This window comes from Pseudomonas sp. UW4 (genome assembly GCF_000316175.1).
Lineage (GTDB): Bacteria > Pseudomonadota > Gammaproteobacteria > Pseudomonadales > Pseudomonadaceae > Aquipseudomonas > Aquipseudomonas laurylsulfatiphila.
Genome location: NC_019670.1, coordinates 2,397,917 through 2,455,587, shown reverse-complemented (window position 1 = coordinate 2,455,587; position 57,671 = coordinate 2,397,917). Strand labels below are relative to the sequence as shown.

Sequence of the window (57,671 nt, the reverse complement as noted above, 5' to 3'; positions counted from 1 at the left end):
TGGCGAAATTGCTCCAGGCGCGGCATCAGCCACAACAGGCCGAAACTGGGCGACGAGTGCAGTCGCAGGCAATCGAGGCTGACATCGCTGGTGGCCCGTTCGGTGGCCACCGCCAGACTGTGCAGGATGCCGGACACCTCAGTGAGGTACTGCTCGCCGACTGGCGTCAATGTCACGCCCCTGGCCGTTCTGAGAAACAGCTGCCGGCCGATCATGGCCTCGAGTTTGGCCAGTTGGTGGCTGACTGCCGAGGGCGTCAGGTCGAGCAGTTCGGCGGCGCGGGCGATGTTGCCGAAGCGTGCCGTCTGTTCGAAGGCCTGAATGGCTTTCAGTGGTGGAAGGATCGGAGGTGCATCGCCAGGTGAACTCATGATTATTATTTTTCCGCTGCAAGTGGCTTGGGCCGGGCGTTCAGCTATTCAAACATTGGAAGAGTTGGTTGGCGAGTGCTGAATTTTTTTCAGCATCGAGTGACATTCGCGTTATTGCTCAGGGTCAGCGTGGAGAACAAGCTGAGTCATCGGTTCTTCGTGGATCGACCCAATAAAAACAATCAGAGGTACTCTTCCATGCTTCTCAAAGGCAAAGTCGCGATCATCACCGGTGCAGCTTCCGCACGTGGCATCGGCCGCGCTACGGCAACGACCTTCGCGCAACAAGGCGCTCGCGTCGTGATACTCGACCTGGATGAATCCGCTGCACGGGATGCTGCGGCCTCCCTGGGTGAGGGGCATCTGGGCCTCGCCGCCAACGTTGCTGACGAATCGCAGGTTCAAAGGGCTGTCGCCAAAATCATCGAGCACTTCGGCCGCATCGACATTCTCGTCAACAACGCCGGCATCACCCAGCCCCTCAAGACCCTGGATATCCGCCCCTCTGATTACGACAAGGTGCTGGACGTCAGCCTGCGCGGCACCCTGCTCATGTCGCAGGCGGTGATTCCGATGATGCGCCAGCAGTCGGGCGGCAGCATCGTGTGCATGTCGTCGGTCTCCGCTCAACGCGGCGGCGGCATTTTCGGTGGCCCGCATTACAGTGCCGCCAAGGCCGGCGTGCTGGGCCTGGCCAAGGCCATGGCGCGGGAACTGGGGCCGGACAAGGTTCGCGTCAACTCCATCGCCCCCGGTTTGATCCACACCGACATCACCGGTGGCCTGATGCAGGACGAACGTCGCCACGCGATCATCGACGGCATCCCGTTGGGACGCCTGGGCGAGGCGCAGGATGTGGCCAATGCAGCGCTATTTCTGGCCAGCGACCTATCCTCCTACCTGACCGGCATCACCCTGGATGTGAACGGCGGCATGCTGATTCACTGAATACACCTGAGCGGGCCTGCGCGGCCCGTGCGGTTCTGGATCGACGATGCAGCCAGGCTTGATTGCCTGGCGGTCAATAAAAACAAGAGATCAGACCATCATGACTACCCTGTCGCTCGAAGCGGTTTCGACCGTGCGCTCCAACGCCTACCGTAAAACCGCGTGGCGCCTGATGCCCTTTCTGATGCTGTGCTACCTGTGCGCCTATCTGGATCGGGTCAATGTCGGCTTTGCCAAGCTGCAAATGATGAACGATCTGGCGCTGAGCGAAACGGTCTATGGACTAGGCGCGGGCATGTTCTTCATCGGCTATTTCCTCTGCGAAGTTCCCAGCAACATCATCCTGCACAAGGTCGGTGCGCGGGTCTGGATCGCTCGCATCATGATCACCTGGGGCATCGTCTCCGCCCTGTTCGCCTTCGTCGAAACCGCGTGGCAATTCTATGCCTTGCGCTTTCTGCTTGGCATTGCCGAAGCGGGTCTTGCGCCGGGTCTGCTGCTGTACCTGACCTACTGGTTTCCGTCCTATCGGCGTGCGCGCATGACCGTGTTGTGGTTTATCGCCATTCCGCTGTCGGGCATGGTCGGTGGCCCGCTCTCCGGCTGGATCATGAATCACTTCGCCGGCATGCATGGCTGGGCCGGCTGGCAGTGGATGTTCGTGCTCGAAGCTGTGCCCACCGTTCTTATCGGCTTGCTGGTACTGAGCTATCTCAAGGATGGCGTACACCAGGCCACCTGGCTCGATGACGACGAAAAAGCACTGATCCGCCGCGAGCTGGCCGAGGATGACCAGCAGAAAATCACCCATGCGTCGGTGGGCGAGTTTATTCGCGACCGTCGTCTGTGGTTGCTCGCAGGCATCTACTTCTGCGTTGTAATGGGCCAGTACGCGATCACCTTCTGGCTACCGACACTGGTACGCAACGCCGGGGTTTCCGATCCGCTGCACATCGGTTTCCTGACCAGCCTGCCCTATCTCTGCGCCATTGTGGCAATGCTGCTGGTCGGTCGCAGTGGCGACAAACACCGCGAGCGACGCTGGCACCTGATCGCCCCGATGATTGCCGGCGCACTCGGCCTGACCCTCGCCGCAGTGCTGGGCGGCAATATCGTCCTGTCCATCCTGAGCCTGTGCCTGGCGGCGTCCGGCATTCTGTCGGCGACATCGCTGTTCTGGATGCTGCCCACCACATTGCTCGGGGGCGTTTCCGCCGCCGCAGGCATTGCGGCAATCAACAGCTTCGCCAACCTCGCCGGGTTCTGCTCGCCTTACCTGATCGGCTGGATCACCACACAGACCGGTTCCAGCGCCATCGGCATGTACCTGATCACCGGCGCTCTGGTGTTCGGCGCCACGCTGGTGCTGCGAATTCCCGCCGCCTCGGTCAATCGTTGATTTATTGGAGCTTTCACCATGACTGCCAATCCTTCACTCGTTACACCCAAGACGCTGACAGAGCGTGCCCATAACATTCGCCGCCACGCGTTGCGCATGGGGCAAGTTCAGGGGCAAGGCTATGTCGGCCAAGCTCTCGGTGCCGCCGACCTGCTGGCCGTGTCCTACTTCCATGCCCTGGACTATCGGCCTGAAGACCCGCAATGGGAGGGCCGCGACCGCTTCTACCTGTCGATCGGTCACTACGCGATTGCGCTGTATGCGGCCCTGATCGAAGCCGAAATCATCCCGCTCGATGAGCTGGAAACCTACGGCGCGGACGACAGTCGTTTGCCGATGTCAGGCATGGCCGCCTACACCCCGGGCATGGAAATCACCGGCGGTTCGCTGGGCCAGGGCCTGGGCATCGCGGTCGGTGCCTGCCTGGGCCTCAAGCGCAAAGGCTCACCCTCCTTCGTCTACAACCTGCTGTCCGATGGCGAGTTGAACGAAGGCTCGACCTGGGAAGCCGTGATGTCGGCGTCGCACTGGAAGCTCGACAACCTGATCGCCATCGTCGACGTCAACAACCAGCAAGCCGACGGTTACTCCAGCGAGATCCTGTCCTTTGAACCCATCGTCGATCGCTGGCAAGCCTTTGGCTGGTTCACTCAGCGCGTCGATGGCAATGACCTCGACGCACTGGTCACCGCGTTCGATGCCGCGCGCAATCATTCCGGCAGCCAGCCACGGGTGATCATCTGCGACACCAAAATGGGTAAAGGCGTGCCCTTCCTGGAAACACGCGAGAAGACGCACTTCATCCGCGTGGAAGAACACGAATGGGATCTGGCACTGCGCAATCTTGAAGAAGGAAAAAACCAATGAACAACGCCGCCAACACACCGACGCCGACTGCCGAACCGATCAAGAAACGCCTGACCACCTCGGCGATGATCGCCTCCATAGCTTCGGAAGGCCAAGCCACCAAATCCGCGCCTTTCGGTCATGCGCTCGCGGCGCTGGCTGATCAGCGCCAGGACATCGTCGGTCTGTCCGCCGACCTGTCCAAGTACACCGACCTGCACATCTTCGCCAAGGCACATCCCGACCGTTTCTATCAAATGGGCATGGCCGAGCAACTGCTGATGAGTGCGGCTGCGGGGATGGCCCGCGAAGGTTTCGTGCCTTTCGCCACGACCTACGCGGTGTTCGCTTCGCGCCGCGCCTATGACTTCATCTGCATGGCGATCGCCGAGGAAAACCTCAACGTCAAGATCGTCTGCGGCCTGCCCGGCCTCACCACCGGTTACGGCCCTAGCCATCAGGCCACGGACGACCTGGCGATCTTCCGGGCCATGCCCAACCTGATGATCGTCGACCCCTGCGACGCCCTGGAAATCGAGCAGGCCGTACCCGCCATTGCCGCGCATCAAGGGCCGGTGTACATGCGCCTGCTGCGCGGCAATGTACCGCTGGTGCTGGACGAGTACGGCTATAAGTTCGAGATCGGCAAGGCCAAGACCCTGCGCACCGGTAACGATGTGTTGATCATCTCCACCGGCCTGATGACCATGCGTGCATTGGAAGCAGCGACGGAACTGCAAGCGGACGGCGTCGATGTCGCCGTGCTGCACGTACCGACGATAAAGCCGCTGGATGAACAAACCATTCTTGCCGAGGCAAGAAAGTCAGGTCGCCTGGTGGTAACAGCAGAAAACAGCTCGATCATAGGTGGTCTCGGCGAGGCCGTTGCCGGGGTGTTGCTGCGCAACGGGGTGACGCCAACCTTCAGGCAGATCGCATTGCCCGATACATTCCTCGATGCCGGCGCCCTGCCGACGTTGCATGATCGCTATGGCATTTCGACTCAGGCAGTCTGTGCTCAAATCAAAGCCTGGCTTTGACCGCTGACTGACAGGAGCGCTTATGGATAGGCGCTCCACCTCGGGCTTTCAGGATGTTCGCCTCGAGTCGTTTCTTGCCATCCCCTTATGAATGCTCTTGGAAGAAAGCGGCGCGGCGGCAAACGCCGGCCAAAAGCAGTCGGTGTTTCGGACTGTGCGACAGATTTCGAAAGAAAGCTGCAAGCCCCGCGACGCTTAAGGGCTTGCGACTCATTGCCGATACGCCCCTCAAGCTTGCGAGACGTTTTCTACCGGTAGGCCTGCCGTGTTGATTACGGAACACCTCAACTTTGCCAGCCTCTCTGGCATCTTTCGGCCGGACTTTGCTCGACTCTCTGGCAAATTGCGTAAACTTTGGCGTCCCGGGCTGCATCTGCAGCAGCTTTGGCAGCATCTCTGGCTGCATCTGCGCCTGCCTTGCCGGCGTCCCTGGCTGCATCCGCAGCGGCCCTGGCAGCATCCCTTGTGGCATCCGCGCCCGCTACGCCAGCAGCTCTTGCTACGTCCCTGGCTGCATCCGCCTGAGTTCTGGCGGCGTCCCTGGTTGCATTTGCAGTGGCTATTGCCGAATCCCGGACTGCATCCGCATCAGCTTTGGCAGCGTCCCGGACTGCATCTGCGTCGTTCACGGCAGCGTCTGCGCCATTGTTGTCTGCGTCGTTGTCATGCGCATTGCCATTGCCTGCTACACCATCATCGCCTGCCGCATCATGATCGCCTGCTGCACCATCATCGCCTGCCGCATCATGATCGCCTGCCGCACCATGATCACCACCCTTTCCATCGCCTCCTGCTCCATGATCGCCACCCTTTCCATCGCCTCCTGCTCCATGATCGCCACCCTTTCCATCGCCTCCTGCTCCATGATCACCACCCTTTCCATCGCCTCCTGCTCCATGATCGCCACCCTTTCCACCGCCTCCTGCTCCATGATCGCCACCCTTTCCATCGCCTCCTGCTCCATGATCGCCACCCTTTCCACCGCCTCCTGCTCCATGATCGCCACCCTTTCCATCGCCTCCTGCTCCATGATCGCCACCCTTTCCTTGGCCACTGCCACCCTGACCACCGTCGCTGCCACCTTCTTTGGCATACACGCTGGAGAAACTGCCGATGTAATCGGGCACCAGTACAGTCGATGCCGACAGGACTGCGCCAATTGCCAGAGCCAATAAACATTTATTGAGCTGCATGTTCCAACCTCCGGTTGGAGTTGCGTAGTCATGTCCGTATCGAACGCAATATCCAGTAAGTTCCCGGCCGCCCATTTGAGCGGCCAGCCAACCGACACGGTCATCAATCTGCAGCTTTAACGAGCAACTGCGGCTTGCGCATGATCCTTCAACACCAGTCAGTATCGCTTCGCGGGAAATATTCCCACGTATAGGTTAGATGAGTGCTTTCAGCGCGAGTTCAACAAATCAATCTCAGGACCAGGACATGTGTTGAGCGGTACGCGTTATCGTTAACGACCATCGCTGGCAAGCCAGTTCCCACAAGGGACCGTGACCTCCAAACCAGTGAACGCCTAAAAAAATATCGAGGCCTGAAAGGGGTAAGTTCTGAGGGCCTTTGCGCAAGCCGTGTCTATAATTTTCCAGATATCGGCCCCTTTGGTCAGTGAATACAAATGTCCGAAGATGAAAATTCGCAGCCCGGTTCTGACGTTCTCTTCGACGAAGCTGACTGTGGATTGCTGCTGACCGCAGAAAATGGCGAGATCGCACGGGTCAACCTCACGTTCTGCCGCTGGTTAGGCTTGCGGCGAAAAGAGCTGCTCGGGCGTCACATCCAGGACTTGATGAGCCTCGAGGGAAGGACGTTCCACAAGATGTACTGGGCGCCCCTCATGCAGATTCAGGGCGTCGTTGCTGACGTGAAGTTCGATCTCGTTCACCACAACGGAGATTTCATTCCAATGATGCTCAGCGCCATCAGCTGTGAGCATTCTGCTGGCATATTTCATGAAATGACGCTATTCAAGGCCGCGGATAGCCAAAGGTACGAGCGCGAACTGCTCAATGCCCGAATGCTTGCCGAAAGGCATTTGGCAAAACACCTCAAGGACCAACGCGTTCTGGACATGACCCAGGACAAGTTGCGTATCACGTACGCTGCGGCTGAAGACAGGGCCCTGTTCGCCGAGCAACTGATCGGGATTGTCAGTCATGACCTGCGCAACCCGTTGTCAGCCATAAAAATGGCCACGGAACTGCTGGGCCGCCGAGAGATGGATTCCAAACAGGTCCAGATACTTGGCCACATCACCCATTCGGCAGAGCGTGCGCAGCGCCTGGTGGCCGATCTGCTGGATTTCACCCTGACTCAGGTCGGGCGAGGTATCTCGGTCCTGCCCAAACCCGTCGATTTACACGAACTGATAGCCGATTGCCTGGACGAGTTGAGCTTGGCTTTTCCCGGGCATACGTTGACCTATCTGCGGTATGGGCAAGGTGATTTTTCTGCAGACAGTGATCGGCTCTATCAACTCATCGGCAACCTGGTCGCCAATGCAGTCGCCTATGGCGCCGCCGATAGCAAAGTCACCGTTTCTACACGCTTTGAAGATCAAGCGGTCATTATTACCGTGCACAACTTCGGCACCCCTATACCTGAGGCGTTGCTTGGGGATTTGTTCGAGCCGATGATCCGAGGCAGTCATGACAATGCCGAACTCAGAAGTGTCGGGTTGGGTCTGTTCATCGTTCGGGAGATCGTTAAGGCGCACTGCGGCGAAGTGGCTGTAACTTCTACTCTCACCACCGGTACAACATTCACTGTAACCTTTCCTCGCACCTGATATTTACCTGGATTACCCTTCCCCCCTCCATTACTAGCCGACGATAGCCAGGCGTGACTGGCCGCTTCACGCCCCAAGGAAGTCGGTCAACCAAGATAAAGGTTCTTGAGGAGCGGTGATTTTATTCCTTATAGGCAACGAGTCTCGCTACCTGATTAAAAGCACTCTCAATGAACCGGGATGATTACCTTTGGCCGCGTAGTGACTCGTTGGTTTTCATCGTGAACACAATGACTTCCTGTGTCGATATCAGACACGGATGTGGCGTGATCAGATAACTGAATCATCGGACAAGCCGGGTAAGGTGGCGCACCTTTTCATCGAAACAACCACGTCACGATGATGGGCTTGATAAGAACTGCAGCGTTTGAAAGGTGCTTCTTTCAGGAAGCCCGGCAGGCAGCAATGATGATCTGTTGCCCTATCCATCCGCTTAAATGTCGATCGGCAGAGAAAAAAACAAATGATTAGCCCGAGCTCCAAGGATTCGAGTGGCCAATTGGCGCAGGGCTTCAAGCCTCGTCACGTAACAATGCTGTCAATCGCCGGTATTATCGGCGCCGGTTTGTTCGTCGGCTCAGGACACGCCATTGCGGCGGCTGGCCCGGCGGTCCTGCTGGCCTATCTATTCTCTGGCCTGCTCGTCGTCTTGGTCATGCGCATGCTCGGTGAAATGGCGGTGGCCAACCCGGACACCGGCTCTTTCTCCACCTATGCCGACCAGGCCATCGGCCGTTGGGCCGGCTTCACCGTCGGTTGGCTCTACTGGTGGTTCTGGGTGCTGGTGATCCCTATCGAAGCGCTGGCCGCCGGTCATGTATTGAATCAATGGTTTCCGCAGATCGATGCCTGGCTGTTCGCCCTGGTGTCGATCATTGCACTGGTGGTGACAAACCTGTTCAGCGTGTCCAAGTACGGCGAATTCGAGTTCTGGTTCGCCATGGCCAAGGTCGTGGCGATCATCGGTTTCATCGGCGTGGGCTTTGCCGTGTTGATGGGCTGGATTCCCGATCGGGAAGTCAGCGGATTGAGCGGCCTGATGGCCGAGCACGGCGGGTTTGCTCCAAACGGGCTGTCGGCGGTAGTCGGCGCCTTCATCACCATCATGTTCAGTTTCATCGGTACCGAAGCGGTCACCATCGCCGCCGCCGAATCCGACAATCCCTCGCAGAACATTGCCAAGGCCACCCGTTCGGTGATCTGGCGCATCGGGGTGTTTTACCTGCTGTCGATTTTCGTGGTCATCTCCGTGGTGCCCTGGAATGACCCGCTGTTGGCTTCGGTAGGCTCCTACCAGCGGGCCCTGGAAATCATGAACATTCCCCACGCCAAGTTCATGGTGGACGTGGTGGTGCTGATCGCCGTGGCCAGTTGCATGAACTCCTCGATCTACATTGCCTCGCGCATGCTGTACTCGCTGGGCCGTCGCGGTGATGCGCCGAAGGCACTGAAGGCGACCTCCTCCGAAGGCGTGCCGCGGGCAGCAGTCATCGCCAGCACCGTGTTGGGCGCGGCGATCACCGTGTGGAGCTACTTCATGCCCGCCGGGTTGTTCGAGTTCCTGCTGGCCAGTTCCGGCGCGATTGCCTTGGTGGTGTACCTGGCCATTGCAGTGTCGCAGCTGCGCATGCGCCGGATGTTGCGTCGGCAGAACGTCGAGCTGACCTTTCGCATGTGGCTGTTTCCATGGCTCACCTGGTTGGTGATCCTGTTCATCTGCGCGGCGCTGGCGGTGATGATGGCCTCCCCTGAACACCGCACCGAAGTGAGCACGACCATTGGCCTGGCGCTGGCGATTTCCTTTATCGGCCTTGTGACATCGCGTCAGCCTGCGCAGGCTGCGAGAGCGACATCGGCGGGATAAAACCAGGGAGGTAGTTGCGCCGAACCTGATACCCCCTACGCCAGGACTGGGGGTATTACCCGCTCCTGTGTCACAGGCCGTCATCGCTTTTTGTGAGGACATGACCACGATGTCATCGAACTCCACCGTGTCCGACGGAAAGACTCAATCCGTCGGTTTTCTGCTGCTGGACAAATTCACACTTATTTCCCTGGCGTCCGCAGTAGAACCACTGCGCATGGCCAATCAGTTGTCGGGGCGAGAGCTATATCGCTGGCATACGTTCAGCCCTGGTGGAGAGCCTGTCTGGGCCAGTGACGGCGTGCAGATCACTCCGGATGCTTCGTGGAACAACCCATTGGTGGCGGACACTGTAATCGTGTGCGGCGGCATTGGAATCCAGAGCGTGATTACCCGCGAGCACATTACCTGGCTGCAAGCCTTGGCGCGTCAATCCAGACGCTTGGGAGGTGTATGCACCGGTAGCTGGGCGCTCGCAAAAGCCGGGCTGCTCGACGGCTACGAGTGCAGTGTGCATTGGGAATTTCTGGCTGCCATGCAGGAAGCTTTCCCGCGAGTCAGCATCAGCGCGAGCCTGTTCACCCTCGACCAAAACCGCTTTACAAGCTCCGGCGGAACGGCCCCCATGGACATGATGCTGCACCTGATCGGTCGCGATCATGGTCGTGAATTATCGGCAGCCATTTCTGATATGTTCGTTTACGAGCGCATACGCAACGAACAGGATCATCAGCGCGTTCCACTCAGGCATATGCTCGGAACTCATCAGCCCAAACTGCAGGAAATCGTCGCGTTGATGGAGGCCAATCTCGAGGAACCGATCGACCTCGATAACCTTGCAGAATACGTTGACCTGTCACGTCGACAGCTGGAGCGGCTATTCCAGAAATACCTTCACTGTACGCCGTCACGCTATTACATGAGGTTGCGTCTTGTTCGAGCACGACAACTGCTCAAGCAAACATCATTGTCGATCATTGAGCTGGCGTATGTATGCGGTTTCGTGTCGACACCACATTTTTCCAAATGCTATCGCGAGTACTTTGGTGTTCCACCCAGTGAGGAGCGTTCCGGCTCTGAAATGAATCGCAAATCGGCAACACTTGCGACTACGCAGCCGTCATTGACCAAGCCGCTGACAGCGCTCGACCAGGCGCGAAACGAATCGACGTTTGCCAGTGTTCGCATGATGGATCGTTCCGGTTTGGCGAAGTCGAGGTGATGGGACGGCTCGGCCGCATCCTCCGTAGTGCATGAGTTGCCTGTGCGATGAGTACCATCGACACCACTACAAATCCCGAGCCCAGGTCTGGCTGACGAGGTCTTTACCGAAACTATGTACCTGTTCCTCCTCGACCAATTGAAAACCTGCCTTTTGATATAGCTTTCGGGCATCGCAAAGCACGCTGGTTGTCCAGAGGATCATGCTCTTGTATCCAGCGTGCCGGGCAAACCGGAGGCTCTCTTCCAGCAATCGATTGCCGATTCCCATGCCTCTGGCACTCGCATCCACATAGAGCATTCGCAGTTTGGCGGTCGTCTCGTCATGTCTGACGACAAAGACTGAACCGATGACTTTGCCATCCTTTTCCGCTATCCAGCATCGCTCGCAGGACGGATCAAATTCGCGAAGGTATTTGGCGACTATTTCTGCCACCAGTGCTTCGAACTCCGAATTCCACCCATATTCACGGGAATAAAGTTGAGCTTGCTGTTGAACGACAATTCCCATGTCACCCGCTACAGGATCGCGCAGGAGATAAGAGGGATCCCTGTCGCCCAATAGCGTATGTATCCGTTTCATGGCTTGGGTCAATTGCTCTTGCTGTGGCTCAGGCAAGCCTTGCAGCATCAGCACCACTTCCTCACGAGCGGCTTGCTCCAGCGAGGCCAGCACGGTTCGACCAGGATCGGTTAGCTGGATTTGAGAAGCCCGGCCATCGCTTGCCGAGCGAGTCCTGCCAATCAAGCCTTTTTTCTCGAATCCACCGATGACCCGGCTTACGTAACCGGCGTCCAGGCTGAGCATCTGACAGAGGTCTGAACTCTTCAGGCCAACACTGGCGCCCAATTCATAAAGGATGCGAGCCTCGGTCAACGAAAATTCGGCCTTAAGCAGGTGCTCTTGCAGGGCGCCGATCTGGTGGGTGTAGAACCGGTTGAAGCGGCGTACCGTCTCGGCGCGCTCAGTAATGGGGGCGGACATGAAAACTCCCACATAGTTGCTTTTAGCAATTATATGATTGACTAAAGCAACCATGTCAATCCGTTGATGGTCAAAATGCTACGACCGCTTTTGGCCGATTTCCGCCTGTCGAGACGCCCGGCAATCAACCAGTAGCTGCCGGTGGCGGCAGGCAGAAATCAGCCAAAGGTTGACTCTCACCAAGGGCAGCCATCAGCCATTTGCGGACATGCCATTGCTTTCCATCACCCTGAGCTAGCCGCTAAAGTACTGACTCATGGAGCTTAGAGACGAGCAATGAAACTGAACCACAGGCCAGTGAGGGCTAGCGACGTAAAAATGATCTGCGGCTTTCCTCAGAACGCTCAAGAGTTGTTTTCCATGTTTCCGAAGGCGCACTTCCCGCTAACGGAAACGCAGTTGAATACCGCGATCTCCCAACGCTTCAACTCTACCGTCGTGGAGATCAGTGGGACTGTCGTTGGGTTTGCCAATTTCTATCGAGCTGAACGCAATGGCGTTTGCTGTATTGGCAATGTCATCGTCTCGCCGAGCGCTCGGGGCGAAGGAGTGGCCACGTTTATCGTAAAGACGATGACCGGCTTGGCATTCGAGCATTACGGAGCCAGCGAGGTGCAGATTTCCTGTTTTAACGAAAACACGGCAGGGCTGCTGCTTTACCCCAAGCTTGGGTTTGTGCCTTATGCCATAGAGGAGCGACCTTCTTTGGGAAACGGCCGATCGGCCCTCATACATATGACGCGCAGTAGAAGCTCGACTGATTGAATACACCGTCAATTGCTACCTTGGATGACAGGCAGAAAACGGCCTAAGCAGCCAGTCGGAAATGTCCACGAAACCATGGGCGCTTCGCTCTCGGTTCCCGACTGGGAGCGCGGCGCCTATAAAGTTGCCTTTATCATTTGTCGTCCATCTTTTTTGACGATTGTGGCCGGCGCTCAGTGCTCTCTTCGGCGTTGGGCGCTTCTGGAAAACTCCCTGGCGTGAACACATGGGTCTGCAGGTCGCTGGCATCGACTTCGGCAACACCATGAACCGAACGGGCCAGATCAATGGCCTGTTCACACTGTCTATGAGTGTTGACGCGGCCGCTTAACCCCACTATGCCCGCATGGGTTTTGACATTGATATGCAGGCTAAGGGTCGGATCGGAAAATGCCAGGGTCGACTTCACCTTGGCGGTAATCCATGCATCGTGAACGGCCATTTCCAGGCCATGAGAGTAATGCTGGAAGGAGTGAATTTTCATGGCTGAACCCTCTCTCGCGTAATCAGACGTATTGCCCGTCCCTTCTGCTGTGCTGCCCTCTGCCTGTGAGGTGAACGCTATGGATACCTGATTCGTTTTGGAGCGCTCGCCACACAAATATTGACAGAAATTAATTATAGTACGGCCGTTGCCTGCGGTCAGAGTGCTGTCCCCGTGAACGTCCGCCTTGGTCGCTCTGTGCCAGGCGCAATACCTACAGAGCCTCCAAACAGTCCTCATTGCGATCAGCCCTGATCAACCCATAGCTGCCGATGTCGACCGACAGAATCGGCCAGAAGCAGCCTGTTAGCACTGATACGTTTTTAACTCTGGCGGCTGATTTTCAATGCCTCGTTTACGACGTCTGAAAACTCGAAAAATGCCTTCGTTTGCTGAGTATTCGGATGGGGCAAAGAACTCCAGTAGCCTGGATAAAAAAATCGTATCAGCGCCAACGGATCCAGTGCCAGTTATGGCTCTGATTATATGAAAACACTTTTTGAATGCCCGGCAATAGACTGGGTATTGCGATCAGCGTGCTGCAGCTATGCGTAACAACTTGTATCCTTATTCAAGACAAGGAAAAACAGCCGCCGTTATGGCCTTGGCCCAACAGTAGCTGGAACGGAAAACTGGACTTTCCATAAGGTAGTGACGTGAAGCGTGATACCCACCTGGTTGTACTTTTGCTGTTGTTTATCGGCTGTTCCCTGGCATCACTGACGGTCTGGAAGGTGCTGGCCTCCCGAGATCGAGCGCTGGAGGATGTGAATGTCCACGGATTGAATCTCACTCAGGCGCTCGCTACCTACTCCGAAGGCATTGTCCGCCAAAGCTCCTTGCTCTTGCTCGGGCTTGTCGAACGCCTGGAAACTGAAGGTAGTGGCCCCATACAGATCCGGCGGTTAAGTGCGCTGGTCAATCGACAGCAACCCCTGATGCCACAGCTCAGTGGTATCTCCATCTACGACAATCAGGGACGCTGGTTGATGTCTTCCAATCGGCCGATTCCGGCCGGGGCGAACAGCAGTGATCGTGCCTATTTCATTCATCATCGCGACGATCCATCCCGTGAGATCCTTATCGGTCCGCCAATCCAAAGCCGTTCCAATCAGGAGTGGGTGATCACCGTCAGCCGGCGCTTCAATGATGCTCGCGGAGAATTTGCCGGGGTGGTGGCGGTAACGTTGGGGATAGAAAACTTCCTGCGGCTGTTTGGAAAGATCGACGTAGGGCAAGAGGGTGCCATCGGGTTGTCCTATACCGATGGCACGTTGTTAGCTCGCTATCCCTTCCGCGAGCAGGACATGGGGCGCAACTTTTCGAAGTCGCCGATCTATGCGAAGTATCTTGTGGACCGATCCGTCGGCACCGCGTCGTTCACCTCCAGCCTGGACGGCGTGGAACGGCTCTATGCATTCCAAAAGAGTGACAAGCTGCCGCTGATAACCACCGTCGCTCTCGGGAAGCGAGAAGCGCTCACTGCGTGGCGAATGGAGGCACTGCTGTCGGCGGTAGTGGTGACGGGGTTGCTGGGGCTCACCGGCCTCATCGGTAGGCTTTTGATCCTGGATATCCGTCGGCGTACCAAGGTAGAAGGTCAGTTGAGGGGCACTCAGGAGCAATTGCTCTCATCGAATCGGCAACTGGAGCTACTGGCGATGAAGGATGCCCTAACCGGTTTGGCGAATCGGCGCTACTTTGATGTGACATTGGCCATGGAGGCGCGACGAGCACAGCGCGAGGGGACGTCTTTGGCACTTCTGATGATTGACATCGACTATTTCAAGCTGTTCAACGATTCCAAAGGACATGTTGCCGGAGACTTCTGTCTGCAGAGCGTTGGTAAGGTCGTGGAGGAATGCGTACGCCGACCATCGGATCTAGTGGCGCGGTATGGTGGTGAAGAGATGGGCGTAATCATGCCTGATACGGACATTGATGGTGCGCAGGTTGTGGCGCAACTAATCCTGCGTCGGTTGAAAGAAGAGAGTATTTCCCACGAAGCCAGCCCATTGGGTCGAGTGAGTGTAAGTATAGGGATTGCCACTGCCGCGGGTTCCCGATTGAACCAATTGCAAAGTTTAATCGAAGCCGCAGATCAGGCGCTGTATAGCGCCAAGACACTTGGACGAAACCAGTTTGCGACGCACTGTAAAGGATGAGGGTTCGCAACTGTAATCGCCTAGCAAATTGAATCATCGCGGATTATTTGTTCCGCAAATTTTCGGTTCTGTTCGGTGCATTGCTCATATCAACCTGGATTTTCGATGTTTAGGGAAGCCTTAAGTTTCCGCTTCTGGCCGAATTCAGGCTGCCTCCACCGTCAATGGGTCGCAGGACGAAGAACCTGAGAGCTGTCCAGCTCCTGCCTGGTCATACGAAGCTTGAAAACACCGTCAGATACCTGGGAATCGAGGTCGGTGATTGACCGTCGCTATCCGGCCTGAAGTAGACGACCAGAGAAATGTGTTCATAGCCCATCAGCATCTTGGAAAGACAGATCAAGAATGTTTTATCAGTACAGGTTTCAAGCTGCGTTTAACTCGGCGCCCCCTATTTGACTCAGATATGAAACACCTTGGCATTGTATTAAAAATCCCCTGAATTACTTCAGTTGACACAACACTGATAGTTCCTATGCTTGCTTTTGCCGGTTGTGGATCCGGTAGGAAATGGAGGCTTCACTTAAAGTTTCAGCCAACAGTTCCCGGACAGGAGAAGGATTAGTACAACTTACGAAAATAGTGTCCCTGGCTTCGCTTTCTCCCGGATGCCACCGCGCGTGACCACTCGATTGCGTGACGGTGACCACTGGCACAACCTTGTGGGACATTACCCAGGCCTTTCAACCGGGTGACGCGCAAGGGACTCACTTGGCCGATCCTACAGTGACAGCCGCCTGAAGCGGCATGGTCGTCGATTCGACTCCCGCGTTTTACCTTGAACATCTCAAACGACTCACCGCGAACAAGATCCAGCCTTACTTCGTACCCGCTACGGTTCACCAGCTTGAAATCATCGAGCGGCTGCTGCGCGCCGGGGTGCACAAGGGCCCGATGAATGTCGCGTTGTACGGCTATGGCTGCGGCACAATGGGGCGCAATCCATTCGACTGGATGGAGATGCTGCGTCGCACGCCGCACGGCGCCTCCAGTGTGACGTTCTGGAGCAGCATGCGCGGCAACATCGCGATTCAGCAGATGGCGACCATCCTGGGTGTCCACGTACGCGTTGGCAACGAAGACAACATCTGGGACATGCACAAGCAGCGCTGGCCGTCGGTCAAGCAAGTCGAATGGGCGGTCAGGCAGAGCGAGCAGTTCGGGCGCAAAGTGGCCAATGCCGACGGAGCGCGCAAGATCATGAAGATTGGCGTTTGGTACGAGACAGTGGAAGAAACGCTTTTCCACCTCGGCCTGCCACCGAATCGGCCAGAAGGCTACAAGGGCTTCATGACCTACGACACCGACGGGCGCCTGCCGAAGGCGGCGCAAGTATCGTCAAACCCCACCAGCATCCTGTAGCAGCTCGAGACCCGACGCGAGCGCCGCGCTTTTCAAAGCGTTTTGGTTTGAGATGACACGATGACTACGCAATTGGGGCCGTGGGACGAATCGTTGGAGCAATTGCACGCATGGGATCCTGACTGGGCGCAAGCCTGCGCGCAACTGGCGCGCCCCCCCTAGCTCGTCATCGCCAAGGTCATTCTTTCGTTCCGTTCTTCGCCTTTTGGGAGATCGGGCGAGCGATCGGGATGCGCGATGTTCTTTTCAAAACGGGGACCCAATCGTGATGGGCCGCCTCATTGGGGGTGACACTGTCGTCTCTGCCTGATCGCCCTGAATCTCTCTTGACCGATGCGTCGGCAGGCGCGTCAGCATTTCCTTAAAGTAGTTATACGGATCCTCGTCATCAGGGCGCGCAGACTGGATCAAGCTCATGATCGTAGCTACACGCTTGAACGATGAAATGCATTCATAAAAGTGGATATTTGCTCGCGCAAAGTGATCTGGAAAGGTGATGGCTTCCACTGATAACTCAATTGCTCGATTCACGAATAGGCCGATACCCCCCTTCATAAGCATGACGCTCAGTTGAGCCTGCTGTTTATTGCACTGGCGAGGAAGTTGCCCCTTGGAGCGCTCGGACGAGTCTGGGATTGGTTGACCACTACAGAGGCATCCGGGCGAATGTTCCTTTGTCACACTCACCAGGCACAATGCAATCAGCCAAATGGATTTGGCCCATCTACAGATAGCCCGGCCTGCGCTTTTCATGGATGGCCTTGATATCCCCTCGTAACCCGTCAATGAACTTGTCGATCGTCTGGTCGCCATTGAGTAGGGGCAATCGAAATGCTTGTAACCAGGCGATGCAGTCGTTCAGATACTGAATCGAACCCCTGAACTTGCAGATACCCGAATGGATCCAACCGGCATGTACAGATAATCGCCAAAAATGCTGATTCGATTACTCTGAAACTTGTTGTTACAAGCAGGAATACGTATCATTAATATTCAAGCTCAGGACGCAGGGAGTGCATTGTCCATACAATAAGGTCAATAAAAATAATGCTTAAAATGCTCCTCGTGTACGTTCATCTGCTCGCCAGTTGTATTGCCCTCGGCAGGGTATTGCTTGCCGATCACAAGCTTTGGAGTTGGCGCAAGGAAGCGCTGGATCAGGCGAAGCTTGAGTATCTGGAAGAAACCAGGAAAATCGCCACTCTCGCGTTACTGGCCCTTTGGGGCAGTGGCCTGCTGTTGGTCCTTCAGGGGTATCTCCTCGAGGGTACTGCGTACTTGCTCAACCAGAAGCTCTGGGCCAAGGTGGCGGTTGTCGCGCTGCTGACTCTGAACGGAGGTCTGTTGCATCGCGTCGGCTTCCCGTTGTTGCAAAAAGCCCCCTTCGTCTTGTTACCGGGCTCCGACCGCGGTCGCCTTGCACTCTTGGGGGCGTTCTCCATGAGTGGCTGGCTGTTCGCCGCTTTCCTGGGGGTGGCTCGAGCCTGGAATCATGTCATGCCATGCTTGCATGTGATGGGGGTTTTCACGGCATTCGCATTGCTGGCTTGTGCCGTGGCGCTTGTGGTCGCCAGCACGGCGGGCACGATACGTGGTGAGGAGCCTACGGTTTCATAGTGGGTGAAGCACAAACTCAAGCGTGGATAGCATGAGACCTCCCTCGGCACAGGAGTCTACCCAGGCATCCATGCTTGAAGTCGTGGATTGAATCAGTACTGACACCTGATCGCCACACGAAGGCCACTTGGCTGATTGATGAACCTTTCAGCCAACGTCTTGACCCGCGACCCGTTAACCCTTTCGGAGTGAGGAGCTCACCCGCGCACCAGATAGGCCCCTGAGGGAACCCGATATCGCAGCTTCTTGCATTTACCGGGTGCAGGCTGATGCCCTGGCGGACGATCAGGAAACCAGATTCGGCATTTGCCCGGAGGCGGCATATGGCCGCGGGGAATCTCAACCTCAGCGTACGCCCGCTCTGGCCCGATATTAGCCATTTGCAATTGTCCTTCGGACCCTACTCTGTCAGCCGTCGGTACATCCGAAACCCGACCTGCCTCTGCGCCAGTGAAGTTGCCAGCGTCACGCCCGGTGTCCGCAGTGGATTGCTCAACAACCGCCTGCGCTGCGCGGCGCTTTTGGGTCTCCTCTGACAGCCCCTTCTGAACGGCGACCACGTCCGCGTTGGGCGAGGTTCCCGAAGATTGGGCCTGCTGCGCCGCCTGGATCAATTGGAAGTTGCGGTTGCGCAACTGGACATTGTTACCAACCCGCATGTTCGAGCGCGCCGCCAAGGTTTCAGCCTGCTGGTACTGCCCCTGTTGAAGACGCAACACACCGAGGTAATGCAGCGTCGCGGGATTGTTCGGCTGGATATGCAGGGCACGCTCAAGCGTGGCGGCGGCCTGGTCCAGTTGGCCGTTTTCATACTGCCGCGAGGCTGTTTCGATCAGGGTGGTTGATGCGTTGTTGCTTTGCGCGGGCGCTCTTCGCTCGGCAGCGACAGCACTAAACGAGGCGACAGCGCAGAACACCAGGATGAGGACCGGCGGAAAACTCTTGTTTGGCATCGGGGGCGGACTCGACTGAACTCGGACGGCACTGCCGTAAAACAGACCACAGCGCTGCTCGGCACTTCCGATACAGGGCCGCTATAGACCTGGCCAACACCCTGAAGTTCCTACTGCAACGGCCGTTGCCACCGCTTCTGTTTGTTATCAGCCCACGACTGAAATCGTTGGCTATTTAAGCTCCGGCCCCCTAGAACTTTTTCCTATTTACCGGTCTATGTGGATAGGCACATGCGCTCGGTAAGCACGCCCCCTGCAAGCTTCCCGCCGCCATATAGCCACACGTCCAATTGTCCATCAGAGGTTGTCTTCGCCCATGAAATTCCATGTCCCACGGATGGTGCTCTTCGGCCTGTTCGCGTTCGCGGCAGTGGGCTCGGCATCAGCCACACAGATGAAGGATTCAACCCCTGTTTCTGCAACTCAAGCCCCAGCCATCCAGACGCCCGTCCAGGCCGCCGGCAACCCTTGGCCGAACTTGGCCAGTGTGGCCGGCAAGCAGCCAGGGCCGTTGCTTGCCCATGACGACCGATACTGGCATGACGGCCGTTGGCACGATCATAGAGACGATTGGCGCCGAGACGACTGGCGCAGGGATCAGTGGCGTAGAGATCAATGGCGTAGAGAGCAAGCCCGCCGGGAAGCCGAGCGCCGTCGTGATTGGGAGCGCCACCAGGATCGGGCCATGCGGCACCGTTACGAGGACGATCGCCGTTACTATCGTCGCTAGTGCAAATATGTTCCGGCCCGAACGCAGATGTTCATCGACTTTCTTTGCGAACGCCTGCTCTTTCAAGACCTGCCATGAGTCAAGACGATCTGCACTGAACGCAATACGTTCAGACGCCACGAGCGTGGAATCAAAGGCAACACTGTCTCCACTCCCAACGCACACCGCGCCGGGTTGCTGATTAGCGTTCCTCACCAAACTCCTGGAAGCCTTGATCATGAAAACCTTAAGCATCGAGAACTACAAGACCAACAACGCACAACACCCTTCCACGCTGGGGATCAAAACCATGGCGCTCGGCACCTACGGTGCCTACTTTGCACTGGCCGTCATTTACTTCTGGTTCGGCGGGATGAAGTTCACGCACTACGAAGCTGTCGGGCTGGTCCCGCTGGTGAGCAACAGCCCTTTCCTGGGTTGGGTTTATGACATTTTCAGTGTCGATACCTTCTCCAGTTTGCTCGGGGTTCTGGAGGTGTCGATCGGTATCCTGATTGCTGGTCGCTTGCTGTCACCCAAGCTTTCATTGATCGGCGGTGTGCTGTCTGCAGGGCTGTTCTTCACGACCTTGAGCTTCATGATCTCGACCCCTGGCGTGATTGAACCCGGCCTCGGTTTTCCAGCCATCACGGTTGCGCCGGGCCAGTTTCTGCTCAAGGACATCGGGTTGCTCGCTGCTTCGATATTTGTCGCCGGCCATTCCCTGACTGAGCTGCAAAGCCGTTAAACCGATGATCGACCTCTCGCGATGGCCTGAAGCAGTTCGATGCTTTCAGGCCATTGCCCCGTCATCTTCTCCTGCCAGAACTTTCATCCAGTCCCGAGGGCTGTAGCCCGTCTTGCGTCGAAACGCGCGTGCCAGTGCCGAAGGGCTTTCATAGCCGACCTCGGCGGCGATCAGCGTTATCGACCGCCCTTCACGCAGACGCTTCTGCGCCAGGCTGATGCGCCAACTCAACAGATAATCCGCAGGCGTCTGCCCGATAACAGCCCGGAAATGCACAGCGTAGGCAGCGCGAGACATGTTCGACTCGCTCGCCAGGTCCGCAATCGACCAGGCTCGATGGGGCGCGTTGTGGATCTGCACCAGAGAGCGCGCCAGCCGCGAATCGGCCAGCCCAGCCATAATCCCCGTACGCAACTGGTGATGGTCCAGCAGGTGCCGGAACAACAGAATGATCAACAATTCGAACAACCGATCCAGCGCTGCCTCCCTGCCACAATGTCCACCTGCCGCCTCGGCGAACATCCATTTCAGCGTATCGGCCAGCATTGGCAGCTCATCCAGGGACAACACCAGACAATCGGGTAACGAAGCCGACAACGGGTTATCGACCCCGCCCTCAAACTCCATTGACGCACACAACAGTTGAGCGCCCTCGGACTCACCGGCAAACAGTTGATGCCGGCTGGGGCGTGGCATAAAAATCAGACTGGGCCGGGTCAGCAGCAACTCCTTGCGATCGGGTCCCAGCAAGGTGACGCTGCCAGCCTGCAGCAGGTGGATATAACCACGTCCCTCAGCGCCGTTGTAGGACGCCAGGCCGCAAAGTCTGCCGTTGTAAAACAGGTTTGCGCGCACGCCGAACTGCGACAACAAGGTAGACAAGCGATCCATGGGCAATCTCTTGGCGAGATACAGACGCTCAGATCATAACACCGCCGGTTTGCGCTTCGACGGGGCTCAAATGCTGTGCCAATTGATTGGCCATGATCGGTCCGTCCTCAGGCACCGGCCCTTCTCATGCCGATTGTCTGCGCCAGGTGCCGGGTGATGTGCCGAACTGGCGTTTGAATGCGCGACTGAACGCAGCTTCGGATTCGTAGCCCACTGCAAAGCCGATTTGCGCCACATTACCGCGACCTTCGCGCAGGTGTTGAGCCGCCACGTGCATCCGCCAGAGCGTCAGGTATTGCATCGGTGGCTGCCCGACCAATGCCGTGAATCGCTCCGCGAATACCGAGCGCGACATGCCCACTTCAAGCGCCAGGGCTTCTGCCGTCCAGCCCTCGGTTGGACGGGCATGGAGCAGCGCCAGTGCGCGACCGATATGCGGATCTCGCAGACCCGCCAGCCACCCGCGCCGTTCAGGGGGGAGGTTCGCGACATACTGGCTGACGGCTTCGACGAACAGCAGTTCGGAGAGCTTGGCGATGACCGTTGCCGAGCCGACGCGCCCCGCCGCGATCTCACTGACGGCGAAACGGAAAGAGCTTTCAATCCAGGCGCCCGAAGCCGTCGCGCGCACATCCAGCTTCAACAAGGATGGCAGCGACGAAAGCAACGGGCTGAACGGTGTTTCAGAACCGAGGAACCCGCACAGCAGCTGTGTAGCCTCGCCGCCCCCACCGCACTTGATTCGTGATAGGCCGCCGACTTCCGGCGGCTGAATGACTTCGCGTGCCGACATGGGCGCAACGTCCAGATCACTGCCAAACGTATGAACGTCGTTGCGAGGAAGCAGAATGAGTTCGCCTGCCCGCACCTCGAGGGTGGCACCATCGTCGACTCGCAATTGCATGTGCCCCGCCGCGACAAAATGCGAGGCAATGACATGTCGAGGGGCCGCCAGGAACGGTTTGCAATCGTCGGCGGAGATTCTTCCGCTCAGACACCAGGGCGCAGTGAACTCCGCCTCGAGGAAGACCCCTCCAGACAGCCGGATCACCCGCAATACATCAGATAGCGCATCCAGCAATTGCCAGCCCTCCTTTCCGGAGTCCGGAGCAAGTAATCAGGCGCACTGGTCATTCGCCGCCTGAACGGCGAGGCCTAGATTAGCACCAACGTGGACTCAGTGATCGAGACGATCCCCAGAGGCATCACCGATTGTCATTGACTCCCGCGTTAACCCTGATTGGCCCATTCCAACTCGACCACGCCAGCCGGAGATCAGTATGAACACCGCCGCTACCCTGCCCCGCCCGGATTCGGGCAACGCCGCCCGTTATGCGCAACTTGTCAGATCCTCGAAGAAAGCGGAATGGCAGATCGACCGCGACTTGCTGCAGGACCGCAGCTTCGACTTCTCGCGCAAATTCTTGCCCGACGGCCTATCGCATATCGACCGCCTGACCTTCCTCGGCGCAGACGAGGCACGCCTGCTCAGCCAGATTCAGGGTCGAACCTATGCGTACATTTTTGGCCTGGTCGAGCGCTTTATCAGTGCCAAGATGCTCGACCAGGGTCGGGCCCATGTATTTGACGATCAGCTCGCACTCGAAGCGCTGGTGCGTTTTTCCAACGACGAGATCAAGCATCAGGAGCTGTTCCGGCGCATTGAGACGATGATGGGTACTCGATTGCCGGCGGGATACCGTCAGGTTGCCGATCCGAACGATGTGGCCCGCGCGGTTCTGGCGGCCAGCACCTGGGCAGTACTGGCGCTGACCTGTCATATCGAGCTGTTCGTTCAGACGCACTACGTGCAGAGCATCGCCCCGCGCGAGGAGTTGTGCCCACTGTTCAAGGACGTCTTCAAGTTTCACTGGAAGGATGAAAGCCGGCACGTCGTCCTCGATGAACTGGAGTGGGAGGCGGAGCACGCGAAACTCACGCCAGGCGAGCGTGACCAGGCCGTGAACGATCTGATTGCGCTGGTGGCGGCCGTCGACGCCATCCTGCAGGCACAATCGGCAGCCGATGCCGACTACTTCATGGGAAATGCTTCACGATCGTTCAGTGCCGATGAGACCTTGCAAATCAAGGCCTGCGTGCTGAGCGCCTACCGCTGGCAATACATTATCTCGGGCGTGCAGCATCCACACTTTGGCCGGCTGCTTGCGCGCATGACAACCCCGTCACAGATGTCCAGGGTCCAGACCGCACTGGCACCGATCATGGGCCAGTGATCGACAGGGGGCGACCGACCGCGTGTCGGTCGCGCGACAGTGGTGCTGAAACTGATGGATTGAGGATGGCAGCCATGACGACTCCGATGTGGATGCTGCTTGGATTTGCGACCTGGACTTTACTGTTGTTGATGGCAACCGTCGGGGTCTATCGCTGGGTCAGAATCCTGTTCTCGAATGTTCCGATCGCTTCTTTCCGAAGCGATCAGCTCGAAGGCGAGGATTGGTATCGGCGCGGGACAAGAGCACACGCCAACTGTGTGGAAAACCTGCCGGTCTTTGGCGTCATCGTGTTCGTGATTTCAGCCCTTGGTGTCGACGGCCCTGCGGTGAGCTACTTGTCCATGATCGTCCTGATCGCTCGTGTGTGTCAGTCTCTGGTTCACGTATCCCATGTGCAGACCGACAGGTTCGTGGCGGTTCGGTTTACCTTCTTTTGCCTACAATTGATCTGTTTTCTCGCACTCATTGTCATCGCCGCTGGTTACGGCGCAGGAATACTCAAATAGCAGCGCCGACCTGCTGAACCCGATCAGCTCGCCCGGGGGGCGTGCTGATCGCCCGTTACAGCCGCAGCGGGCGGCGATAGCCACCGGTTGGGGTATGCCTCACGCCACCTGCATCAATTTCGCGTAAGCCTGCAAATGGTGATCGTCATCGCCAAACTGACGCGCCACCATCAGCAAATGCCTGGCGTGGTGCGACAGCATGTATTCCCAGGTCAGGCCGATACCGCCGTGCAACTGGATACCCTGATCAGCGACAAAACGGCTGGCGCGACTGACGATGAACTTGGCGGCAGCCAGGATGCGGCTGCGTTCGGCGCTGTCCGCCTGATCGGCCACGCAGGCCGCGAGCAGCGTCATGGACGTGGCCTGGTCCAGTTCGATGCGCATGTCCACCATACGGTGTTGCAGCACCTGGAACTTGCCGATGGGCTGACCGAACTGCTGGCGGGTTTTCAGGTAGTCGAGGGTCAACGCGCACGCCGCTTCCATGCTGCCGACGGCCTCGGCGCATTGCGCGGCGATGCAACGGCCCTGCTGATAACGCAGCGCCGGCAAGGCCTGCCCCACTGCGCCAAGTACCGCACTACTTTTGACGAACACGTCTTCCAGGTACAGCTCACAGGCCATCCGCCCATCCTGGGTGGCGAAGTCGCGTCGACCGACGCCGCGGTCTTGCGGGTCGACCAGAAACAGCGTGATGCCCTTCTCGTCCCGAGACCCGTGGCTGGTGCGCGCCGACAGTAGAATCAGCCCTGCGCTCTGACCGCCGATGATCACCGACTTGCGGCCATTGAGCTTCCAGCCGCCGCTGACCGCCTCGGCGGTCGTCTGAATATCGTGCAACTGGTAGTGACTCTGCGGCTCATCGAGGGCCACGGCCAGTTGCAGGCTGGCGCTGCCGACCTGCGGCAACAGCGTGTCTTTCTGGGCAGCAGTGCCCAACTGGTCGACCAGGCCACCGGCGAAAATCACCGAATGCAGGAAAGGCTCCAGGCACAGGCCGCGGCCCAGCTCGGTCATGATCAGCATGTTCTCCACACCGCTGCCACCATAGCCGCCATAGGCTTCGGCAAAGGGCACGGCGCAGAGGCCGAGGTCGCCCAGTTGCTGCATGAACGGGCCGCTGAAGCCGTGTCTGCTCTGGCGGTATTGCTCGCGACGCTCAAAACCATACACGTCACGCACCAGGCGCGCGGCGGTTTCCTGCAGCATCAGTTGCTCTTCTGTCAGTTTGAAATCCATGTTCGGGGCGCCTTACAGTTCGAGGATCATTTTCGCGATGATGTTCTTCTGGATTTCGTTGGCGCCGCCATAAATCGAGGCCTTGCGCGCATCCAGATACTGGTAGGTGGCCGCGCTGCTGTAGTCGGTGTACAGCAAGGGTTCGCTGCCGTAACCCAGCTCATCCTCAATGAACGGCAACGCGTACGGCCCCACGGCCTTGCTGATCAGGTAGGTAATCGCCTGCCGGATCTCGGTGCCCTTGATCTTCAGGAACGAGCTTTCGGCGCCGGGGACTTCGCCGTTTTGTGTAGCCGCCAGGGTTCGCAGGCTGCTCATTTCGGCCGCCATCAACTGCATCTCGACTTCAGCGATCTGCGTGCGGAACAACGGGTCGTCGATCAGTGGCCGGCCATCGCGGACTTCCTGGCTGGCAATGCGCTTGAGCCGGGTGAGCAATGCCTTGTTCTGCGCGATCCCGCCGATGCTGGTGCGCTCGTGGGTCAACAGGTACTTGGCGCAGGTCCAGCCCTCATTCTCCTGCCCGACCCGATTCGCCACCGGCACCCGCACGTTGTCGAAGAACACTTCGTTGACTTCATGCTCGCCATCCAGGGTGATGATCGGCCGCACGGTAATGCCGGGCGTTTTCATGTCGATCAGCAGGAACGAAATGCCCCGTTGCTGACGCGCCTCGGGGTCGGTGCGCACCAGGCAGAACATCCAGTCGGCGAAATGCGCCAGCGTGGTCCAGGTTTTCTGGCCGTTGACCACGTAGTCATCGCCCTCGCGCACCGCACGGGTTTTCAATGACGACAGATCAGAACCGGCACCCGGTTCGGAGTAGCCCTGGCACCACCAATCCTCACAGGAAAGAATCCGCGGCAGGAAGTGTGCTTTCTGCTCGGCGGTGCCGAACTTGATGATCACCGGGGCAACCATTTTCAAACCGAAGGAGGATACTTTCGGCGCCCCGGCCGCGAAGCATTCCTCGTCAAAAATATGTTTTTGCACATCGCTCCAACCGGTACCGCCGAACTCGACCGGCCAGCCCGGCGCGAGCCAGCCTTGCCGGTTGAGTGTGCGCATCCATTGCACCTGATGCGCTTTGCTCAGGCGCTTGCCCAAGGCAATCCGCTCGGCGAATTCAACGGGTAGGTGATCACGAAGAAACGCGCGCACGTCCTCGCGAAACGCGCGCTCGTGCGCAGTGAAATCAATGTCCATCCATCCACTCCAAAAGCATTGGGGCTTACCCACACCCCTTGTAGGAGCGAGCTTGCTCGCGATGGTCGCCAACGATAACGCTGGCTTCCTGACTCCCCGCGGCGTTCTCGGGTTTTTCGCGAGCAAGCTCGCTCCTACAAGGAAATGACGGGGCTTATCAATCGAAAACAATCACCGAACGCGCCAGTTCACCGCGACGCAGCTCATCGAACGCCTCGTTGATCTGGTCCAGACGAATGCGCTGGGAAATCATTTCATCGAGCTTGAGCTTGCCGGCCATGTAGAAGTCGACCAGGCGCGGCATGTCGACCGGGAAGCGGTTGGAACCCATCAACGAGCCCTGGATACGGCGTTCATGCAGCAGTTGCAGCGGGTCCAGTTCGATTTTCAGGCCGGGCTTGAGCATGCCGATCACGGTAGCGGTACCGCCGCGCGCCAACATGGCAAACGCTTGCTCGGCGGTCTGCTTGAGGCCAATGCATTCGAAGGCGTGGTGCACACCGCCACGGGTCAGTTCCATCACTTGCTTGGCGGCATCGCCGTCCCGGCCGTTGATCAGGTCAGTGGCACCGAATTGTTTGGCCAGTTCCAGCTTCGAGTCGAGCATGTCGATAGCGATGATCCGCCCTGCCCCGGCCAGTGCCGCGCCGTTGATGGCCGCCAGACCGATGCCACCGCAACCGATCACGGCCACGGTCTCGCCCGGACGCACTTTGGCGGTGTTGAAAACCGCGCCGGTGCCGGTGGTCACCGCGCAACCGAGCAATGCGGCGCGGTCCAACGGCATGTCGCGACGGATCGCCACACAGGCGTTTTCGTGCACCAGCATCTGCTCGGCGAACCCGGACAGGTTGACGAATTGCGGCATCGGTTTGTGCACGTAGGTCAGGCGCGGCTCTTCGTCCTTGTCACGTTTGGTTTCCGGCGACACGCAACGCGCCAGGTGGCCGGTCACGCAGTGTTCGCAATGGCCGCAGAACACCGTCAGACAGGTGACCACATGATCGCCGGGCTTGACCGAGCGCACTTCGGAACCGACCTGTTCGACCACACCGGCAGCTTCATGCCCCAACACCATCGGGCCGGGATACGGAAACGAGCCGTCAATGACGTGCAGGTCCGAGTGGCACACCCCCACGGCTTTTGTGCGGATCAACACTTCACGCGGACCCGGTTTGCTGATGCCCACTTCTTCAATGACCAGCGGGGCTCCAACCTGATGGAATACGGCAGCTTTCATGACAGTTCTCTCGACAATGTTGTGGGGTTCAGGCCGGGTTGGCCGCTGTACGCAAAACGGCTTTGGCATGGCTGAAGGTGCGGAAACCGTCGATGCCGTGATAGGCCCCCATGCCGCTCTGGCCGACGCCGCCGAATGGCAGGCCTTCGGTGCTGGCATGGCTCATCACGCCGTTGAGGGTCACGCCGCCGGAGCAGGTACGGCTGAGCACCAGGGCTTCTTCGGCGGCATCGTTGCCGAAGTAGTACAAGGCCAGCGGACGCGGCCGCGCATTGATCTGGGCGATGACTTCGCTGAGGGTTTCGTAGGGTTTGATCGGCAGCAGCGGACCGAAGATTTCGTCCTGCATCACCTGCAGATCGTCGCCGGGGTTGCGCAGCAGCGTCGGTACGATCTTGTTCAGCGGCGACTGGCTGAAATCTTCAGCGCCGGCATTCAGTTCGATCAGCTCGACACCGGCGGCGCGGGCCTCGCTCAGGTAACCCTGCAAGCGCTCGAAATGACGGGCGTTGATGATGGAGGTGTAGTCGGGGTTGTCCTTGAGCGTCGGGAAGAACTTCGCCACCACGGCTTTGGCCACGCCGATAAAAGCCTCTACCGACTCCTGCGGGACAAACACGTAGTCCGGTGCCACGCACAACTGACCGGCATTGAGCAGCTTGCCGATCACGACCTTGGCCACCGCATCGTTGAAGTTCGCCGAACGCGAGATGATCGTTGGCGACTTGCCGCCCAGCTCCAGGGTCACCGGCACCAGGTTCTCCGCCGCTGCCCGTAGCACATGCTTGCCGATGCTGGTGGCACCGGTGAACAGCAAATGGTCGAACGGCTGGCCGCAGAACGCCTGCCCGACGTCGGCACCGCCCAGGACCACCGCCACTTCGTCTTCGGCGTAGACCGAACGGATCAGCCGCGCGATCAGCGCCGACGTATGCGGGGTGAATTCCGACGGTTTGATCATCACCCGGTTGCCCGCCGCCAATGCGCCGGCCAGCCCGCTGAACACCATGTAGCCAGGGACGTTCCAGGCCGTGACGATGCCCACGACACCCAGCGGCTGGTATTGCACCCAGGCTTCGCCGGTGCGGGCCTGACGCTGTTCCGGGTGCATCCATTGGGCCAGTTCGGCTTTGGTCTGCTGCAGTGTCGCCAGTGGCGACAGCACTTCACTGCCCTTGGAGAAACCCGGGCTGCGATGACCGAAATCGGCGGTCAGGGCCTCGATGATGTCCTGTTCGTGATTGACCAGCAAACCGATGGCCCGGTCGAGCAACTCACAGCGCTCTTCAAGGGTATAGGGTTCGCGGTCCAGCAAGGCCGCGCGTTGTTTTTCCAGGATCGTGCGGATGTCACAGCTCGTCGAACTCTCGATGGCGCTCATCACTACCTCTCTTGTTTTTTGTCAGGGCGCGGCCACGGCCGGGCGGCAATGCACAGGGTCTGGCTGCATGGTTGATCATCGCGGGCGCCGCGCCGCCACCCGGATCAGGTGGGTGGTGTCACGGCGATGGATTCAGGCGAGGATGCCCATGGCCTTGGCGCTGTTGATGGCCTGGGTGCGACGGCAGGCGCCGAGCTTGACGTTGATGTTCTTGGCGTGGGTTTTCACGGTGTTTTCCGAGATGAACAAGCGGCTGCCCACTTCGCGTACCGACATGCCCTCGGCCAGCAACTTGAGCACCGACACCTCGCGGGGGGTCAGGTCATCCTGGTAATCCGGCACACCCGTAGAGAGACGAGTGACCGACGCCTGGCCAGTTTCCGCTGGCTGTTCACGGGCCAGAATGCGTTCTTTCTGCCGGGCAATCGGTGCCTGATACAAGGCGCTGTCGATCTTGCCCCACTGCATGCGCCGCTCGGCCTCATGCAGCAGCAGATGAGCCTTTACCGGGTCGTGGTTGCGCGAAGCAATCTCTGCGAGCAGCAGATAGGCATTGAGTACAAAGGGTGCGCAGCAATCGCGGACCTGCAGCAACCCCGCCTGGATCACCACTTCGGCTTCGCTGCAATGCCCTTGTTGCAGCAACAACTCGCCGCGCAGGAACAGCAGCCGCCCGAGCAACGGATAAGGCTGCGACGGGACCGGGGCCAGCCGGTCCAGCTCAGTGCGCAACAGTGCCTGGGCAAAACCCGATTGTCCCCTGAGCATCATCAGGCGGACCCGGTCGGCATTGACCAGCACTTCCGATTCATGACTGCCCTGGCGTCGGGCCAGCTCCAGCGACTGATCGAGCAAGGTTTGCGCTTGTGCAAGATCGCCAGTCTCCATGGCAACGCGCGCCAGGATGCAATGGCACAACAGCACCGACAACCAGTCCTCGCCTACCAGATAATCAAGGGCTGCACGGCAATGCAGGCGCGCCGGCCCGGTATGTCCCCGCAATGCCTGCAAGGTGCCAAACAACGCCTGCCAGTTCGCCAACAGGCGTTGATTGCGTACCGGGTCGGGCAACGGCAAAAAATGCCCCAGACGTGCCAGGCACTCGGCGGCTTCGTCCAGCCGCCCACTGAACAGCAAAGCCTTGGCGCACAGATAGATCAGACGCGGGCTGCTGTGCAGCAACTGCGGCTCGATGCGCTCGCGCCAGTCCATCAGTTTGCTCAAGTGCCGCTCACTGAGGATCCAGCTCAGCCACAGGCGCTCCATGTAATTGGCGGCCACTTCAGGTTGATCGGCACACAGCGCCTGCTCCACGGCGTCGTCGACATGCCCGAGCACGCTGAGCAGCTGACAGGCCCGCAGGCGCAGCCGGTTCAACGGCGCACCGCTCAAGTGGCTTTGCAGGGTTTGCGCCACCGCGGGTAGCAGACGGAACCAGCCGGGTTGCTGCTCGAGCGGGAACACAAAGGCCTGGCATTCCAACAGACTGTTGAACACCCGGGCCGCTTGCCGGCCTTCCCATAGCTGTTCGCAGAAATCCGCCCTGACGCGGGACAAATGTGCCAGTCCGCCCATCACTTCACGCTGCTCGTCACTCAAGCGCGACAACAGTTCACGCTCCAGGTATTGGCCGAGCAATGGCGATGGCTGGGCATGATCCAGCGAAAGCGACAGGCGAACACCGGCGCACCACCCGCCTGTCTCCTGCCAGAGTATTCCCCTGGCCAGCGCATCGGTGTGTGGCGCAAGGGCATCAATCAGCGATTCGAACTCATCGGGGCGCAGGGCCAGTTGCCGGGCACCGAACTCCAGCAGCTGGCCGGTCAGCATCAGACGCGGCAGGTTCCAGTCCGGACGTTGGCGGCAGGTGACCAGCACCTGCAGTTGCCGGTTGTTGAGGGCCAGGAGTTGGTCGAACCAGTGGTTCAGGTCGGCGGGCATATCCACGGGAAGATCGTCGAACACCAAGCGAATCGGGCTGGATTCGTTTGTTTTTTCTGTCGACAGGAATTCGTTGGCTGCACGGGCCTCTTCGCGGGCAAGCCCGCTCCCACAGTTGACCGCGTTCCCCTGTGGGAGCGGGCTTGCTCGCGAAAGCGATAGGTCAGTCGCCGGATTACTGGAATCGAGAAACGCCAATACCCCATCCGGTGCAGTATCCACCGGCAACCCAAGCGCCCCCGCCAACGTTGCAATAAAGTGCTCCAGCGTCTGCCGCTGTCCGCCCAAAGCCATCCAGACCACCGCCCCCTGCGGCGCAATGCCTTGCAAGTACTGTTGCAACAAGGACGTCTTTCCATACCCGGCAGGCGCACAAAGCAGTTGCAAGCGGCACTGCTTGCCCTCAAGTGCATCGATCAGATGCGGCCGTGGCACAAACATGGCGGACCTCGCTGATGGGGAGTAAGCACCATCATTGAGCCCGCCGCCGGATAACGCGCCACCCGCATCAGGTGGTAGGCGTAGCACAACGCACAACGCCCTGCGAACAGGGCGTTGTCTCAAGCGGACAAAGGGTCAGCGAATGCCGTCGTTGCGCAGCGCAGCCGGGGTGAAGTCGGTCATCTTCGCGGTCATGCCGTACGTCGTCGCATGCCTGGACTGGTTGGTCATCGCCAGGACGTTGTAGCGACCGGCGATCAGGTCGTAGATGCCGAGCATGGAGAAGTTCGACGAACCGCGCTCGTAATCATTGACCGCATAACCTTCCGCCACTCGCCACAGCTGCCCGCGGCCGTCATAGTGATCGACCTCGGCCAGTTGCCAGGTGTCCTCGTCGAAGTACATGTCGCGCTTGGCGTAGACGTGGCGTTGACCGGGCTTGAGCGTGGCCTGCACGTGCCACACGCGGTGCAACTCGTAACGGGTCAGGTCCTGGTTGATGTGCCCCGGCTTGATGATGTCGTCGTACTTGACCTTCGGCGACTGCAACTTGTAGTTGTTGTACGGGATGTACAGTTCCTGTTTGCCCACCAGTTTCCAGTCATAACGATCCGGCGCGCCGTTCATCATGTCGGTGTTGTCGGCGGTGCGCATGCCGTCGGATCCGTTGCCCGGGCCGTCATACGCCACTTGCGGTGCACGGCGCACGCGGCGCTGACCGGCGTTGTAGACCCATGCCAGGCGCGGTTCCTTGACCTGGTCGATGGTCTCGTGGATCAGGATCACGCTGCCGGCCATGCGCGACGGCGCGGTGATTTCCTGTTTGTAGTAGTACAAAACGTTATCGGCCTGCCCGGCATCGACGCCTTCCATCAATTGCGGGAAGGCCAGTTTGTCTTCGTACTCGACGATGGAATAGGAACCGTTGGTTTGCGGTGCCGCCTGGGCCGCGATACGTTCCATGTTGCCGCCGCGATAGCGGTTGGTGTGGTTCCAGTACACCTGCACACCGTTCTTCGGAATCGGGAACGGGTAATAGCGGGTCTGGGTGAAGTTCACCAGGCCGTTGCCGTCGGGGGTCAGTTCGGTGGTCACCGCACTCTTTTTGGCGAGGTCATAGATGTCCTGTGGCGACGCGGCCGTGCGTTGGGTCTTGTACACGGGGATCTTGTAGCTGTCCGGATAACGCTTGAACATCGCCAGTTGCCCCGGGGTCAGCTTGTCCTTGTACTGCTCGACGTTGGCTGCCGTGATCACGAACTGCGGCTTGTCACTGGCAAACGGATCGCCAAGAAAACCATTGTCGAGCGGCGCCGCACCGGGCTTGAGGCCACCGGTCCAGGCTGGAATGCTGCCGTTGGCATTGGCCTCTTTCTGCGCCCCCAACGGCGTCAGGGTGGTGCCCAGCTGAGCCGCTTCCTGCGGGGTGACAGCGGCCATGCCCCCTGTGGCCAGCAACGACAGACTCAGTGCGCCGGCGCGCAGAATTAAACGTGCGTTCATGTTCAGTTTCCTCTGGCAGGGTTGCATCAGAAATTCACGCCGAAGCTGAGCGCGGCGTAGTCGCGGTCGACGTTGGTATTGAAATCGCCACCGAAGTAGTTGGTGTAACTGAGGCTGGCGGTGTAGGTGTTCTGGTAGTCGGCATCGACACCGAGGCTGACCGCCTTGGAACCTTCATCGAAGTTCGGGCCGTAACCCTGGACGTCGTGGGACCAGGCAAGGTTCGGCGACAGGTTGATACCGGCGATCGCGTTCGGGTAATCGAGCTTGCCGCGCAGGCGATAGCCCCAGCTGCTGCTGGTGTAGAAGCCATCGTTGTTGCACTCCTGCGCCGGGTTGCTGGCGTTGGGCTGGCCCGCTGCGCTGCCACGGCAAGTGGCGGCACCCGCAGCACCCGGCAGTTCGCCGGAACCGAAGGCCGGGCTGCGACCGAAGCGCAGGTCCGTACCGTCCGCCTTGCCCAGGCCGTTGATCTTGTTGTAACCCACCTCGCCCACCAGGGTCAGGCGACTGGCACCGAACACCTGATCGAAGAACTGCGTGGCGGTCACCTGCGCCTGGGTCACCGGCATGCGCTTGTAGCCATTGACCTCGCCACCCAGGGTGCGCCCGGCGAAACCGGTGGTGATCAGGGGCGATGTGGCGCCGAAGGTCGCCGCGGACAACAGGTCGGCGGTGTTCAATTGCAGCGGCATGTTCGGCCGGTAGCTGAGCTCCCCTCCCAGCGAAACGCCCGCGACGTTGGTCTGGAAGCTCAAGCCATACAGGCGAATGTCTTCCGGATAATCGATGAAGTAGCGGGCACTGCGCGCCGAAGCCACGCCCCCGGCCGGGTTGCTCATCTGGTTGATGCTCAGGTACGGGTTGCGGCTGTGATAGTTCATCGCATAGGCGCCGAACTCGGTGTCGTTCGCTTCCGGCACGTACCAGCGCAGGGCCAGGCCATACTGGCCGCTGTCGCGTGCATCGTTGTCGTTGAGGCGCGGGATAAAGGCGTCATCGGTGCCTGCGGCAATGGCCGCCAAACCACCGGTGTTCTTCGCCACGCCCGGTGGCAGGTCGAGACCGGCGATCACCAGGCGGTCGTCACAGCCTTGCGGTACACCGTCATTGCCAAAGAAGGTGCCGCAGTTGTCCACCACCGACTTGTCCCATTGCAGCTGGTAAAACGCTTCGGCGGTGATGTTGTCGGCCAGGCCCTGGGACACGTAGAGCAGGTTGACCGGAATCAGGCCTTCCTTGACTTCCGCACCGGGACGACGCAAGGCGGCGACGTCGATCGGGTTGATGCTGTTGATCGAGTTGCCGATGAAGGTACTCTCGCCCCAGCTCACCACTTGCTTGCCCAGGCGCACGTTGCCGACCTGATCGCCAATCGAGTAGTTGTGGTAGACGAAGCTGTCGAGGAACATCGCGCCGGAGGACTTGGCCGCGCGATCACGCCCCGAGTCGTTGATGTCATAGAACGGGCGGCTCTCATCCATCAGCTCGAAGTCATACCAGTACTTACCGCGCACGAAAGCACCGCTGTCACCGTACTTCAGCTCCAGGTCATGCACGCCCTTGAAGATCTTCGAGAAGGTTTCACCCTTCTTGAAATTCAGGCGGTTGTCGTCGGTGGTCCGGGAGGCGGACTCGCCACCTTTTACGCCCTGGGAGTTGAAGTTGGAGATGAATTGCTTGTCTGGATCAGCCGTCGACCAGCTTGCCCCCATCGACAGCGACGAATCGAAATTGCCCTGAATTTCCCCGATGTTGAAATCAACAGCGTGAGCCTGATTGCTCGCACAAGAGGCAACCATCACAGCGACGGCCAGCAGACTCGGCTGGAAGACTCCGCGCATTGTTTTTGTTGTCATGCGGTTTCTCCGGTTAAGGATTTAGTGTTGGAGCACCCATGCTAGTGGGGCTCCGGTCCGTCCCTCACACCCGAACGGGTGATTTGAGGGGGTGTTGGTCGCGAGGTTTCGCGCGGTGTAACAGCCCGGTGCAAGCCGGGCGTTACGCTCGGTGACATTCACCCGGTGAAGCTCGGTACGCGCTTGTCGATAAAGGCCGCCACGGCTTCGCGGTGGTCAGCGGTCTGGTGCGACAGCACCTGGAACGTCGCGGACATTTCCAGCAGCGTGTCGAGTCGGGTGTGCAAGGCTTCGCGCAACAATCGCTTGGCCAGACGCACGGCGTGAGGCGGGTTGGCGGCAATCGACGCGGCGATTTCCCGTGCCGTGTCCAGCAACTGTTCGGCGGGAACAACGCGGGACACCAGGTTCCATTGCTCGGCCTGGCGAGCGTCGATCATTTGCCCGGTCAGGGTCAGTTCGGTGGCGCGGGACAAACCGATGATCCGTGGCAACAGCCAGGCGCCGCCGTCCCCCGGAATGATCCCCAACTTGACGAAGCTCTCGGCAAACTTCGCCTGCTCGGACGCGACGCGGATATCGCACATGCACGCCAGATCCAGCCCCGCGCCGATGGCCGCGCCATTGACCGCGGCGATCACCGGGACTTCCAGATTGAACAGCGCCAGGGGCAGGCGCTGAATGCCGGTGCGATATTCCTGACGCAATTGCATGCCCGACATTTGCCCATAACGGTCCATGTCGCGCACGTTGCCGCCGGAGCAAAACGCAGTGCCGGCGCCGGTGATGATCACTGCACGCACGCTGCTGTCGCGCTCAATGCGCTCGATGGCTTCGAGAAATTCCTGCACGGCACTGTTGCCGGTCAGCGGATTGCGTCGCTCGGGGTCATTCATCGTCAGGGTGACGACATGACCCTCCTGTTCGTATTTCAAAAACGGGTTCATGGCTGATTCTCAAGCAGTGGGAGACGGGGTGACGTGACGCACGAATTCGCAGGCCGTGACGTTCGGCTGCGTCAGCAACGCCTGGCCGACAATCCCGCTCCAGTACGTTTCCGAACCTTCGCTGATGCGCCACTCGTGCAGGCGCCGGGTGAACAGCTGCAGGTCCAGTTCTTCGGTCACGCCGATGGCGCCGAACAATGCATGGGCGATGGCCGTGACTTGAGGCACCGCCATGCTGGTCCGCGCCTTGGCAATGGCCGTCGCCATCAACGGCGGCACCTGCAAATCGCCGGCAAACGCCAGTTCAGCGGCGATGCGCGAAGCGGCAACCTGCTCGGCCATCACACTGAGCTGGTGTTGCACCGCCTGGAACTTGCCGATGGCCTTGCCGAACTGCATGCGGTCGTTGCAGTACGCCAGCGTCATGGCGAGTGCCTGCTCCATGGCCCCGGCTATGGCGGCGGCGTGGATGGCGGCGTTGAACACCCGTACTTCCTCGCCGTTATTACCGATGGCACTGCCGACTGAGTCCTGCGACCAGTACAAGGTGGCGCATTGACTGCCGTGAACGCCCGTGGGCTGACGGCGCGCCAGGCTGCAATCGAGCAGCAACAACTGGCCTTCCAGGTTGACCAGAGCGAAATCGGCCATCAAGCCAAACGCCACACGCGGCACGCACAACAGGCCATCAGGCTGGCGATGGGCTGTACCGGCCAGGGTCAACATGCCGCTCGGTGGCGCGCTCGGGCAGTCACGCATCAACGCGCGAGCGGCAATGCTTTGCGCCGCCGGGACCGGCAGCGCGCAGCGACCGAAGGCGACAAAAATCGGCAGCAGTGCATTGAGCGCAAGGCCCGCTCCACCGGCGACTTCCGGCGTCAGCAATTCGAGAAAACCGCTGTCTTCCAGGGCGCTCCACAACGTCGCTGCGCTGTCTGCGCTTTCCACGGCACGGACCCGCGCCGGCGTGCACAAGTCGCTGAGGATCTTTTCAATGGCTTCAGTGAACATGAAGTATTTCCTGTTGGAGGTGCATCAACGCAGGCCAAGGCCGCGGGCGATCATGCCGCGCAGGATTTCCCGGGTGCCGCCGCGCAACGAGAAGGTCGGCGCGACCTGGTTCAGGTAGGCGACCGTGCTGTAGAGCGCCTCATCGACCGGTACATCCGGATCGGCGCTGATCGCCGCGGCAATCGCCGCCGGGATCGCCTGCTCGAATTCGGTGCCGATGTCCTTGACCAGTGCGGCTTCCACCACCGGGCTTTCACCCCGTGCGAGCAACCCGGTCAGTGCCAGCGACAGGTTGCGCAGGCAGGTGAGCTGGCTGAGAAAACTACCGAGCAACGCAGTCTCCTGGGCCGTCGCGCCCGTGCGCCGCAATGTCTCGGCCCACAGGTCGAGCAACACGATGCTGGAGTAGAAACGCTCCGGCCCGCTGCGCTCGAACGCCAGTTCGGCGTTGACCTGTTTCCAGCCACTGCCCTCCTCGCCCACCAAGGCGTCTTCGCCGAGCAAGACGTCGTCGAAGGCCACTTCAGAGAAATGCGCGTCACCGGCCAGGTCAACGATGGGACGCACGCTGATGCCTGGCTGCTTGAGGTCGATGATGAATTGCGACAGCCCGTTTTGACGGTCCTCGGGCGCACCACTGGTGCGCACCAGGGCGATCATGTAGTCGGCGTGATGGGCGTTGGTGGTCCAGATCTTGCGCCCGCTCAGGCGCCAACCTTCCGGGCAACGGGTGGCACGGCTGCGCACGCTGGCCAGGTCCGAGCCCGAGTTCGGCTCGCTCATGCCGATGCAGAAAAACGCCTGGCCGGCACAGATGCGCGGCAGGAAAAAATCCTTCTGTGCATCGCTGCCGAACTTCAGGATCAACGGCCCGCTCTGACGGTCGGCGATCCAGTGTGCCGCCACCGGAGCACCGGCAGACAGCAGCTCCTCCACCAGCACGAAGCGACTGAACGCATCCAGCCCGGCACCGCCATAAGCGGCGGGCAAGGTCAGGCCGACCCAGCCGCGCTGCGCCAGTTGCCGACTGAAACCTGCATCGAAGCCGGTCCAGCTGCGCGCTCGCACACTCGCCGAAACCCTTGGCAGATGCTCGGCCAGAAAAGTTTTGACCTCGGCACGAAAGGCTTCTGCGTGTGGCGGCAGCGCGGTCAGGCGAAAGGCGTCGAGCAAGCTGCTCACTGGGCACCTCCACTGACTTTGCCGTACAGCGTCACCACGCATGCGCCGCCCAGCCCGAGGTTATGGGCCATGGCCAGGCGCGCACCATCGACCTGACGCTGCTCGGCGTTGCCGCGCAATTGCTGGGTGAGCTCGTAGCACTGCGCCAAACCCGTCGCGCCCAATGGATGCCCCTTGGAAAGCAGACCGCCGGACGGATTGATCACGATCTGCCCGCCGTAGGTGTTGTCGCCGTCCATGACGAACTTCTCGGCCCCGCCCTCGGGGCAGAATCCCAGCGACTCGTAGCAGATCACTTCGTTCTGGGCGAAGCAGTCGTGCAGTTCGCAGACGTCGATGTCCTGTGGACCGACACCAGCCTTCTCGTACACCTGGCCCACGGCGGCGTGGGTCATGTGGGTGCCGACCCAATCGAGCATCGACGGTTTTTCGAAGTTGAAGGATTCAGGGGTATCGGTGGTCATGGCCTGGGCGACGATTTCCACGTCGCGGCGCAGGCCATGTTTTTTCGCAAAACGCTCGGACACCAGGATCGCCGCCGCGCCGCCACAGGTCGGCGGGCAGGCCATCAGTCGGGTCATCACGCCTGGCAGAATCACCGGGTCGTTCATCACGTCTTCGACGCTGAGCACCTTGCGAAACAATGCGAGCGGGTTGTTGGCGGCATGACGGCTGGCCTTGGCGCGCACAGCGGCGAAGGTTTCCATTTTGGCGCCGTATTTCTGTATGTATTCGCGCCCGGCACCACCGAAGGTACGGATGGCCTGGGCCATGCCATCCATATCGGCGGTCAGGCCGCGCAGGATCGGCAGGAAACGTTCGCGGGTCGGAGGGCGATCATCCCAATGGGACTTCAACGCACCGGCCTGCATCTGCTCGAAACCCACCGCCAGTACGCAATCGGCCGAGCCGGACTCGATGGCCTTGCGCGCCAGGTACAACGCGGTGGAACCGGTCGAGCAGTTGTTGTTTACGTTGACCACCGGTATCCCGGTCATGCCGACTTCGTAGAGCACGCTCTGGCCGCAGGTGGAATCGCCGTAGACGTAACCGGCGTAAGCCTCCTGGACCAGGCTGTAATCGATCGCCGCATCGGCCAGGGCGCGACGCACCGCTTCGGCTCCCATCTGCACATAGGTCGGGCTGTCGCTGGGCTTGCGGAACGGGATCATGCCAACGCCGGCAACCAGTACTTTTTCGCTCATGGTGTCACCTGAAAAAATGCGGGGGAAAGGATCACAACTGGCGCGCGATGAGTTCGCGCAGCACTTCGCTGGTGCCGCCGAAGACGCGCGTCACGCGCATGTCGACGAAGGCGCGGGCGATCGGGTACTCCATCATGTAGCCGTAGCCGCCATGCAGCTGGACCATGTCGTCGATGCACTTCCACAGGGTTTCGGTGGCCAGGAGCTTGGCGATGGCTGACTCCTGCACCGTGAGGCGACGACGCATGTGCTCACTGATGTAGTGGTCGATGGTCAGGCGCACGGCCGTGGCCTGGGCCTTGATGTCCGCGAGCTTGAATTTGGTGTTCTGGAAGTCCCAGACGGTCTGGTTGAACGCCTTGCGGTCCTTCACGTACTCGACGGTCTGCTCCAGCAGGCGTTCGAGCTTGGCGGCGCAATACAGGGCAATCACCAGACGCTCTTGCGGCAGCTCCTCCATCAGGTGCATGAAGCCCTTGTTTTCTTCACCGAGCAGGTTGCCCACCGGCACACGGACATCGTCGAAGAACAGCTCGGCGGTGTCGGCGGCGTGCTGGCCGACCTTGTCCAGCTTGCGCCCGCGGCGGAATCCCTCGCGGTTGCACTCGACCACGATCAGGCTGCAGCCCTTGGCCCCGGCACTCGGGTCGGTCTTGCACACGACCACCACCATGTCGCAGGTCAGGCCGTTGCTGATGAAGGTCTTGCTGCCGTTGATCACCCACTCGTCACCGTCACGCACGGCAGTGGTGCGGATCGCCTTGAGGTCGGAACCGGTGCCCGGCTCGGTCATCGCGACGGCCAGTACGGTTTCGCCGGTGCAGATTTTCGGCAGCCATTTCTGCTTCTGCTCTTCGGTGCCCAGACGCACGATGTAGGGCGCGACGATGTCCGAATGCACGCCCAGGCTCCAGCCCGACACCCCGGCGCGGTACAGCTCTTCGATCAACACCGCCGAGTGGCCGAAGTCGCCGCCGCCACCGCCATATTCGGTCGGCACGGTGAGGCACAGCAGATTGTGGCGGCCAGCCTTGAGCCAGGTTTCCCGGTCGACCTGCCCGGCCTCGTCCCACTGCGCCTGTTTGGGCAGGCACTCACGCTCGAAGAAACGCCGCGCGGTGTCGCGCAGCATTTCGTGGTCTTCACGGTAGACGGTACGGTTGATATGCATCGGGATCTCCAGTGGGTTGCCAGGCAAGGCTTGCGCCTGGTTCGTGGAACCACTGTATTGGCGGGGGGTGGGTCGTGAAGCCACCCGGATCGGGTAGCGAATTGAAGGTGGTTGAACAGTGAAGTTCGGGGATGCAAAACGGCCCCCTGTGGGAGCGGGCTTGCTCGCGAAAGCAGTGTGTCAGTCGACGCACATCTTGAATGTGGGTCCGCCTTCGCGAGCAAGCCCGCTCCCACAGGGTCTTGGTGGTGCAGTTAGGTGGGCTATTGGCGCAGTTCGCGCTTGAGGACTTTGCCAGCGGCCGACAGCGGCAGTTCGTCGCGAAACTCAACGGTTTTCGGGCATTTGTAGGGGGCGATGAATTCGCGGCAGTACCTGCGTAATTGCTCGGCATCGACCTGGGCACCGGGTTTGCGCACCACCACCGCGTGCACCGCCTCGCCCCACTGTTCATGGGGAACGCCGATCACCGCGCACAGCGCCACGGCCGGGTGTCGCGCGAGGATGTTTTCGACTTCCGCCGAGTAAACATTTTCGCCACCGCTGACGATCATGTCCTTCAAGCGGTCGACGATGAACAGGTAACCCTGCTCGTCCATGTAAGCTCCGTCGCCGGTGAACAGCCAGCCATCGCGCAATGCCTTGGCGGTTTCCTCGGGCTTGTTCCAGTAACCCTGCATGATGTTCGGCCCGCGCACGATGATCTCGCCCACCGTGCCACGCGCAACTTCCTGACCTTGCGGGTCGACGATCTTCACGTTGACGCCCAGCCCGCCGCGCCCGACCGAACGCGACAGACCACTCTTGCGTGCCTGCGGCGTGTGATTGCACGGCAGATTGCTCGACACCACCGGGCAGGCTTCGGTCAACCCGTAGGAATGTGAAAGCTCGAGATCCGGAAGCCGGGCCAACACCTGTTCCACCATTTCGCCAGCGCTGGGTGACGCACCGTAGGTCAGGCGTTTCAGGCTACTGAGGTCATGGCGATCGAAGTCCGGATGGGCCAGCAGCGCGAGGATCATGGTCGGCACCAACAGCGTCTCGGTGATCCGTTCCCGCTCGATCACCTGCAGCACCTGGGCCGCATCGAAACTCGACAGCAGCACATGGCTTTCACCGGCCATGAACTGAATCAGTGCCCGAGCCATGCCGGCGACGTGGAACAGCGGCGCCACGTGCAACAGTCGACCGTCACGGATCGGCGGCATGTCGACCATGCGTGGCATGCACGCCGACCACAGGTTCAAGTGCGACTGCATCACGCCCTTGGGAAACCCGGTGGTGCCGCCGGTGTACATGATGCAGGCGAGGTCTTCACCGCCACGCCCGACATCCTCGACCGGCGCAGTCCGGGCAATCAGTTGCTCGAAACCCAGCATGCCCACAGGCACTTTCCCCTCGCCTGCATAGATAAACCGTGGCGCATGGCGGGCACTCCTGCGGATCTGCTCGGCCAGTGGTGCAAAGTGTTCATCGACGATAAGGATGCCGGTACTGCAATCGTCCAGCGAATAGACGATCTCCGGCACGCTCCAGCGGATGTTCACCGGGTTGAGCACCCCGCCGCCCCACCACACACCCATGATGTATTCCAGATAGCGGTCGGAGTTGAGCGCCAGCATGCCGACCCGATCGCCAGCCGCCATGCCCAGATTCTGCAAGGCACCGGCCAGGCGAGCGACGCGGTCACCAAACTGGCGATAGGTCCGACGGCGATCACCGAAAACCGTCGCGAGCTGATCCGGATTTTGTTGCAGTGTGCGTTGCAGGCATTGGGTCATGTACATGGCATCTGGCCCTTCCACGGGGTGAAGACGCCGTTGGCACGTAACACCAGGCGCTCGCCGACCTTCAACAGGCAGCTGGCGTTGATGAAGGTGCCGCCGCTCTTGAGCACTTGCACATGCGCCTCCAGCCAGTCGCCTTCGCGCACCGGACCGAGGTAATCGACGTTCAGATTGACCGTCACTGCCACCGACTGCGACACCGAATGGCGCCGCAATATGACGCCGAATGCGCTGTCCGCCACCGTGGCGAGAAAGCCGCCGTGGGCGATGCGCACGTAATTGAGATGCTGCGGTTCGAGGCGCACCGCCAGGATCGGCAGCTCTTGATGCACATAAAAGTCGCCGCAACAGCGCAAAAAACCCGAGCGTTGTTCCAGCGCGCAGAAGCCCTCGGGAATCAATGCGCCACCGTTCACCTGTGGCATCAGCTGACACCCCGGTCCTTGCCGGCCCAAAACGGTTCGCGCAGATCGCGCTTGAGCACCTTGCCAGCGCCAGACAGCGGCAACGCAGTGCGGAACTCGACCGACTTCGGCGTCTTGTAGCCCGCGATCTGCCGCCGGCAATGCTCGATGATCGCGGCGCCCGCGGCTTCGTGATCGGGCTTGAGCACGATCACCGCATGCACCGCTTCGCCCCACTGCGCGCAGGGAATGCCGATCACTGCGCAGGCGGCGACGGCCGGGTGACTGGAAATCGCGCTTTCGACTTCACCCGAATAAACGTTTTCGCCACCGCTGACGATCATGTCCTTGAAGCGGTCGACAATGTAGATAAAGCCGTCGTCGTCCATGTAGGCACCGTCGCCGGTGTGCATCCAGCCGCCACGCAGGGCCTGGGCGGTTTCTTCGGGTTTGTTCCAGTAGCCGAGCATGATGTTCGGGCCACGGACCAGCACTTCGCCGACCGTGCCGCGCGGCACCTCGTTGTCGTGTTCGTCGACGATGCGCACGGTCACGCCCAGCCCTGGCCGCCCGGCCGAGCGCAGGCGACCATTGGCAATACCTTCGGCGCTGTGGTTTTCCGGACCGTTGGCGCTGATCGGCGGCGCCGCTTCGGTCATGCCGTACCCTTGGGTGAACTCGACATTGGGCAACGCCTTGAGCGCCAGTTCGAGCAAGGGCACGGCAATCGGCGAGGCGCCGTAGGTGAGGCTGCGCAGGCAGCTCAGGTCATGTCTGGCGAATTCCGGGTGCATGATCAATGCCTGAAGCATGGTCGGCACGATCAGGATGTCGGTGATGCGCTCGCGCTCGATGGTACGCATCACGTCCAGGGCATCGAAGGCCGGGACGAAAATGCTCGGCAGACCGAGCAGCGAGATCAGGATGACCCGCGACAGCGCCGCCAGGTGGAACATCGGCGCGATGTGCAGGGTCAGGGCATCCGCCGGCACCGGCACATCGGCCGCACGGGCCACGGCAGCGGTCCACAGGTTCATGTGCGACTGCATCACACCCTTCGGCCGGCCGGTCGTGCCGCCGGTGTACATGATGCTCGCCAGGTCATCACCGCCGCGAAAGGCGTCGTCCACCGGCGTAGCTTCACGAATCAGTTGCTCATAGGACAGCATGCCTTCGGGCAATGGCCCGTCGCCGATGTGAATCAGCAATGGCCGTACCTTGGCGCTGCCGGCGATGTCTTCGGCCATGGGCAGGAAGGTGTCGTCGATCAGCAGGATGCGCGTGTCACAGTCGTCCAGCGAGTAGACGATTTCCGGCACGCTCCAGCGAATATTGACCGGGTTGACCACGCCGCCGCCCCACCAGGTCGCCAGGAAATACTCAAGGAATCGGTCGGAGTTCAGGCCCAACAGGCCGACGCGGTCGCCGGTCTGCATCCCCAGTTGCTGCAAGGCCCCGGCCAGGCGAGCCACCCGCTCGGCCAGTTCGGCATAGGTACGGCGGCGGTCGCGAAAGACCGTCGCCACGGCATGGGGACGTTGCTGCAACACGCGGTGCAGGCCTTGGGTCAAATACATGGGGTTCTCCTGTGAATTATTGTTGTCAGGTCAGGACGAATGCGGCGCTTGCCTGTTGCGTCAGGTGCCGGTGTACTTCGGTGAACGCTGCTCGGCCTGGGCCATGCGCCCTTCGGCGTGATCTTCGCTGTCGCGCAGTAACCCCCAGTGCAGATGGGCCTGGGTGACGAAATCCCGGGGGGCGAGGTGGGCGGTCTGCAAGGCCAGGCGCTTGATCGACTGCACCGCCAGCGGGCCGTTGGCGGCAATGCGCCCGGCCAGATCCAGCGCCGCTGGCAGCAGACGGTCCTTTGGCAGCAGCTCTATGACCAAACCGATGTCCAAAGCCTCCTGCGCGCCGATCGACTCCCCGGTCAGGGCCATTTTCATCGCATGTGCCGCCGGGATCGCACGAAGCAGGTACTGCACGCCGCCGGCCGCCGGAATGGTCGCGTCGCACACTTCAGGCAAGCCGAAGGTAGCGCCGCACGAAGCGATACGCAGATCGCATTGCAGCGCCAGCTCGAGACCGCTTCCCAGGCAGGCACCATTGATGGCGGCAACCACCGGTTTCCAGATTTCCAGGTCGCTGAGGTCGAACAGTCGGCTGTAGCCGCCCTCCTCGGCTTCGGTCTCGCGACTCTTGAGGGTGCCGGCGACGAAACCCGAAGCGGCCAGCAGCGACTCCTTGTGGCTCGCGCCGCTGCAAAATGCACGCTCGCCGGCACCGGTCAGGACGATGACCCGCACCTGTTCGTCATCCTGGCAGGCGCCCAGGGTCTTGCGCAGGTGCATCAAATCGCTGAGGGTCAGCGCGTTGTTCGACTGTTGCGCATCGAGCGTGACAAGTGCCACGTGATCGATGATCTTGAACTGAATGGCCATGGATGACTCCTGCGCTGCACGGATCTTTATGTTTTTTCGGGGCGCACGCGTTCAGGCGCGCCATCCCAGACCCAGCGCACGCAAGCGCTCGATGGCCGCTGTGTCGTAGCCCCAGTCGCGCAGTGCGTCGCCGCCGTGTTCGCCACGCTCGGGAGCGGGTTGCGGTTGCGCCGATGGCGTGCCAAGGAAGCGCGGAGCCGGGACCGGCTGCACCACCCCGTCGACCTCGATGAAGCTGCCACGGGCAACGCCGTGGGGATGCCGGGTGGCTTCGACAAGCCCCAGCACCGGTGCAACGCAAGCGTCGCTGCCTTCGAACGCGGCCACCCACTGCTCGCGGGTGCGGCCCAGGAACGCAGCGGTGAATGCCTCACGCAGACGCGGCCAGCCTGCCTGGTCGTGCTGATTGGGCAGGTCGGCGTTGGACAGTCCGAGAATTTCCAGCATCTGCGCATAGAAGCGCGACTCGATCGGCCCGATTGCCATGTACTGGCCGTCGCGGGTTTCGTAGGTGTCGTACCAGGGCGCACCGCCGTCGAGCAGGTTGCTGCCGCGCTGTTCTTTCCAGTGCCCGCCGGCGAGCAGGCCCCAGATCACCGAACCCAGTTGCGCCGCACCTTCGGTCATGGCCGCGTCGACCACCTGGCCGGCGCCGCCGCGCTGCACGTTGACCAGCGCCGCCAGCACGCCCATCGCCAGCAGCATGCCGCCACCGCCGTAGTCGCCCACCAGGTTCAGCGGCGGCACCGGTCGCCCTCCGGCCGGGCCGATGCTCGACAACACACCTGACAAGGCGATGTAGTTCAGGTCATGCCCGGCGCGGTCGGCCATCGGGCCGGTCTGGCCCCAACCGGTCATCCGCGCGTAGACCAGGCGCGGATTGCGTTCGAGCGCGATGTCAGGGCCAAGACCCAGGCGCTCCATCGTGCCGGGGCGAAACCCTTCAATCACCACATCGGCACGTTCGATCAGTTCCAGCGCAGCGGCGACACTGTCCGGGCGCTTCAAGTCGAGGGTGACCGAACGCCGATTGCGCCCGGTAATATCGGCACGCTTGCCTTCCAGCTTCGGCCCCAGGTCACTGGCCTTCTGCGGGCGGTCGATGCGCACCACGTCGGCGCCCATATCGGCCAACAGCATGGTGCCAAACGGCGCCGGCCCGATTGCCTCAAACTCCACCACCCGAATGCCACTCAGTACGCCCATTGCCAACGCTCCACTGTTCTGACGGAGCGCCACAGCACTCCTATTCTTGTGCTTTCCAGTAGATCAATCCGTTCATCGACGACCACCACCCACATCGGGTGGTGGCCGCCAAAGACAGGGTCATGCCACCCATGCTCTGGGTTACACTCGATGAGATTCGACGCACTCACAAAACAAAAAAGAATCGGACAGCCCCATGGATAAACACCGCAAGTCCAATGCATCGGACCCCCATGCCAGCCAGGTCTTCAATCCGGTTCAGTCCCCGATCGTCAGCACCAAACTGATTCCGCCGCGCAGCACCGGGCGCCTGATTTCCCGCGAACGCCTGCAGGATCAAATGCTCAAGGCCCGACGCCTGCGCTGCATCGTGCTCAAGGGGCCGGCCGGCTGCGGCAAGACCTCGACCCTGATCGCCTGGCGCCAGGCGCTGTTGCCGTTGGGGTTCGACGTGGCGTGGCTGACGTTGTCGGCGGACGACAACGAACTGACGCGTGTTCTTGACTACCTGCTGGCGAGCCTCGGCCAAATCGACCCGGCGCTGGTGCGGGACGCGACTCAACTGGAAGGTCGCGGCATCGACAGCGAAGCCGTTGAGCGCACCGTCATCACCCTGGTGCGCAGCATTGCCAGCCGTGGCCGTGAACTGGTGCTGGTACTCGACGACCTGCACCACCTGACCGACGTGGGCATTCACCAGGCCCTGCAATGGCTGATCGACTACGCCCCGGCCAACCTGCATCTGGCGCTGGTGTCGCGCAGTGCCGTGCCTTTGTCCCTGGCGCGGTTGCGCAGCCAGGAACTGGTACTCGAGCTGAACCTTCGGGACTTGCGCTTCACGGCGATCGAGTCCGAACAGTTCCTCAAGGCGCAGTTGGGCGAGGTCAATGCCCGTGACGCCAGGATGATGCATGAGCTGACCGATGGTTGGGTCGCCGGCCTGCAACTACTCGCCGTCAGCCGCAAAAAGAACCGCCCGCCTGCCACCCCGGACGCCACGTCAGTGCACCCGCAGCTGCGGGACGATCAAGCCTTCGCCAAATTTTTCGAAGTCGAAGTGCTGTCTCACCTGTCGCCGACCGACCTCGACCTGCTGCTGCTCATGGCCGTGTGCAACCGATTCTGCGCCTCGTTGTGCGCCGCTCTCAGCGGCCACCCGCAGGCAGTTGCCGAAGCGAATGCGCTACTGACGCGCATGGAGCGGGACAACCTGTTCCTGATCCCGGTGGACAGCGCCGAACGTGAAACCTGGTATCGCCTGCACCCGCTGTTGCGCGAAACCCTGCTCAAGTATTTCGACTCCCGCAGCCAGGCCGAGCAACACGCGGTGCACGTGCGGGCGTGGCACTGGTTCCGTGACCATAATCACCTGGATGAAGCGGTGCACCATGCGGTCATGGGCGGCGACCCGGCTGCCGCCGCCGACCTGGTGGAGCAACACGCCGAGGCGCTCTACGCCCATGGCGACCTGCGCATGTTGATCGAGCTGGTACGGCTGTTGCCGGTCGAACAGGTACAGGCCCGGGTCAAGCTGCGCATCCTCAAGGCGCGGATGCAGCTGTATGCCCGGGATTTCGTGGCCTGCAGCGCCAGTCTCGAACAACTGTTTCGCGACGTTCCCGAGAGCGAAGTCCATGACCACTTCATGATCTCGCTGCTGCGCGCCTCCCTGGCCCTGCAACGGGATGACACCGACGCGGCCATGACGGTCCTGCCGCAACTGCTCAACCCGCCGCCGGGCAGCAACAGCGTGGCCATCGGCTCCTGCGCCAACATCCTGTCCTGGCTGTACATGCACCGCGGCGAATACGAAAAGGCCCGGCAGGTACAACTCGACCGGCCGAACCTGCTGATCAATGGCGAACCGCTGCTGGGGACCACGGCCGGCAGCCTTCAGGGTCGTTGCATGATTGGCTTGAGCCTGGCCCTTGAAGGCCAGATGACTCAGGCGGAAAGGGTTTACCGCGACGTGCTGCATGAGGCCGGCCAATGTGGCAAGGCCGGTGCCGACGCGACTTATCTCTCCGCCGCGCTGCTCGGCGAGGTGCTGTACGAAACCAACGATGTCGACGCCGCGTTCAAAATGCTCTCGGGCTGGATCGACATTCTCGAACGGATTTCGATTCCCGATTCCGTCCTGCGTGTGCTGCAAGTGTTATGGAACGTGCAATGGCTGGCAGGTAACCATCAAGAAGCCCTGGCGTTTGTCGAGCGGCTGGATGAGTACGCGATCAAACTCGGTCTGGAGCGCCTGCAAGCCTACTGCCTGACCTGGCAAGTGCGCTGGTTGCTGATTCTCGGGGAGACGGCACAAGCCCAGGCCAAACTGGCGCGCCTGGAAGCCATCGACGCGCGTCACCCGGATGCCGGGCACACGGCCCTGAAGGAAATCCACATCCTGGCCGAGAATGCCCGCGCTCGCTGGCAACTGGTCCAGGGTGATCTGAACGGGGCTTGCGATCGCATAGAACGATTGATCGAAACCTGCGACCGGCATCGTCGCCAACTCGGGGCAACGCGCCTGCTGGTGCTCAGCGCCGTGATCGAGTCCGAACGCGGCAACCATGAACGGGCACGGATCAAAGTCATCGAAGCCTTGCGCCGAGGTCAACGTTTTGGCCTGGTGCGCAGCCTCCTCGACGCCCATCCGGATGGCTTGAAACTGATCTGCGATATCGCCGCCCGCGAAGTCCTGGACCCGGTGCTGGCGTTTTATGTCGAGCGCTTGCAGGCGGCCGAGGCCACGACCCCGGCGATCTCGAAGGTCAAACCTGCGACAACGGCCACCAGCAAACCGTTGACGGCCGGGATCGAACCGTTGAGCGAGCGGGAAATCGAAGTCGTGCGCCTGTTGGCCCAGGCCCTGCCCAACAAGAAAATCGCCCGCGCCTTGGGGCTCTCGCCGGAAACCGTGAAATGGCACCTGAGCCATATCTACAGCAAGCTCGGCGTCAGCAGCCGTGATGAAGCGGTGGCGCGGGTGCGCGATCTGGAATCCCAGGATGGCAGCAACGTCCTCCCCTGAAACCCTGTAGGAGCTGCCGCAGGCTGCGATCTTTTGACTTTGTTTTTTAAGAACAAGATCAAAAGATCGCAGCCTGCGGCAGCTCCTACATGGATTGTTTTTTCCCCCGCCACCCGGCTCGGGTGGCGTTCGGGCCACGGGCCCCACCTATCGTAACCCTCAGATCACAGGCGCAGTCCGCGCCTTGCGTAAGCGCTCGGCCCAAGGCCGGCCTGCCATGTTTGAGGAGTCTTGCGTGCACATCGCCCGAACCGTTTTCCGCGACGACCATGAGATGTTCCGCACCACCGTGCGGCGCTTTTTCGAACGCGAATGCCTGCCGCGCCAGGCCGCCTGGGACAAGGCCGGCCAGGTCGACCGCGAGACCTGGCTCAAGGCCGGCCGCGAAGGCTTGCTCGGCATCACCCTGCCCATCGAATACGGTGGCGGCGGCGGTGATTTCGGTCACTGCGCGGTGTTCAACGAGGAGTTCGCCCGGGCCGGCGTGAGTGGCGCCTACTTCGGCATGCATTCGGACGTCATCGCCCCGTACATCAATCGCTGCGGTAACGAAGAACAGAAACAGAAGTGGCTGCCGGGCATTTGCTCTGGCGAGACCATCCTGGCCATCGCCATGACCGAGCCCGGTACCGGCAGCGACCTCAAGGCCGTGCGCACCACTGCCGTGCGCGATGGCGACGAATACGTGATCAACGGCAGCAAGACCTTCATCAGCAACGGCCTGACCGCCGACCTGGTCATTGTCGTGTGCAAGACCGACCCGGCTGCCGGCGCCAAGGGCATCAGCCTGATCGCCGTGGAAGCCAGCCGCGCCGGTTTCAAGCGCGGGCGCAAACTGGAGAAAGTCGGCCAGGCCGCCGCCGACACGTCCGAGCTGTTCTTCGACAACGTCCGCGTGCCCGTCGGCAACCGCCTCGGCGAGGAAGGCCTGGGCTTTACCTATCTGATGGGCGAACTGCCCCAGGAGCGCTTCTCGATTGCGGTGTCCGCCGCCGCGAAGCTGGAGCGCCTGCTGGAGCAGACCCTCGAATACGTGAAGGACCGCAAGGCTTTCAACCAGACCGTCTGGGACTTCCAGAACAGCAAATTCAAGCTCGCCGACATCAAGGCCCAGGCCACCGCCATGCGGGTGATGGTCGACTACTACCTGGGCGAGCACATGCGCCGGCGCCTGACCCTGGAAGAAGCGGCCATCGCCAAGCTCTTCACCACCGAGACCCTGTGGAAATGCATCGACGACATGGTCCAGCTGCACGGTGGCTACGGCTACATGATGGAGTACCCGATCGCCCGCGCTTTCGTCGACTCACGGGTCAATCGCATCTACGGCGGCACCAGTGAAGTCATGCGCGAAATGATCGCGCGCAAGCTCTGAACCTCTCAAACAACAAGGAAAACAACGATGAGCAATAAAGTGTTCGTTGCTGGCGTCGGCATGATCCAGTTCAAGAAACCGGGGACCAACGAGCCCTACGACGTCATGGGTGAACAGGCGATCCGCCAGGCCCTGGCCGATTCGGGTGTGGATTTCAATGACATCCAGCAGGCCTACGCCGGTTATGTCTACGGTGACTCCACCTGCGGCCAGAAAGCCTTGTACCGCGTGGGCATGACCGGCATTCCGCTGATCAACGTCAACAATAACTGCGCCACCGGCTCCAGCGCCCTGTTCCTCGCTCGCCAGGCGGTACAAAGCGGCGCGGTGGACTGTGCCCTGGCGTTTGGCTTCGAACACATGAACCCGGGTGCCTTGAAATCCGCCTGGACCGATCGCGCACCGGCCACCGAACGTGCCCTGGTGCTGGCCAACGAACTGATCGGCATGCCCGACCTGCCCAATGCCATCCGCCAGTTCGGCGGCGCCGGCTACGCGCACATGCAGAAGTACGGCACCCGACTGGAAACCTTCGCCAGGATCCGCGCCAAAGCCAGCCGTCACGCCGCCAATAACCCGCTGGCGGTGTTCCGCAACGTGGTGAGCACTGATGAAGTCATGGCCGCCCCGATGTTGTGGGAAGGCGTGATGACCCGACTGATGGCCTGCCCGCCAACCTGTGGCGCTGCCGCGGCCATCGTGGTGTCCGAAGCGTTCGCGAAAAAGCACGGCCTGCGCACCGACGTATTGATGGCAGGCCAGGCGCTGACCACTGACCTGCCGAGCACTTACGACGCCAGGGACATGATCCGCGTGGTCGGTTTCGACATGACGCGCATGGCGGCGGATATCGCCTACAACCAGGCCGGCATCGGCCCGCAGGACATCGACGTCATCGAGCTGCACGACTGCTTTGCACAGAACGAACTGCTGACCTACGAAGGCCTGGGCCTGTGCGCCGAAGGCGGCGGCGAGCGACTGGTCAACGATGGCGACAACACCTATGGCGGTAAATGGGTGACCAACCCGTCCGGCGGCCTGCTCTCCAAGGGCCACCCGCTGGGCGCCACCGGCCTGGCCCAGTGCTTTGAACTGACCCACCAATTGCGCGGCACCGCCGAACAACGCCAGGTGCAGGACGCGCGCATTGCGGTGCAGCACAACCTCGGTCTGGGCGGAGCCTGCGTGGTCACCGTTTACCAGAAAAACTGACGCGCCCGCAGAGCTTAGGAGCCATGCAGATGATCGACAAGAAACACATCGGCAGACAACTGCCCACTTTCCTCGTGACCGCCGAAGCCGGGCAATTGCGCTTCTTCGCCAAGGCCACCGGTGAAACCAACCCGGTTTACTTTGACGAACAGGCCGCACGCGATGCCGGGTATCCCAACCTGCCGCTGCCGCCGACCTTTCTGTTCTCGCTGGAGTTCCAGATTCCTTCGAACGCCTGGCGTGACGAACTGGGCATCGTCACCGCGCGCATTTTGCACGGCGAAGAATCCTTCCGTTATCACCGCATGGCCCATGCCGGCGACACCTTGCGCTTCGATGTGCGCATCGCCGACATCTACGACAAGAAAGGCGGCGCCCTGGAATTCGTGGTGCGCGAAACCCGGGTCACCAATCAGCACGGTGAGCACGTTGCGGACCTGCGCAGCGTGCTTGTGCAGCGCAACAGCTGAAGCGGAGAACACTGATGAATGCGATTAGCCTGGAAAAAATCAACGTCGGCGACACCCTGCCACCCCTGGCCCTGCCACCGATCAACCGCACCACCCTGGCCCTGTTCGCCGGTGCATCGGGTGATCACAACGCCATCCACATCGACACCGATTACGCCCGCCGGGCCGGCATGCCCGACGTGTTCGCCCACGGCATGCTGTCGATGGCCTACCTCGGTCGCCTGCTGACCCAGTGGGTCGATCAGCGCCAGTTGCGCGAGTTCGGCGTGCGCTTTCTCGGCATCACTCATCTGGGTCACCAGATTACCTGCACCGGCACTGTCGTCGAGCGCCTCGAGGTCGAGGGCGAGCAACGGATCAAGGTCGAAGTGCGCACCACCAATCAATACGGCGAGACCAAGATCGTTGGCGACGCCGTGATCGCTCTGTAAACAAAACTGATCACTGAGGAGCAACACCCCATGGCAAAACTCGAAGGCAAAGTCGCACTGGTCACCGGTTCCGGTCGTGGCATCGGTCAACAGATCGCCCTGAAACTGGCGAGCGAAGGCGCGCGCATCGTCATCAACGACCTGGACGCCGACCCGGCCCACGAGACCGCTGAAATGATCCGCAAGCTGGGTGGCGAAGCCGCCGTCTGCCACGGCAACGTCAGCGCCCCGGACTTCGGCGACCGCTACGTCAAGACCGCGATGGACAACTTCGGCGCCATCGACATCATCGTCAACAACGCCGGCTATACCTGGGACGACGTGATCCAGAAGATGAGCGACGAGCAGTGGTACGCCATTCTCGATTGCCACATGACCGCGCCCTTCCGCATCCTGCGGGCGGCCTACCCGATTATCAAGGCCCAGGCCCAGGCCGATGCGGCGGCAGAGCGCGAGGTATTCCGCAAAGTGGTGAACATTTCTTCGGTGTCGGCCCTCAACGGCAACGCCGGGCAGATGAACTACTCCTCGGCCAAGGCCGGCGTCATCGGCATGACCCGTGCGCTGGCGCGCGAATGGGGTCGTTTCAAGGTCAACGTCAATGCTGTGGCCTTCGGTTTCATCGAAACCCGCATGACCAAGGCCGACGCCCATGCCGGCGCCACGGTGAACATCGAAGGTCGTGACATCCGTGTCGGCATCAGCCCGGAAGCCGCCAAGTCGTTCGCCCAACGCAACCCGCTGGGTCGTCCGGGCACCGTGCAGGAAGCGGCGGACGCGGTGTACCTGTTCTGCTCGCCGGAGTCGAACTACATCACGGCGCAGACCATCGCGGTCGCTGGCAATCTGCAATAAGCAAAACCGTAGGAGCGAGCTTGTGGTGGGAGCGAGCCTGCTCGCGATGGACGTCAACGATAACGCGCTTCATCTGATTGACCGGCGTTGTCCGGGCATTTTTCGCGAGCAGGCTCGCTCCCACAACAGCTCCCTCGCCACACAATCCGTGTTTGAGTTTTGATGACCGCAGGATCACTCCCATGAACATGACTGAAAGCAACATCCGCCTGGCCGCCATCAAACTGATCTCGCGCAACGGCTTCGGCTCGATGAGCCTGCGCCAGCTCGCCACTGAAGCAGGCATCAACGCCTCGACTCTGTACCTCTACTACAAAGGCAAAAACGAACTGCTGCTGGAGCTGATTCTCGAGTATTTCCAAGGTGTGTCTCGGGAGTGGGCACGGCGTCGCCCCAAAAAATCCGCGACCGCCGATACCAAACTACTCGCCTTCATCGCCTGCCACGTGCGTTATCACCTGGAACACCAGGACGAGGCCATGCTCGGCAACCTGGAGTTCAGAAGCCTCGCCGAAGAGGATCTGGAGCAGGTCCGCCAAGTCCGGCGCCAGTACCTGAGCGCCCTGCAGGAACTGCTCGAGCAAGGGGTCAAGGAAGGTTCGCTGAGCTGCGCCGAACCCAAACTGATGGCCCGCACCCTGTTCAACATGCTCACCCATGCCTGCGTCTGGTACCAGGCCGATGGTCGCTGGAGCATCGATGCCGTCATCCGCCATTACTCGGAACTGGTGTTGAAAATGCTCGGCGCCGCGCCTGTTCCGTCGCCCGGGATACCTGTCCCACGAGCCCTGATCACCCGCCGCCCGATGCCCGCGGAGGTACGTCCATGAGCGATCCCATGCAGCCGTTTTCCATGGCCGGCAAGACCGTCCTGGTGGCCGATGCCAGCACCCGACTGGGCGCGCATTTCGCCCGTCTGATCAGCCGCGCCGGAGCCCGTGTAGCCCTCGGCGGCCAGCACCCTTCGCAGTTGGAGCAACTGGCGGCCGACCTGCATTGGGAAGGTGGCGAAGTCATGGTCGTCAGCCTCGACAGCGCCCGCAGACCGAGCATAGAAGCCGCACTGGACACCGTGCAGCAACGATTCGGCAGCGTCGATGTGCTGATCAACAACAGCGCCGAGCGCGAGCATGTTGCCCTGAACAATCACATCGTCCACTGCACCAGCCTGCACATGATACGGGCCGAACGCGGTGGCAGCATCGTCAACATCGACCCGCCGCCGCGCCCCATCAGCGAGCCGAACCCGTGCCTGCGCGCCAATAGCAGCCTGATCCGCATGAGCCGCGCCATGGCCCAATCACTGACGCCGCACCGCATTCGCGTCAACGTCATCGCGGCCGGTCGAGGCAAGGAAGCCGTCCTGCAAGAACTCAACGGCCCCTTGTTACTGCTGGCCAGCGGTGCCGGCGCCAGCGTCACCGGCGCGGTGCTGCATATCGACGGCCACGCCACCTGATACGGGTGGCGTGTTGTTTCTGGCACCCCTTGAATATCGGAACCTGTCGCCCTGCGCGACGCCCGTCAACAAGGAGCCAGTCAGATGACTCGCATAAAAAAGTGGCTGCCGAAACTCGCCCTGGTGGCGACAACGGTCATGGCAATGGCGGCGAATGCCGCTGACAAACCCAACATTCTGGTAATTTTCGGCGATGACATCGGCCAGACCAACATCAGCGCCTATTCCATGGGCGTGGTCGGCTACAAGACGCCGAACATCGACCGCATCGCCCACGAAGGCATGCTGTTCACCGACTACTACGCGGAGAACAGTTGCACCGCCGGGCGCTCGTCGTTCATCACCGGCCAGTCACCGCTGCGCACCGGCCTGACCAAGGTGGGCGTGCCGGGCGCACCGATCGGCCTGAAAAAACGTGACATCACCATCGCCCAGGCCCTCAAATCCCAGGGCTACGCCACCGGCCAGTTCGGCAAGAATCACCTGGGCGACAAGGACGAATTCCTGCCGACCAACCACGGTTTCGACGAGTTCTTCGGCAACCTCTATCACCTCAACGCCGAAGAGGAACCCGAGCGCCCTTACTGGCCCAAGGATGACCCGGACTTCGTCAAGTCCAGGACGCCGCGCGGCGTGATCCACAGCTACGCCGACGGCAAGATCGAAGACACCGGCGCGCTGACCGCCAAGCGCATGGAAACCATCGACGATGAAACTACCGCTGCGGCGCAAGCGTTCATCGAAAAGCAGGCCAAGGCGGACAAACCGTTCTTCGTCTGGATGAACACCACGCGCATGCATCTGTTCACCCACGTACGCGACTCAATGAAGGGCCAGAGCGGCATGCCCGGCAACGATTACGCCGATGGCATGCTGGAGCACGACGGCGACGTCGGCAAACTGCTGAAGACCCTCGACGACCTGAAAATCGCCGACAACACCATCGTCGTCTACACCACCGACAACGGCCCGAACCAGTTCTCCTGGCCGGACGCGGCGACCACACCGTTCCGCAACGAGAAGAACTCCAACTGGGAAGGCGCCTACCGCGTGCCGGCGATAGTCCGCTGGCCAGGCAAGATCAAGCCGGGCGAAGTGTCCAACGAGATGTTCTCGGGCATGGACTGGTTCCCGACCTTGCTGGCAGCCGCTGGCGAAACCGACGTGAAGGAAAAGCTGCTCAAGGGTTGGGCACCGACCTCGGGCGGCAACAGCTTCAAGGTGCACCTGGACGGCTACAACCAGTTGCCGTACCTGACCGGCCAACAGCCTAAAGGCGAGCGCCGCGAGTTCTACTACTTCAACGACGACGGCGTGCTGGTGTCCATGCGCTTCGACAACTGGAAAGTGGTCTTCGCCGAACAGCGCGAACCCGGTGGCTTTGCGGTGTGGAGCAGCCCCTTCGTGCCACTGCGTGTGCCAAAATTGTTCAACCTGCGCATGGACCCGTATGAGCGGGCTGATCTGGTCTCGGACCAGTACAATGACTGGCTGGTGAAAAACTCCTACCTGATGGCCGCAGGTGTGGCCAAGGCGGCGCGCTTCCTGCAGACCTTCATCGAGTACCCGCCGAGCCAGAAGCCTGCCAGTTTCAGCGTTGACCAGATTCGCGCGGCAGTCGATGCGAAAATCGAAGAGAAGCTGAAAAACCAGGCCAAACCCTAGGCGTATCGAGACTGCCTGAATGCCAACGGCCAACCCGCCCAAGTGAAATTAAGCTTGGGCTAAGGTTGCTTGTTTAGTCTTCGAGGCTTTCAGGTAGTCGAGCATTTCGAAGATGGGCCGTGTCGATACAAGCGCCAAACCGCCGTTCAGCATCGTGCTGGTGAACTACAAAACCCTCGATCTGACCAGGATCTGCCTGGACCTTTTGCGTGAGCCTGCACGCAAAGCCGGCATACCCGTCTGGGTGGTGGACAACGATTCGGCGGACGCCAGCGTCGAGTATCTGCGCTCACTGGACTGGATCAACCTGATCGAACGCGATGCCCCCACCAAGGAACCGGGGCATATCGCCCATGGCAAGGCACTGGACATGGCGCTGGCCAGGATCAATACCGACCATCTGTTCCTGATGCACACCGACACCTTCGTCTTCGATGCCAACATCTTTGCGCTGATGATGGAGCACTGCGCCAGAGACCAAAACGTCATCGCGGTCGGCTGCACCGAGCAGCTCAATCGCGGGTTGCCAAGGACTGTCTGGCGCTTCAGCTCACGCTTCGCGAAGCACCATTTCCGCCGCCTGAAACGCTCCCTGGGCCTGCGTTCAAGAGAACCGAAACCCTACACCGAGACTTACCTGAAAAGCTTTTGTACCCTGTGGAATTGCAGGCTGATGAAGCAGCAGGGTCTGCATTTCCAGATCGATGACCGGGTGCCCGGTTATGAGCTGCAGGACCGCGCGATCGACCTCGGCTACAAGGTGGTGTTTCTGTCGCCCGGCAAAATCTTCAAGTACCTGGACCACGTCCAGGCCGGCACCGTCGCCGCTGCGGGCACTTATGGCCAGGGCCATCGCCGCACCCGGATGTATGAAAACATCCTCAAACGCTTCAATTCAGCGAATACCTCCGCGTCCTGACGCGGGCCCAAAAAAGGTTCTCCACGCATTCCCGGAAAACTGTAGGAGCCAGCCTGCTGGCGATGGCCTCAAGCGCGCCGCGTTTATCCAGCTCACACGCGTAATCGTTAACGACCATCGCTGGCAAGCCAGCTCCTACAAGGGAGCGTGCCCACGCTGAAAATGGAGTGACCTCCAACCAA

At 60.5% G+C, this 57,671-nt stretch carries 48 protein-coding genes and 3 pseudogenes (1 of these 51 cut by a window edge); 26 read left to right on the top strand and 25 right to left on the bottom strand.

All coding sequences use genetic code 11. The annotated features are described in order from the left end of the window. A protein-coding gene (locus PPUTUW4_RS10740; protein WP_015094661.1) for a LysR substrate-binding domain-containing protein crosses the window boundary here: on the bottom strand, positions 1-371 show its beginning. Its footprint begins 544 nt before the window's first position; only the first 371 of its 915 coding nucleotides appear in the window; its start codon is at positions 369-371; its stop codon lies beyond the left edge, outside the window. Between the two features lie 198 nt (positions 372-569). Between PPUTUW4_RS10740 and PPUTUW4_RS10735 the strand changes: the two genes are divergently transcribed. From PPUTUW4_RS10735 to PPUTUW4_RS10720, 4 genes are all read left to right on the top strand, one after another. Then, positions 570-1,319: an SDR family NAD(P)-dependent oxidoreductase gene (locus tag PPUTUW4_RS10735; protein WP_015094660.1), complete on the top strand. Its 750-nt coding sequence runs from the start codon at positions 570-572 to the stop codon at positions 1,317-1,319. Positions 1,320-1,419: 100 nt separating this feature from the next. Next, positions 1,420-2,718: an MFS transporter gene (locus PPUTUW4_RS10730; RefSeq protein WP_041474832.1), complete on the top strand. Its 1,299-nt coding sequence runs from the start codon at positions 1,420-1,422 to the stop codon at positions 2,716-2,718. An 18-nt stretch (positions 2,719-2,736) separates the two neighbouring features. Next, a complete protein-coding gene (locus PPUTUW4_RS10725) occupies positions 2,737-3,585 on the top strand; it encodes a transketolase (RefSeq protein WP_015094658.1) in 849 nt (282 codons plus the stop codon). Further along, a complete protein-coding gene (locus PPUTUW4_RS10720) occupies positions 3,582-4,604 on the top strand; it encodes a transketolase family protein (RefSeq protein ID WP_015094657.1) in 1,023 nt (340 codons plus the stop codon). The genes PPUTUW4_RS10725 and PPUTUW4_RS10720 overlap by 4 nt, the downstream gene beginning before the upstream one ends. A 685-nt stretch (positions 4,605-5,289) precedes the next feature. On the opposite strand, the gene PPUTUW4_RS29900 is transcribed toward PPUTUW4_RS10720, so the two are convergent. Continuing rightward, the gene (locus tag PPUTUW4_RS29900; protein ID WP_158467548.1) at positions 5,290-5,664 is read right to left on the bottom strand and encodes a hypothetical protein; all 375 of its coding nucleotides are present in this window, start codon (positions 5,662-5,664) and stop codon (positions 5,290-5,292) included. Positions 5,665-6,234: 570 nt separating this feature from the next. Between PPUTUW4_RS29900 and PPUTUW4_RS10705 the strand changes: the two genes are divergently transcribed. The 3 genes from PPUTUW4_RS10705 to PPUTUW4_RS10695 all read left to right on the top strand — a co-directional run bounded on the left by PPUTUW4_RS10705 (position 6,235) and on the right by PPUTUW4_RS10695 (position 10,490). After that, positions 6,235-7,404 (top strand): PAS domain-containing sensor histidine kinase, encoded by a 1,170-nt coding sequence (locus tag PPUTUW4_RS10705; RefSeq protein ID WP_015094655.1) that lies wholly within the window; start codon positions 6,235-6,237, stop codon positions 7,402-7,404. Positions 7,405-7,867: 463 nt separating this feature from the next. After that, entirely contained in the window at positions 7,868-9,268 is a 1,401-nt protein-coding gene (gene gabP / locus PPUTUW4_RS10700) for a GABA permease (protein ID WP_015094654.1), read from the top strand. A 100-nt stretch (positions 9,269-9,368) separates the two neighbouring features. Beyond that, positions 9,369-10,490, top strand: coding sequence for a GlxA family transcriptional regulator (locus PPUTUW4_RS10695; protein WP_041475017.1), 1,122 nt, complete (start codon positions 9,369-9,371; stop codon positions 10,488-10,490). A 66-nt stretch (positions 10,491-10,556) separates the two neighbouring features. Here the strand turns inward: PPUTUW4_RS10695 and PPUTUW4_RS10690 are convergent, their stop codons facing one another. Next, positions 10,557-11,474: a bifunctional helix-turn-helix transcriptional regulator/GNAT family N-acetyltransferase gene (locus tag PPUTUW4_RS10690; RefSeq protein ID WP_015094652.1), complete on the bottom strand. Its 918-nt coding sequence runs from the start codon at positions 11,472-11,474 to the stop codon at positions 10,557-10,559. Between the two features lie 276 nt (positions 11,475-11,750). Between PPUTUW4_RS10690 and PPUTUW4_RS10685 the strand changes: the two genes are divergently transcribed. Beyond that, positions 11,751-12,239, top strand: coding sequence for a GNAT family protein (locus PPUTUW4_RS10685; protein ID WP_015094651.1), 489 nt, complete (start codon positions 11,751-11,753; stop codon positions 12,237-12,239). 133 nt (positions 12,240-12,372) lie between these two features. Here the strand turns inward: PPUTUW4_RS10685 and PPUTUW4_RS10680 are convergent, their stop codons facing one another. Further along, entirely contained in the window at positions 12,373-12,723 is a 351-nt protein-coding gene (locus PPUTUW4_RS10680) for a BON domain-containing protein (RefSeq protein WP_041474829.1), read from the bottom strand. A 656-nt stretch (positions 12,724-13,379) separates the two neighbouring features. On the opposite strand from PPUTUW4_RS10680, the gene PPUTUW4_RS10675 reads away from it, so the two are divergent. The 3 genes and pseudogenes from PPUTUW4_RS10675 (at position 13,380) to PPUTUW4_RS10670 (ending at position 16,250) form a co-directional block, all read left to right on the top strand. Next, positions 13,380-14,888 carry a sensor domain-containing diguanylate cyclase gene (locus PPUTUW4_RS10675; RefSeq protein ID WP_015094649.1) on the top strand — a complete coding sequence of 503 codons (1,509 nt, stop codon included), beginning with the start codon at positions 13,380-13,382 and terminating at the stop codon, positions 14,886-14,888. Positions 14,889-15,052: 164 nt separating this feature from the next. Continuing rightward, positions 15,053-15,154: pseudogene (locus PPUTUW4_RS30200) on the top strand (integrase); the annotation flags it as partial. A 481-nt stretch (positions 15,155-15,635) separates the two neighbouring features. Further along, positions 15,636-16,250 (top strand): 3-keto-5-aminohexanoate cleavage protein, encoded by a 615-nt coding sequence (locus PPUTUW4_RS10670; protein WP_015094648.1) that lies wholly within the window; start codon positions 15,636-15,638, stop codon positions 16,248-16,250. A gap of 246 nt (positions 16,251-16,496) precedes the next feature. Here PPUTUW4_RS10670 and PPUTUW4_RS30195 read toward each other — a convergent pair. After that, positions 16,497-16,697, bottom strand: a pseudogene (locus tag PPUTUW4_RS30195) (transposase domain-containing protein); the annotation flags it as partial. 600 nt (positions 16,698-17,297) lie between these two features. Here PPUTUW4_RS30195 and PPUTUW4_RS10660 point away from each other — a divergent pair. Next, entirely contained in the window at positions 17,298-17,867 is a 570-nt protein-coding gene (locus PPUTUW4_RS10660; RefSeq protein ID WP_015094646.1) for a hypothetical protein, read from the top strand. A gap of 197 nt (positions 17,868-18,064) precedes the next feature. Here the strand turns inward: PPUTUW4_RS10660 and PPUTUW4_RS27980 are convergent, their stop codons facing one another. Continuing rightward, on the bottom strand, positions 18,065-18,820 hold the full coding sequence (locus PPUTUW4_RS27980; protein WP_015094645.1) for a tetratricopeptide repeat protein: 756 nt from the start codon (positions 18,818-18,820) through the stop codon (positions 18,065-18,067). 316 nt (positions 18,821-19,136) lie between these two features. On the opposite strand from PPUTUW4_RS27980, the gene PPUTUW4_RS30190 reads away from it, so the two are divergent. Together PPUTUW4_RS30190 and PPUTUW4_RS10645 are read left to right on the top strand one after the other, a co-directional pair. Next, entirely contained in the window at positions 19,137-19,550 is a 414-nt protein-coding gene (locus PPUTUW4_RS30190) for a hypothetical protein (protein ID WP_083884550.1), read from the top strand. 217 nt (positions 19,551-19,767) lie between these two features. Beyond that, positions 19,768-20,277, top strand: coding sequence for a DUF417 family protein (locus PPUTUW4_RS10645; RefSeq protein WP_015094644.1), 510 nt, complete (start codon positions 19,768-19,770; stop codon positions 20,275-20,277). Between the two features lie 45 nt (positions 20,278-20,322). Here PPUTUW4_RS10645 and PPUTUW4_RS10640 read toward each other — a convergent pair whose 3' ends face one another. Both PPUTUW4_RS10640 and PPUTUW4_RS10635 read right to left on the bottom strand, forming a co-directional pair. Further along, a complete protein-coding gene (locus PPUTUW4_RS10640) occupies positions 20,323-21,168 on the bottom strand; it encodes an AraC family transcriptional regulator (RefSeq protein ID WP_015094643.1) in 846 nt (281 codons plus the stop codon). Between the two features lie 124 nt (positions 21,169-21,292). Next, on the bottom strand, positions 21,293-22,249 hold the full coding sequence (locus PPUTUW4_RS10635; RefSeq protein ID WP_015094642.1) for an AraC family transcriptional regulator: 957 nt from the start codon (positions 22,247-22,249) through the stop codon (positions 21,293-21,295). A 199-nt stretch (positions 22,250-22,448) separates the two neighbouring features. Between PPUTUW4_RS10635 and PPUTUW4_RS10630 the strand changes: the two genes are divergently transcribed. Then, positions 22,449-23,402, top strand: a complete 954-nt coding sequence (locus PPUTUW4_RS10630) for a diiron oxygenase (RefSeq protein ID WP_015094641.1) — start codon at positions 22,449-22,451, stop codon at positions 23,400-23,402. Positions 23,403-23,476: 74 nt separating this feature from the next. Then, on the top strand, positions 23,477-23,911 hold the full coding sequence (locus tag PPUTUW4_RS10625; protein WP_041475015.1) for an MAPEG family protein: 435 nt from the start codon (positions 23,477-23,479) through the stop codon (positions 23,909-23,911). A 99-nt stretch (positions 23,912-24,010) separates the two neighbouring features. Here PPUTUW4_RS10625 and PPUTUW4_RS10620 read toward each other — a convergent pair whose 3' ends face one another. From PPUTUW4_RS10620 to PPUTUW4_RS10540, 17 genes and pseudogenes are all read right to left on the bottom strand, one after another. Further along, positions 24,011-25,153, bottom strand: a complete 1,143-nt coding sequence (locus PPUTUW4_RS10620; protein ID WP_015094639.1) for an acyl-CoA dehydrogenase — start codon at positions 25,151-25,153, stop codon at positions 24,011-24,013. 12 nt (positions 25,154-25,165) lie between these two features. After that, positions 25,166-26,359, bottom strand: coding sequence for an acyl-CoA dehydrogenase family protein (locus tag PPUTUW4_RS10615; protein ID WP_015094638.1), 1,194 nt, complete (start codon positions 26,357-26,359; stop codon positions 25,166-25,168). Between the two features lie 157 nt (positions 26,360-26,516). Next, the gene (locus PPUTUW4_RS10610) at positions 26,517-27,599 is read right to left on the bottom strand and encodes a Zn-dependent alcohol dehydrogenase (protein ID WP_015094637.1); all 1,083 of its coding nucleotides are present in this window, start codon (positions 27,597-27,599) and stop codon (positions 26,517-26,519) included. 28 nt (positions 27,600-27,627) lie between these two features. Next, complete coding sequence (locus tag PPUTUW4_RS10605; protein WP_015094636.1) at positions 27,628-28,980, bottom strand: coniferyl aldehyde dehydrogenase; 1,353 nt, start codon at positions 28,978-28,980, stop codon at positions 27,628-27,630. Between the two features lie 132 nt (positions 28,981-29,112). Further along, the gene (locus PPUTUW4_RS10600) at positions 29,113-31,362 is read right to left on the bottom strand and encodes a LuxR C-terminal-related transcriptional regulator (protein WP_015094635.1); all 2,250 of its coding nucleotides are present in this window, start codon (positions 31,360-31,362) and stop codon (positions 29,113-29,115) included. Positions 31,363-31,497: 135 nt separating this feature from the next. Then, positions 31,498-32,865, bottom strand: coding sequence for a DUF1329 domain-containing protein (locus tag PPUTUW4_RS10595; protein ID WP_015094634.1), 1,368 nt, complete (start codon positions 32,863-32,865; stop codon positions 31,498-31,500). 26 nt (positions 32,866-32,891) lie between these two features. Then, positions 32,892-34,724, bottom strand: a complete 1,833-nt coding sequence (locus PPUTUW4_RS10590; protein ID WP_015094633.1) for a DUF1302 domain-containing protein — start codon at positions 34,722-34,724, stop codon at positions 32,892-32,894. Positions 34,725-34,882: 158 nt separating this feature from the next. Next, the gene (locus PPUTUW4_RS10585) at positions 34,883-35,671 is read right to left on the bottom strand and encodes a crotonase/enoyl-CoA hydratase family protein (protein ID WP_015094632.1); all 789 of its coding nucleotides are present in this window, start codon (positions 35,669-35,671) and stop codon (positions 34,883-34,885) included. Positions 35,672-35,680: 9 nt separating this feature from the next. Further along, entirely contained in the window at positions 35,681-36,682 is a 1,002-nt protein-coding gene (locus tag PPUTUW4_RS10580; protein WP_015094631.1) for an acyl-CoA dehydrogenase family protein, read from the bottom strand. Between the two features lie 24 nt (positions 36,683-36,706). Beyond that, positions 36,707-37,864: an acyl-CoA dehydrogenase family protein gene (locus PPUTUW4_RS10575; protein ID WP_015094630.1), complete on the bottom strand. Its 1,158-nt coding sequence runs from the start codon at positions 37,862-37,864 to the stop codon at positions 36,707-36,709. Further along, positions 37,861-39,069 carry a lipid-transfer protein gene (locus PPUTUW4_RS10570; RefSeq protein WP_015094629.1) on the bottom strand — a complete coding sequence of 403 codons (1,209 nt, stop codon included), beginning with the start codon at positions 39,067-39,069 and terminating at the stop codon, positions 37,861-37,863. Before PPUTUW4_RS10570 ends, PPUTUW4_RS10575 begins: the two co-directional genes overlap by 4 nt. 31 nt (positions 39,070-39,100) lie before the next feature. Beyond that, positions 39,101-40,240 (bottom strand): acyl-CoA dehydrogenase family protein, encoded by a 1,140-nt coding sequence (locus PPUTUW4_RS10565; RefSeq protein ID WP_015094628.1) that lies wholly within the window; start codon positions 40,238-40,240, stop codon positions 39,101-39,103. 263 nt (positions 40,241-40,503) lie between these two features. Then, positions 40,504-42,027, bottom strand: coding sequence for a long-chain-fatty-acid--CoA ligase (locus tag PPUTUW4_RS10560; RefSeq protein WP_015094627.1), 1,524 nt, complete (start codon positions 42,025-42,027; stop codon positions 40,504-40,506). After that, on the bottom strand, positions 42,018-42,452 hold the full coding sequence (locus tag PPUTUW4_RS10555) for a PaaI family thioesterase (protein ID WP_015094626.1): 435 nt from the start codon (positions 42,450-42,452) through the stop codon (positions 42,018-42,020). Before PPUTUW4_RS10555 ends, PPUTUW4_RS10560 begins: the two co-directional genes overlap by 10 nt. Further along, positions 42,452-44,011: pseudogene (locus PPUTUW4_RS10550) on the bottom strand (long-chain fatty acid--CoA ligase); the annotation flags it as partial. The pseudogene PPUTUW4_RS10550 and the gene PPUTUW4_RS10555, both read right to left, overlap by 1 nt. 57 nt (positions 44,012-44,068) lie before the next feature. Then, positions 44,069-44,872: an enoyl-CoA hydratase/isomerase family protein gene (locus PPUTUW4_RS10545; protein WP_015094624.1), complete on the bottom strand. Its 804-nt coding sequence runs from the start codon at positions 44,870-44,872 to the stop codon at positions 44,069-44,071. Positions 44,873-44,923: 51 nt separating this feature from the next. Further along, positions 44,924-46,078, bottom strand: coding sequence for a CaiB/BaiF CoA-transferase family protein (locus PPUTUW4_RS10540; protein WP_015094623.1), 1,155 nt, complete (start codon positions 46,076-46,078; stop codon positions 44,924-44,926). Between the two features lie 196 nt (positions 46,079-46,274). On the opposite strand from PPUTUW4_RS10540, the gene PPUTUW4_RS10535 reads away from it, so the two are divergent. The 10 genes from PPUTUW4_RS10535 (at position 46,275) to PPUTUW4_RS10490 (ending at position 57,489) form a co-directional block, all read left to right on the top strand. Continuing rightward, positions 46,275-49,103 carry a LuxR C-terminal-related transcriptional regulator gene (locus PPUTUW4_RS10535; protein ID WP_015094622.1) on the top strand — a complete coding sequence of 943 codons (2,829 nt, stop codon included), beginning with the start codon at positions 46,275-46,277 and terminating at the stop codon, positions 49,101-49,103. Positions 49,104-49,320: 217 nt separating this feature from the next. Then, a complete protein-coding gene (locus tag PPUTUW4_RS10530) occupies positions 49,321-50,478 on the top strand; it encodes an acyl-CoA dehydrogenase family protein (protein ID WP_227698119.1) in 1,158 nt (385 codons plus the stop codon). Between the two features lie 27 nt (positions 50,479-50,505). Then, positions 50,506-51,690, top strand: coding sequence for a lipid-transfer protein (locus PPUTUW4_RS10525; protein ID WP_015094620.1), 1,185 nt, complete (start codon positions 50,506-50,508; stop codon positions 51,688-51,690). Positions 51,691-51,719: 29 nt separating this feature from the next. Next, positions 51,720-52,160, top strand: a complete 441-nt coding sequence (locus PPUTUW4_RS10520; RefSeq protein ID WP_015094619.1) for a MaoC family dehydratase N-terminal domain-containing protein — start codon at positions 51,720-51,722, stop codon at positions 52,158-52,160. Positions 52,161-52,174: 14 nt separating this feature from the next. After that, on the top strand, positions 52,175-52,591 hold the full coding sequence (locus PPUTUW4_RS10515; RefSeq protein WP_015094618.1) for a MaoC family dehydratase: 417 nt from the start codon (positions 52,175-52,177) through the stop codon (positions 52,589-52,591). A gap of 30 nt (positions 52,592-52,621) precedes the next feature. Further along, entirely contained in the window at positions 52,622-53,446 is an 825-nt protein-coding gene (locus PPUTUW4_RS10510) for an SDR family NAD(P)-dependent oxidoreductase (RefSeq protein ID WP_007974186.1), read from the top strand. A gap of 182 nt (positions 53,447-53,628) precedes the next feature. Then, positions 53,629-54,276, top strand: a complete 648-nt coding sequence (locus PPUTUW4_RS10505; RefSeq protein WP_015094617.1) for a TetR/AcrR family transcriptional regulator — start codon at positions 53,629-53,631, stop codon at positions 54,274-54,276. Further along, positions 54,273-54,905 (top strand): SDR family oxidoreductase, encoded by a 633-nt coding sequence (locus PPUTUW4_RS10500; protein ID WP_015094616.1) that lies wholly within the window; start codon positions 54,273-54,275, stop codon positions 54,903-54,905. The genes PPUTUW4_RS10505 and PPUTUW4_RS10500 overlap by 4 nt, the downstream gene beginning before the upstream one ends. 84 nt (positions 54,906-54,989) lie before the next feature. Next, positions 54,990-56,570, top strand: a complete 1,581-nt coding sequence (locus PPUTUW4_RS10495) for an arylsulfatase (protein WP_015094615.1) — start codon at positions 54,990-54,992, stop codon at positions 56,568-56,570. Positions 56,571-56,682: 112 nt separating this feature from the next. Beyond that, complete coding sequence (locus PPUTUW4_RS10490) at positions 56,683-57,489, top strand: hypothetical protein (protein ID WP_015094614.1); 807 nt, start codon at positions 56,683-56,685, stop codon at positions 57,487-57,489. Positions 57,490-57,671 lie beyond the last annotated feature (182 nt).

Excerpts from the sequence above, each read along its gene's own strand:
- PPUTUW4_RS10735 (WP_015094660.1), top strand. The coding sequence starts at position 570 with ATGCTTCTCAAAGGCAAAGTCGCGATCATCACCGGTGCAGCTTCCGCA.
- PPUTUW4_RS10730 (WP_041474832.1), top strand. The coding sequence starts at position 1,420 with ATGACTACCCTGTCGCTCGAAGCGGTTTCGACCGTGCGCTCCAACGCC.
- PPUTUW4_RS10725 (WP_015094658.1), top strand. The coding sequence starts at position 2,737 with ATGACTGCCAATCCTTCACTCGTTACACCCAAGACGCTGACAGAGCGT.
- PPUTUW4_RS10720 (WP_015094657.1), top strand. The coding sequence starts at position 3,582 with ATGAACAACGCCGCCAACACACCGACGCCGACTGCCGAACCGATCAAG.
- PPUTUW4_RS10705 (WP_015094655.1), top strand. The coding sequence starts at position 6,235 with ATGTCCGAAGATGAAAATTCGCAGCCCGGTTCTGACGTTCTCTTCGAC.
- gabP (WP_015094654.1), top strand. The coding sequence starts at position 7,868 with ATGATTAGCCCGAGCTCCAAGGATTCGAGTGGCCAATTGGCGCAGGGC.
- PPUTUW4_RS10695 (WP_041475017.1), top strand. The coding sequence starts at position 9,369 with ATGACCACGATGTCATCGAACTCCACCGTGTCCGACGGAAAGACTCAA.
- PPUTUW4_RS10690 (WP_015094652.1), bottom strand. The coding sequence starts at position 11,474 with ATGTCCGCCCCCATTACTGAGCGCGCCGAGACGGTACGCCGCTTCAAC.
- PPUTUW4_RS10685 (WP_015094651.1), top strand. The coding sequence starts at position 11,751 with ATGAAACTGAACCACAGGCCAGTGAGGGCTAGCGACGTAAAAATGATC.
- PPUTUW4_RS10680 (WP_041474829.1), bottom strand. The coding sequence starts at position 12,723 with ATGAAAATTCACTCCTTCCAGCATTACTCTCATGGCCTGGAAATGGCC.
- PPUTUW4_RS10670 (WP_015094648.1), top strand. The coding sequence starts at position 15,636 with ATGGTCGTCGATTCGACTCCCGCGTTTTACCTTGAACATCTCAAACGA.
- PPUTUW4_RS10660 (WP_015094646.1), top strand. The coding sequence starts at position 17,298 with ATGCTTAAAATGCTCCTCGTGTACGTTCATCTGCTCGCCAGTTGTATT.
- PPUTUW4_RS27980 (WP_015094645.1), bottom strand. The coding sequence starts at position 18,820 with ATGCCAAACAAGAGTTTTCCGCCGGTCCTCATCCTGGTGTTCTGCGCT.
- PPUTUW4_RS30190 (WP_083884550.1), top strand. The coding sequence starts at position 19,137 with ATGAAATTCCATGTCCCACGGATGGTGCTCTTCGGCCTGTTCGCGTTC.
- PPUTUW4_RS10645 (WP_015094644.1), top strand. The coding sequence starts at position 19,768 with ATGAAAACCTTAAGCATCGAGAACTACAAGACCAACAACGCACAACAC.
- PPUTUW4_RS10640 (WP_015094643.1), bottom strand. The coding sequence starts at position 21,168 with ATGGATCGCTTGTCTACCTTGTTGTCGCAGTTCGGCGTGCGCGCAAAC.
- PPUTUW4_RS10630 (WP_015094641.1), top strand. The coding sequence starts at position 22,449 with ATGAACACCGCCGCTACCCTGCCCCGCCCGGATTCGGGCAACGCCGCC.
- PPUTUW4_RS10625 (WP_041475015.1), top strand. The coding sequence starts at position 23,477 with ATGACGACTCCGATGTGGATGCTGCTTGGATTTGCGACCTGGACTTTA.
- PPUTUW4_RS10620 (WP_015094639.1), bottom strand. The coding sequence starts at position 25,153 with ATGGATTTCAAACTGACAGAAGAGCAACTGATGCTGCAGGAAACCGCC.
- PPUTUW4_RS10615 (WP_015094638.1), bottom strand. The coding sequence starts at position 26,359 with ATGGACATTGATTTCACTGCGCACGAGCGCGCGTTTCGCGAGGACGTG.
- PPUTUW4_RS10610 (WP_015094637.1), bottom strand. The coding sequence starts at position 27,599 with ATGAAAGCTGCCGTATTCCATCAGGTTGGAGCCCCGCTGGTCATTGAA.
- PPUTUW4_RS10605 (WP_015094636.1), bottom strand. The coding sequence starts at position 28,980 with ATGAGCGCCATCGAGAGTTCGACGAGCTGTGACATCCGCACGATCCTG.
- PPUTUW4_RS10600 (WP_015094635.1), bottom strand. The coding sequence starts at position 31,362 with ATGTTTGTGCCACGGCCGCATCTGATCGATGCACTTGAGGGCAAGCAG.
- PPUTUW4_RS10595 (WP_015094634.1), bottom strand. The coding sequence starts at position 32,865 with ATGAACGCACGTTTAATTCTGCGCGCCGGCGCACTGAGTCTGTCGTTG.
- PPUTUW4_RS10590 (WP_015094633.1), bottom strand. The coding sequence starts at position 34,724 with ATGACAACAAAAACAATGCGCGGAGTCTTCCAGCCGAGTCTGCTGGCC.
- PPUTUW4_RS10585 (WP_015094632.1), bottom strand. The coding sequence starts at position 35,671 with ATGAACCCGTTTTTGAAATACGAACAGGAGGGTCATGTCGTCACCCTG.
- PPUTUW4_RS10580 (WP_015094631.1), bottom strand. The coding sequence starts at position 36,682 with ATGTTCACTGAAGCCATTGAAAAGATCCTCAGCGACTTGTGCACGCCG.
- PPUTUW4_RS10570 (WP_015094629.1), bottom strand. The coding sequence starts at position 39,069 with ATGAGCGAAAAAGTACTGGTTGCCGGCGTTGGCATGATCCCGTTCCGC.
- PPUTUW4_RS10565 (WP_015094628.1), bottom strand. The coding sequence starts at position 40,240 with ATGCATATCAACCGTACCGTCTACCGTGAAGACCACGAAATGCTGCGC.
- PPUTUW4_RS10560 (WP_015094627.1), bottom strand. The coding sequence starts at position 42,027 with ATGTACATGACCCAATGCCTGCAACGCACACTGCAACAAAATCCGGAT.
- PPUTUW4_RS10555 (WP_015094626.1), bottom strand. The coding sequence starts at position 42,452 with ATGCCACAGGTGAACGGTGGCGCATTGATTCCCGAGGGCTTCTGCGCG.
- PPUTUW4_RS10545 (WP_015094624.1), bottom strand. The coding sequence starts at position 44,872 with ATGGCCATTCAGTTCAAGATCATCGATCACGTGGCACTTGTCACGCTC.
- PPUTUW4_RS10540 (WP_015094623.1), bottom strand. The coding sequence starts at position 46,078 with ATGGGCGTACTGAGTGGCATTCGGGTGGTGGAGTTTGAGGCAATCGGG.
- PPUTUW4_RS10535 (WP_015094622.1), top strand. The coding sequence starts at position 46,275 with ATGGATAAACACCGCAAGTCCAATGCATCGGACCCCCATGCCAGCCAG.
- PPUTUW4_RS10530 (WP_227698119.1), top strand. The coding sequence starts at position 49,321 with ATGTTTGAGGAGTCTTGCGTGCACATCGCCCGAACCGTTTTCCGCGAC.
- PPUTUW4_RS10525 (WP_015094620.1), top strand. The coding sequence starts at position 50,506 with ATGAGCAATAAAGTGTTCGTTGCTGGCGTCGGCATGATCCAGTTCAAG.
- PPUTUW4_RS10520 (WP_015094619.1), top strand. The coding sequence starts at position 51,720 with ATGATCGACAAGAAACACATCGGCAGACAACTGCCCACTTTCCTCGTG.
- PPUTUW4_RS10515 (WP_015094618.1), top strand. The coding sequence starts at position 52,175 with ATGAATGCGATTAGCCTGGAAAAAATCAACGTCGGCGACACCCTGCCA.
- PPUTUW4_RS10510 (WP_007974186.1), top strand. The coding sequence starts at position 52,622 with ATGGCAAAACTCGAAGGCAAAGTCGCACTGGTCACCGGTTCCGGTCGT.
- PPUTUW4_RS10505 (WP_015094617.1), top strand. The coding sequence starts at position 53,629 with ATGAACATGACTGAAAGCAACATCCGCCTGGCCGCCATCAAACTGATC.
- PPUTUW4_RS10500 (WP_015094616.1), top strand. The coding sequence starts at position 54,273 with ATGAGCGATCCCATGCAGCCGTTTTCCATGGCCGGCAAGACCGTCCTG.
- PPUTUW4_RS10495 (WP_015094615.1), top strand. The coding sequence starts at position 54,990 with ATGACTCGCATAAAAAAGTGGCTGCCGAAACTCGCCCTGGTGGCGACA.
- PPUTUW4_RS10490 (WP_015094614.1), top strand. The coding sequence starts at position 56,683 with ATGGGCCGTGTCGATACAAGCGCCAAACCGCCGTTCAGCATCGTGCTG.